Genomic DNA, 57,671 nt, shown 5'->3' with positions numbered 1-57,671 from the left:
CTCAAACACTTCCTCTTCCTGCTCGTTCAGCTCAAGCCATTTCAGGTAGTGAATTTAAAAATCAGATCGAAAATCTATCACTTGAAAACAGAGAAGCAGAAATTTATAATCAGATTATTGCTGGAAATGTACCCGACTTTCTACGCGAGTTAGTTCCTATTTCAATTTCTAAAACTATAAATGATTCGGTTTACAATGTAACTTATTTCGTTACTCCCGATTACATGGCTGTTGGTTCTGATAGCAATTATTTTTTAATGCCAATGACACCCATTTTAGCTCAAAAACTTGCTGATAGTTTATCTTTCACTCTTCCAACCAAACAAATGGTTGATCAAATTTGGAGTGAAGCCACAGCTAAATTATCGCCTTCTCCGATTGCAGCAAGCTCAGAAATGACCACTATTCCGGTTATGTGGGATCATAACATCACCGTGAAAGCTCAACGCGCAGAACAGCTTTCTGAAGAACCACTTGGCGCGCTCGTTGCCGGACACAAAAAAGATGTAATCATTTCAAATCGTATTTATGGTAATTCAAGTAACCGAGTAGTTATTTATGGATGGCATTATTTAAGTGGAACTCCTATTCAGCCAGTGTATGCGGGTCATGGAGAAACTTATGCGGACTACAGCCATGGAATTAGATTAGTCCGAGATAGTGTGGTCATAAATAATCAATCACTTCTCATAACTGAAGTTTTAACTGATGTCGAAATGGCATCGCTATTCAGTGACGAAGGCTCAATCAGAAAACCATATTATCCATTAGCCGGTGATTCTGAACTTCCCCCTCCGAAGAACATCAGTGTTATATCTAGCGATTCAACAACAGCTCAGGTGATTATAAAAGAAAATCCTGAAGTGAATTCATACAGAGTATTTTTAAGTTTGAATGGAGTTTTTTTTTCTGAATTCGAGACATTTACCACAAATTCATTTGAAATTTCAGGGTTAGAGCCTAATACTGTTACTTATCTGAAAATTCAGGCGATTTCAGAAACTGAAGAAAGCGATTATTCTGAAGTTTTAGCTGTTGTCCCAAATCAGTTGCAAAATAATATATTGGTAATTAATGGGTTCGATCGAAATACTTCTGGAAACACGTTTGATTTTATAAAAGAACATGGTCAAGCGCTTCACGATAATGAATATTCGTTCGACGCTGCTAGTAATGATGCAATAATTGATGACCAGCTTTCCTTAGAGGATTATGATATTGTTCTCTGGATTTTAGGTACAGAAAGTACCGCTGACGAAACGTTTAATGATACAGAACAAACTAAGGTGAAATCGTTCTTGCAGAATGGTGGCTCATTATTTGTTTCTGGAGCTGAAATTGCATGGGATTTGGATAACCGTGGTAGTACTAACGACAAAGCATTTTTCCATAATTATTTAAAGGCTAAGTATCAGTTAGACGCTCCAAATAATCAAACTGCAACCTTTTATACCACTGAACCCACTGCAGGCTCAATTTTTGACGGAATTTCCTCTATCACTTTCGATAATGGCACAAATGGAAGTTATAATGTGCAATATCCTGATGTTTTAACACCCACCAATGATAGTGATGCATCTCTAATTTATTCAAGTGTTAGTTCTCAACAAGTAGCTGCAATTCAGTTTAAAGGAATGTTTGATGATGGAAATATTCCAGGAAAAGTTGTTTATCTCGGTTTTCCATTCGAAACCATTTATCCAGATTCGGTAAGAAAAGAAGTAATGAATCGTATCATGAGTTTTATGGGATCTGAAGCAACATCAATTTCTGATGAAAGTATAGTTACTGTAGATGAATTTTCACTCAAACAAAACTATCCAAATCCTTTTAATCCAACTACCAATATTAATTACACTCTTGCTAACTCTAGTCATGTAACTCTTTCTATTTACAATTCTACAGGACAAAAAGTAACAACTTTGATTAATTCTCTTAAATCGAAAGGTTCTCATTCTGTAACTTGGAATGCAACCCAGTTTGCAAGTGGCATGTATTTCTATCGTTTAAACACCCCTGATGGTAGTACTACTCGAAAAATGATATTGATTAAATAATAGAGAAATTTTGAATGTGGCATTCTGAATGGTGAGTTCAGTCCTCTGTTTGGTTTTCTTGTTTTACAACCCGAGGCATTGATATCTTGACAGCTCTTAGCAAGCCATCGTTGAAGGTTAGGCAATTTATTCCGTTTGAACCTTTTCAGGATTACTTCCTATAAATTGAATCCAACAGGACGCACACTTTCCCTTTTCCCTTTTCCCTTTTCCCTTTTCCCTTTTCCCTTAAAAGAACCTACATCACATACTCATAAGCAGCTTGTAGTCCTAGTGGAATTCCAAGGTACCAGTATATCAGTAAGAATATGGTCCATGAGATCAGAAATACAATTGAATATGGTAACATTACAGAAACCAGTGTTCCAATTCCTGTTTTCTTAACATAGCGCTGGCAAAATACCACAACGAGTGGGAAATAAGGCATCAACGGAGTAATAATATTTGAAACAGAATCACCAACTCTGTAAGCCGCTTGTGTCAGATCAGGTGAAATCCCAAGTCCCATTAACATTGGAACAAAGATCGGACTGATCAACGCCCATTTGGCAGAGGCAGAACCTACCATCAGGTTTACAAAAGCTGTAAGAAATATAATTCCAACAATAGTTACTTGCCCCGGAAGATCTAAAGCCTGAAGATAACCTGCCCCTTTTAAAGCGATCAAGACTCCGATATTCGATTTGGCAAACGCATCGATAAACAATGCACAGAAAAATGCCATCACAATATAGTAAGCCATATCTCCCATCGACTTACTCATACCATCAATGATATCCTTAGTTTTTGAATATCCTCCGGAAAGGTATCCATATAGAATTCCGGGAACCCAAAACAGTAAGAAAATGAGCGGTACAATAGATTGCATTAGAGGAGCTTGAAAATCTGTTATTTCTCCATCTGGCGCTCTCATTGATGAGTTTTCTGGATAAACCCAGAAAAACAATCCTATTAAACCAATAACCATTACACTTGTAGCAATCCAAAAAGATCTCTTTTCAGTAGCTGAAATATTTCCCAGTTCATCAGCGCCTTCCAAGTCAATATCGTCATCGAGTTCTACATCTTTCAATCTCGGTTCAACTATTTTATCAGTGATATACCAACCGATAAGAACAATTAACACACTGGATGCACTCGTAAAAAACCAATTATTTAAAGGGTTAATCAGCATATCAGGATTAATGATCTGTGCGGCTGATTGCGTAAAACTCTGAAGTAATGGATCAATGCCTGACGGGATAAAATTAGCACTGAACCCTCCTGAAACACCTGCGAAAGCGGCTGCAATACCGGCTACAGGATGCCTGCCTGCGGCATAAAAAATCACACCTCCAAGTGGAATAACAAGCACATATCCCGCATCTGTGGCTGTATGACTTACAATAGCAACTAAGATCAAAACAGGAGTTAAAAGCGCCTTTGGGGTAAAACTAAGTACATATTTAATAGCTGTATTTATATATCCTGAATGTTCAGCAACCCCAACCCCTAACATTGCAACCAGTACAATTCCCAATGGAGCAAATGTTACAAAGGTGTTCACCATGCTAGCCAGAAAAGCAGCCAACTGAGAACCTGTTAATAAATTAATGATCTCAATGTTTTGCCCTGTTCTCGGATCAATTTCTGCAAAATCAAACGGAGAAAGAATCAGTGACAGCACCCAAACCATTGCCAGAAGTAATAGAAATAAAATAGCCGGATCCGGTAATTTATTTCCTGCGTACTCTATGCCGTCCAAAAAGCGATTAAAAAAGGATTTATTTTGCTTTGCTGTCTCTGTATTCACTTTATAATCATTGGATTAAAATTTATCACCGAAAGAAAGCTAAAATCAGACTAAAGTAAAACAGTTTTATTACAACTATTTTTTACTGAACCTGTAATCAAAATCAATTCAGTTAAAATTTAAATACTGAATGATATCAGAAAAAATATTCATATAAGGAATGCTATCTAGCAGATTGCCTATTCATGAGACAATCAGCTTTCCATAGTGCTCTTAAATAAAGTTATCAAGGATAACGGAAGCAGGTACGGATCTAGTTGTTTCGGCGAATGCCCTCTTCTAAACCTCTTAGTTCAGCTAATCCCCTAAGCCTGCCGATAGCTGAATATCCGTGAAATTTTATTTTTTTGTTAAGGTCGTCAAGCATTTGATGACCATGATCAGGGCGAAATGGTATTCGATAATCGCTCCTGCCATTTTCTTTTCTTTTATCGCATTCCTTAACAAGTGCTCTCATTACTTTATACATATCTACACTTCCATCCAAATGATCAGCTTCGTGAAAGCTTCCTGATTCTTCTCTCTGAATATTTCTTAAATGGACGAAATGAATATACTCACCCAGACGATTTACAATTCCTGGTAAATCATTCTCCGGATTTGGTCCCAGTGAGCCGGTACAAAACGTAATCCCGTTTGAAGGGCTTTTTACCGATTCAACTAAATAATTCAGATCTTCCTCGGTTGAAACAATTCTGGGAAGCCCAAAAATAGAATGCGGTGGATCATCAGGATGACAACACAACTTTATATTAAGTTCTTGAGCAACAGGAATTATTTGTTGAAGAAAGTACTTTAGGTTTTCTCTAAGCTTTTCTTTTGTGATTCCTTCATACAATTTCAAATAACTTCTAAACTCATCCAAAGTCAAAACTGACCCGCTGCCGGGTACCCCCTGAAGTATGTTTTTGGCAAGTGTATCACATTCTTTAGCAGAAAGCTTCTTAAAGTATAATTTAGCTTTTTCTTTTATGTCCGAATCGTAATCATCTACAGCACCCTGCCTTTTCAAAATGAATATGTCAAAAGCTGCCAGAGCAACAGAATCAAATCTAAGTGCCTTAGATCCATCTTTATAATTAAAATTCAAATCGGTTCTTGTCCAATCGAGTACCGGCATAAAGTTGTAACACACAACCTGTATACCACAAGCAGCTAAATTTCTAAGCGATTCCTTATAATTATCTATCAACTCGTCTCTGTCAGCTAAACCCTTTTTTATGCTCTCATGAACATTCAAGCTTTCAACAACAATCCATTTTAAGTTTCTGGGTACACCCTTTGAAGCATCCCATTCGATAAATTTTTGACGTTCTTCAATTTCTAAAACTGTCCACACTTGCCCCACAGGAATATGATGTAATGCATGCACTACTCCATAAGCTCCGGCCTGTTCAATATCTGAAAGTGTAACATCATCATTTGGACCGTACCATCTCCAAGACTGAATCATTGACATCTCAAACTCCGCTAAATGCACTAAAACCACCATCAATAGGTAGCACGGTGCCTGTAATAAACTTAGCTTCATCACTGCAAAGAAAAAGTGCCGGGCCGGCAACTTCGTTCTTTTCACCAAATCTTTTCATTGGGGTATTTGCAATAATAGTCTCTCCTCTTTCCGTATATGAGCCATCTTCATTTAACAGTAGAAAACGGTTCTGTTCTCCAATAAAAAACCCGGGAGCAATAGCATTAACACGGATTCCTTCTCCAAATTTTAAAGCCATTTCAATTGCCAGAGATTTAGTAAAATTTTCGGCTGCCGCTTTCGATGCAGAATATCCCATTACTCTGGTTATAACCCTATCTGCTGCCATCGATGAAAGATTTAGAATCACTCCCTCTTTCTTATCAGCGAAAACTTTTCCGAAGATGTAACAAGGCAACAAAGTCCCCATTAAATTCAATTGTGTTACTCCTTCAAAATCTTTTACTGACAGATCAAAAAAGGTTTGCTCAGGATTGATAGTGGCTCCTTTTCGATTTCCACCTGCAGCATTAACCAGGATATCGATATCCCCAAAGGAATCTAAAATCTTATTTTTGGCATCTATAAGCTCGTTCTCATCCAAAACATTTGTGCTAATGCACAAAACAGATTCTCCCACAGGATCTATTTTTTCAGCCTGTTCTTCAAGTGAGGATAATGTCCTTCCCAAAAGCACAACTTTTGCGCCCTCTTCAACAAATTTTTCAGCTATGCTTCCACCAAGCGAACCTCCGCCTCCTGTTACAATTACTACTTTATTCTTAAAGCGACTCATAATACTTTTTACATTTGTTTAATAGAAATTTCTGTAATTCAGCAAATTACTCTACTATTTAGCTTGCTCTATAAAAGCATATTAGGTATAATAAGTATATATAATTTTGTTTCAAAAACTATCGATGAAAACCCTTTATAAAGGTATCCTTTTTTTTGGTCTGTTACTCACGTCTGTGGCGTGCAATACCGCTAGTGATGTTAAAGTAATTAAGCTGGGTCACGGTCTTGATGTATCCCATCCGGTTCATAAGAGTATGGTTTACATGAGTGAACTTCTGGAAAAGAACTCTAAAGGACAGATGAAAATTAAGATCTACCCTAGTCAACAGTTAGGCACGGAACGCGAGTTAGTTGAATTGTTACAAATTGGTAGCGTTGGCATCACTAAAGTTTCCGCTAGTGTGTTAGAAAATTTTGCGCCATCCTACAGCGTTTTGAGTATCCCGTTTATCTTTAACAGTGAACAACACCGTTTTAATGTATTAGAAGGTGAAATAGGAAGTGAAATTTTAAATGATGGAACAAGATTTTGGTTTCAAGGGCTATGCTTCTATGATGCAGGTAGCCGAAGTTTCTATACAAAAGATAAACCTATTTATTCCCCATCAGATCTTGAAGGACAAAAGATCAGGGTCATGGAAAGTCAGACTGCCATGTCCATGGTTCGGTCTTTAGGCGGATCTCCAACCCCTATTTCTTTTGGTGAACTTTATACTGCATTGCAGCAAGGAGTTGTTGATGGAGCTGAGAATAATCCTCCCAGTTTCTATACTTCCAGACATTATGAGGTCAGTAAATACTATACCATTGACGAACATACAGCTGTACCTGATGTACTAATCATAAGTACTCATATATGGAATTCATTATCTAGTAAAGAAAAAGAATGGTTGCAAAATGCTGCATCAGAATCCGCTGAATACCAGAAAGAACTATGGAAAAAAGCTAGTACAGTTGCCCTAGAAAAAGTTAAAGAAGCCGGAGTTGAAATTATATATCCTGAGAAGTATCAATTCCAGGAAAAAGTTAAAGACTTATATGAAACTTATAAGCAAGATCCATTAAAAAAGGACTTAATAGACAGAATACAAAAGGTGGAAGGTTAATGAATAGGTTGATACATACACTAAATCGAATTCTGGAAATTATTCTCATAACTATAATGGGAGTACTTGTTGTTGATGTTCTTTGGCAAATTTTTAGCAGGTTTATTTTATCTAACCCAAGTTCATTTACTGATGAACTTGCGCGATTTCTTTTGATCTGGGTAAGTTTATTAGGTGGCGCTTACATGCTCGGTAAAAGACTTCATTTATCTATTGACCTTCTATCCCACAAACTTAGTCAAAAGCAATCATTGATTATTGATTCTTTAGCTCAGGTTGTAATACTAATTTTTGTGATTAGTGTGCTTATTATTGGCGGATCCAGATTAGTTTTCGTTACCCTCTTTTTAGAACAAACTTCTGCTGCACTGAATATCCCATTGGGTTATGTCTATTCGGTTCTTCCAATTAGTGGCTTTATAATGATTCTTTACTGTATCCACTTTTTGATTGATAATACAAGAAGAATACAGGTAATCAAGCATTCTTCATACTCATTAGATAAAAAGGAGAATCAATAATGGGATTTGAAAGTATATTGATTCTTATTTTGATTTTTGTGCTACTTCTTTCAATCAGGGTTCCAATTGCATTTAGTATTGGAGTGGCAACATTAGCTACAATTTTGCTTAGCGTTGATTCTCTTCCTGCAATTACAACATTGGCTCAGCGTATGGCGACCGGACTTGACAGCTTTACGCTTCTGGCTATTCCTTTCTTTATTCTTGCCGGGCAATTAATGAATCAGGGCGGTATCGCTAAGAAGCTCATTGATTTTGCAAAAGTTTTGGTCGGAATGTTACCAGGTGGTTTAGCTTATGTTAATGTCATATCAGCAATGCTTTTTGGAGCGATCTCAGGTTCAGCGGTAGCGGCCGCATCAGCCATTGGCGGGATTATGGATCCTCAAATGAAAGAAGAAGGTTATGACCCTGAATTTGGCGCTGCCGTAAATATAACTTCATCTACAACGGGCTTACTGATCCCACCCAGTAACGTACTTATCGTCTATTCTTTGGCAAGTGGCGGAGTATCGATTGCAGCACTTTTTTTAGCAGGCTATTTACCGGGAATAATAGTTGGTTTGGGACTCATGCTTACATCTGGATATATCGCATTCCGGAAAAAGTATAAAGTAGCAGTTAGAGTACCTCTTAAAACTGCCTTTTTCCGCTTTTTTGATGCTATACCAAGTCTTTTTTTAATTTTTGTAGTAATAGGAGGAATAATTGGCGGGATTTTTACAGCCACTGAAGCTGCAGCTGTAGCTGTTCTTTATGCCTTAGTTCTCTCATTTATCTACAGAGAAATTACGATAAAGAAGATCCCGGATATCTTACTAGACTCAGCTAAAACAACAGCGATTGTAATGCTGTTAATTGCTACATCTGTAGCTATGTCTTGGGTGCTTTCTTTTGAAAATATACCACAAGCTATATCAGAAGGATTGCTTTCTATGGTAGAAAGTGGCGTCGCTATTTTATTGATCATGAATTTAATTCTTCTTTTTATTGGAGCGTTTATCGATATCACTCCCGCCATCCTTATTTTTACTCCAATTTTTTTACCTGTTGCTTTAGAACTTGGTATTGATCCCGTTCATTTTGGAATCATCATAGTATTTAACCTAACTGTAGGTTTATGTACACCTCCCGTTGGAACGGTTTTATTTGTGGGTTGCTCCGTAGCTGATGTTCCCATAACAAAGGTGATCAAACCAATGCTACCTCTTTTTATAGTAATGCTTATAAGTTTACTACTAATCACATTTGTACCTGAGATAAGTCTGTTTTTACCCAGACTATTCGGTTTTTAATCAAACATATTAATTATGCTATTTTTCAATAAATCATTTTTCTTTTCAATGATGTTAATTACACCTTTTTTAGCGTGTACAAAAACTAATTATTCGGAATTTCTGATTGAAAACCTTAACGATTTCAGTACTGAATATAGTTCTGTTACAATTCCATATAGTATAGACGACTTTCCCACAAGCTTTGTTCTTGTAGATCAAAATGGAACTGAGATTCCATATCAATTAGATGATCTGGATCAGGATGGTGAGCCTGAAACCCTTTTTTTCCAATTAAGTTTGGATGCTAATTCTTCAGCTAATATTTCAGTTCATGACACACAGAATAAGCCTGAATTTGCATTCAATACTGACATCACTATTAAAGTCCGAGATAAAAAAGACCCTGAAAATATGCAGGTAAGTAGTGATTTTCAGTCTGTACAACAATACACTGAGACTTTTGATTTTAAGCAGGATAACGGATTAGTATTTCTGGAAGGCCCCGGATGGGAGTCTAATTTGATAGGTTATCGTTTGTATTTTGATGATCGTAATCGAATTGACATTTTTGGCAAAAGCACAACTAAACTGGCTCTTAATGATATTTCAGAAACTTATCATGAAAGAAGAGCTTGGGGAGCAGATGTTCTTAAAGTAAGTTCTTCTCTCGGAATTGGAACCCCTGCCCTTTTTGAAAGCAATAAATTTTATGCGATTGAAGAAACGGGCACGAAATCAATGAAGATCATATCTGATGGTCCGTTAAGATCTATTCTTGAGATTTCATATCCGGAATGGAAAATTGACAGTCAGGAAACAGATGTGAGTCTTGAATTGGAAATTCATGCAAATCACAGGTATACAGAACTAAGATTAGATACAGATTTAGAAGATGTTGAGTTTGCAACAGGTTTAGTTATGCATCCTGCTATTCAGGAAATTGTAACTCAGAATAAAGATACTTATTCATACGCTTACACTTGGGGCAAGCAAACCGATCTGGACGAAACATTAGGAATGGGTATAATTATTCCCCAAAAACTAAATCCTAGATATCAAGGTGAATTACAGGAAACCTATGTATTTAGCATGGAAAATGTCGAATCAAATATTTCTTATCGCTTTTTAGCAGCTTGGGAACTTGAGCCTGAAAGCGTTAGAATTGAAGCCGGAACTGATTTTGAAGCCTATATAAATCAGATTGCCAAACAATGGCAATCACCTCTTAAAGTCACAAAAAAATAATCATGAGTATTCTAGATCAATTTTCACTGAAAAATAAAACTGCTTTAGTAACCGGAGCTAGCCGTGGTTTAGGACAGGGTATGGCAGTTGCTTTGGCAGAAGCCGGTGCCCATGTTATCTGTTCTAGTTCATCGCCAAATGGTTGTGATGAAACTATTTCTATCATCAAGGCCAATGGAGGAATGGCCGATCAAATACCGGCAGATCTTAGTAACAGAAATGAGATAAATAATTTTATAGAAAAGGTTACCGAGATTTCTGGGAACGTAGACATCTTAGTCAATAATGCCGGAACTATCACGCGTCACCCTGCTACAAAATATCCACTTGATGAATGGGACATGGTTCTTCAGGTTAATCTTTCTGCTGTTTTTCAATTATGTCAGGCTTTTGGTACAAAAATGATAGAAAACGGTGGCGGTAAAATTATTAATACAGCCTCCCTGCTTTCTTATTCAGGAGGAATTACTGTTCCTGCCTATACTTCGAGTAAACACGGAATTGCAGGACTAACAAAAGCCCTAGCCAATGAATGGGCAAAAGATGGAGTAAATGTAAACGCAATTGCTCCGGGTTATTTCCGAACAGATAATACTCAAGCTCTGCAGGATAATTCTGATCGTAATAAACAGATAACTGAAAGAATACCCTCTGAGAAATGGGGAATGCCATCCGACCTTGGTGGAGCCGTAGTTTTTCTGGCTTCACAGGCGAGTAATTATATTAATGGTCATTTGCTTACGGTAGATGGTGGCTGGATGGCTCGATAACACACATTTAATTTGAATTCAAAATAAATAATACCAATGGTTGATCCACAAATTATAGGACCAAACAGAACAGGAGAATCGAAATCACCAAATGAAAGAAGAAGTGATTCTAAAGTTCAGATCCCGAAATCTGATGAAGTTAGAATAGTAGAAACTTTTGATGCCCTTCCTGTCTTAAATAAAAGAGAGTCAATTATAACTAGTGAAAACTCCACATTTAAATTCCTACGATTAGCTCGTATTGTTCTTGATCCCAACAAGGAAGGTTATGCCCCTCAGATAGTAAAAACTTCTAATGAAGAAGTTATACTTTATGTAAATCGGGGAGCTGCAACGGTTTCGATAGATGGGGAGTCTAAAAAGTTAGATACAGGAGATGTAGTCTATATTGGAATTAACAAAACGGCGGAAGTCACATCAGATGCTTACACAGATGTTAGTGAGTTTAAAGCTATTGATTGTAATACCTCCTACCCTATCCAATATATAAAGCACAAAGAATTAGAAAAAACTGAACTTGCCGCAACAGTAGGTTCAAAGCGACCAATGAGTGTAAGAACCGTTTTTAAACTAGTGGATGGAGCAAATGTTCAAGCGTGCAGGCTTCTTTTCGGAGATACTTTTATGAAACAACCCGGAGCTGTAGGCAGCTATCCTCCACACTTCCACGGACCTGATGGACCTTCAGGATTTGGAGCAGATGCTAAAGAAGAAATTTACCATTTCCGTGTTAGGTCAACGATTCCTGACGATACCGGATATGTACTTCAAAATTGTTCACGTCCAGGTGAAGATGTTGGTATTTATACTCATGTTTTTGATGAGGAAGCGCTTAATGTTACTCATGGTTATCATGATACAATTGCTCCTCCCGCAATTGAATTTATGTTTACTTGGTGTCTGGCCTCATTTACAGAAGGACGCAGAGATTGGTCTGAGGTTTTAAATCGTCCCGGATATGATAATGAATGGTAATTAGCTGATGATTAATCTATCACCAACTATACTTGAAATTGAAAAACGAGCTGCATTAGCTGTGGTTCGTCTTTCTGATCCTGAAGACGCTTTGCCTTTAACAGAAGCACTTTTAAAAGGTGGTGTCTCAGCAATTGAAATAACTTTATCTACCCCCAATACTTTTGAAGTGATCCACAAGGTCAGTACTTCATTCGGTAAAGATGTGCTTACAGGAGTAGGATCGGTCACAAATATCAATCAGGCAAAACAAGCAATTGATAGTGGTGCAGAGTATGTAGTATGCCCTGTTTTTAAACCGGAAATTATTTCGTTTACCAAGAAATCAGGAATTCCGACAATCCCAGGATGTTTTACTCCGACAGAAATTCAAACCGCATACGAAGCAGGTGCTGAAGTAATAAAAGTATTTCCTGCTGATAGTTTAGGAATGAAGTTTTTTAAAGGGGTTAAAGCACCTCTTCCCCATCTGAATTTGATACCCACCGGTGGAGTTTCTTTAACCAACGCAGGAGAATGGATCAAACATGGTGCCTTCGCTGTAGGTGTTGGAAGTTCATTGATGGATAAAAAAGCTATTGAAGAAAAAAACTTCTCAAAACTAACTGAAAATGCAAAAATACTGATGGATAGCATTCATCAGGCAAAAAATTAAGATCATGTCAAAACAAGTTGTCACATTTGGAGAAATCATGTTGAGATTATCCACTCCCGGATTTTCACGATTTGTTCAATCTCAAACTCTTGATATTAATTATGGTGGTGGGGAAGCTAACGTGGCTGTAGCATTAAGCAACTATGGTTTACAATGCCACTTTGTTTCTAAAATACCTAATCATGAAATAGGGCAATCTGCAGTTAATCAACTTAGAAAATTTGGTGTTAGTACGGAGTACATCGTTCGTGGTGGTGATCGACTTGGAATTTATTTTTTAGAAACGGGAGCTAGTCAACGACCTTCAAAAGTAATCTATGACCGAGCAAATTCAGCTGTAATGTTAATGGAGAATGAAGAAGTAAATTGGAATAAGGTTTTTGAAAACAAGGACTGGTTTCATTGGACAGGAATTACTCCTGCTCTGGGAAAGCTGGCACAGAGTAATGTTTTATCAGCTTGTAAAGCAGCAAAAAATGCGGGAGTTACTGTTAGCTGTGATCTTAATTTCAGAAGCAAACTTTGGACAACCAAAGAGGCCCAGTATGTTATGAACCCATTAATGGAATACGTTGATGTTTGTATAGCGAATGAAGAAGACGCTGATAAAAGCCTTGGATTAAAAGCTGATGGAACTGATGTAGAAACAGCAGAACTGGACGAAAAAGGATATTATGAACTAGCTAAAAAATTGAAATCGAAATACGATTTTGATACAGTGGCAATTACGTTAAGAGAAAGTCATTCCGCTTCAAAAAATGGTTGGAGTGCTATTCTACATGATAATAAAGACTGCATGGATCCTCACAGATCTTCACAGTACGATATTCAGCTTGTGGACAGAGTTGGAGGTGGTGACTCTTTTGCAAGTGGACTTATTTATGGTCTACTCAGTAAGAATAATACAAAAGAAGCATTAGAGTTTGCAGTTGCAGCCTCATGTTTGAAGCAAACTATACCCGGAGATTTTAATCTCGTTAGCGCAAATGAAGTTGAAAAACTAATGACCAGTGGCGGCAGTGGTCGAGTGGAAAGATAGACAACGAAAGTTATCAGCTAAGAAGCTTATTTTCTTTAATTTCAATAAGATTAAATAACCAATATTTCCAAGTCCATTAATTAGTAAAAATTAGGATTATTAGGTATATTGGGTATGTATTTAATTTTAAGAAATTGCTTTGCGATGCCGATAAATTTTCAAGATTCAACTCCTTTATACATTCAAATCATTCAGGATATTAAGGATAAGATAGCAAAAGGAAGTCTTGCTGTGGGTGAACAGCTTAGTTCCCACAAAGAATTGGCAACTGAATATGATGTAAGCTTAATTACGATCAAAAGTGCTTTATCCACTCTGATAGATGATGGGTACTTGTATAGCAGAGTTGGGAAAGGAACATTTGTAGCCAAAAGGGTCAGTAAATCCAATATTTCCCGTCATGATTCCATTGGGTTGGTGTTACAGGATCTAAAAAATCCATTTTTTTCTCTTATAGCTCATATGGTTGAAGAAACAGCATATTCCAAAGGATATAATATTCTACTTTCTAACAGCTCAAGCCAAATAAAAAAAGAAGAAGGTCAGATAAATCATTTCAAAAATATAGGCGTTAAGGGAATGATTATAGCAACTTTAAGAAAAGAACCTCACGCTCCTCAAATTATAAGGGACTTGCATGAAGAAGGATTCCCATATGTGATGGTGTCTTACGTAGCTGATGATGACATCTGGCATGTTGGAGCAGATCATAAAGGTGGTGCTGAAATGGGAACACAACACCTCATTGAATTGGGATACAAAAAAATTGGCTATATAAACAGCCCTACCAATAACTCTCTTGGTGAGCTTCGTTTTCAGGGATATAAAGAAGCTTTAAAAAATGCAGGGTTAGAGTTTAATGCTAATTTCACACTACAATTTGCTTCTGAAAAAGTAACCGATGGATACAAAATTGGTTATAAATTAGGTGACACATTTGATGCCTTAGAGGATAAACCTGAAGCTTTCTTTGTGTATAATGACTATTCGGCCCTCGGTTTCATCAAACGAATTCAGGAACTTGGTTATACTGTTCCAGATGATATTGCAATTGTTGGGTTTGATGATATCGATCAAGCTAAATATGCAAACGTTCCTCTAACAACTATTCATCAACCCATTGAAAAAATTGGCACTGTAGCAATAGATAAGCTATTAGAAATAATTGAAGGGAAAACGCCCGAAGTTAGAAGTATTTTACAGCCACATTTAATTGTAAGAGAATCTTGTGGGGCTAAATCCAATTCAGATTCAAATAATACTGATCATTTATCAACCACTGGCACTGGCTGATATTAGACGTGCTTGTGGTTTGCTTAGTTTTATTGAATTCGATTATTCAGACTACGGTGCTTAAGATCCATGCAAGAACCAGATACCCCGATACAATTGCCCAGGAAATTCCGAAGCCTTTCAAATCTACTTTGTAATTTTTAAAGCTAAATGTCTCTTTTAATCTAAATAGATCTACAAGCATCAGCCCCTCTCCTGTTTCCAATGCCGGTTTGTTATTTAGTAATGGTGGGATGTTAGTAGTTTCCCTTTCTTCTTCACGTTGTTTTGAATTTGGTATCTCGAAATCAGCTGCAGAAATACCCGCCTCTTCAAGTCTGTGTTCTTGGCCAACCGGAGTATTCAGCAAAGAATAGAACCGGTTTATAATGGCTTTATCTTCTTCTTTTGTGAAATAGCTAACTGTAACCATGGTTGCAAAACCTATTGGTAAGTATAATGCAACTTGCTCTGGAAAACTCCAACCCAAGGCATCTGTTGTGAACGACAAAATTGCTGTAATTATCATTGAGGACCAAGCACCATATCTGTTCGCCTTTTTCCAAAAAATAGCCATCCAGAAAGCAATCCCAAGAAAAGCCATTATTTTCCAAATCAAGAACAAACCTTCAACTACAGATGGTATATAAAGTGCTATTGCAACTCCGGCTGCAACCACAAAAAATGAACTAATTCTGGCTACTTTCAGATAATGATCTTCATCAGCATCAGAGTTTAAGAATCTACGATAAAAATTTCTTGTGAATAAAGCTGAGCCATTGACCATAAAATTATTACAAGCAGAAACAACAGCGGCGACCATTGCAGCTATCATCAAACCTATAAATCCATTTGGTAATAATTCTACAATTGCTAAACCAAATGCTAATTCTCGTTCAGATGAATCAGCTTCCATAATTTGAGGAAAAACTACAGCAATAAATATTCCTGTAAATGCCCATCCTAAAGTAGCAAAACGCTTTATAAACACTCCGTACGTCCATCCCGACCTGCAACTTATTTCGGTTTTACCGGAACCGTTTATAGCCATATGATGAGGTTGTACGACCACTCCAATCAATCCATTTAACACCGCCATAACAATAAAAAACAGTGTAACCTCTTCATTAGCTATCAGATTAAACCAGTCATCAGGCAATGCTTCGTGTACGGCTTGAAGTCCGCCAACGTAATCCAATGCAAAAGGAATCAAAAGAAAAGAAAGCAATAGAATAAAAAATCCCTGAATTAATTGTGTTGTTGCAGCAGCTACCAACCCTCCCAAAGCTCCGTAGACTACGAAAAACAACATCATTCCAATAACAGCTGCTTCCGTTGAAATTATTCCTCCTGTAATAGCTTCAATTGTGACTCCCGTTCCTTTTAGTACCACACCGATGTTAACAGCAAACCAAAGCAATCCTACGAATGCATAGGCAGCGCCCATTCCTGTTCCATAACGTTGCTCAAAAAAATCACCAATTGTTATATATCTTAATCTTCTGTAAATAGGTGCGATGAGCCAAAAGAATGGTGTTGAAAACAAATACAGCCATTGATACCAAATTCCCGCCAAACCAATCTGCGAAGAAGCTCCAATTACTGCTACAGCCTGATCTGTTCTTGTACCTGCACCAAAGGCTTGTGCAATCATGAGAAGTTTTCCAAACTTACGTCCTCCCATAAAATAATCACCGGTAGACTTTACACTCCGGTTTGCCCAAAGACCGATTGCCGTAATCAAAATGATGTAGGCAGCTATTACCAACCAGTCAAGAGTATTTAAACCTAAAAAGTAACCATCCATATTGTTAAATTAACTTGTAATCAGTCATAACGATAGTGATAACAAAAAGAGAAGTCTTCTTATTTCGTTAATAATCTATCCATTTCAATTGCTGCGTAAAGTAGTGCTCCTAATCCTCTGGGATCGTTTTTACGAGTTCCCCAATTTTGATATTCTTCGTCAGAAAACATGATCGGAGTTCCTCTGACTATTCCGATAATATCACCATTTTCATCCATTTGCTTAGTAAGTGAGTTCCAACCTTGAATTGTTGATTCTTCGAATTCATCCTTAGATAACCAACCTTCGTTTATTCCGGCGGCAAAAGCTCTTACAAACATTGCTGTTGCTGAAGTTTCCAAATAAGATTCCGGATCATCAAGTACTTGATGCCATCTTCCATCTTGTGATTGAACAGCTTTTAATCCTTCAGCATGACGTTTGAAAATATTAAGTATTTCCGCTCTTTTTGGATGCTCTTCAGGTAATACTTTTAATAGCTCAGTTTTAGTCATCATGGTCCAGCCATTAGCTCTGCCCCATTTCGTTGATGAATATTCATCTGTTTTTGAAAAGTATCCATGCCAGTAAAGATTGTCTTCTTCATTTAATAGATAATTATCGAACTGAATAACCTGTTTTATGACCTCGTTCAGATATTTTTCATCACCGGTGAGCTCTGTCATTTTTAAAAGAACGATAGATCCCATAAATAGATCATCTGCCCATACAGACATAGTATCCGGTGTAAATCGAGCAAAAGTTCCATCAGAAAGTCTGGACGCTTTGTTCATTATATGATCAACCACACGATTTGTAAGCTTATATTCGAAGCTATCAGGATCTCGATTATCCGGATTCGAGGCTATGAGTTTGTTCGCATAAGGAACTGTTTGCATACCCATATCATCTAACAGTGATGCTCTGAAATAATGCCCAAAAGGTCCTTCAATTAATCCATAATCATTTCTCATGGACTCAATTTCATCAATATTATCGGCAAGAAAATTACGATGTTGCTCGATATAATTACTGTAATCAAGATCTGAAAACTGATCCCCAACCTGCTCCATTGCATCCAGAAAAGTTCCTCCTGAATAATGCCAATTTTGATACGTAAGCCATCCCGGAAGACTTTTAACTAAATGAAGCTTTGGAATATCCCAACGAATCGTGGACCCATTTTTGCCTTTTATTTCCTGAGTTACCAATTCATCAGCTGTTTTATTGATGTCAGTAAGTTCAGTATAATTTCCATTGTTTGGTAAAGGTCCAATCCACCAATATCCGAAATGTTCTAAATCTTCATCCTCTGAAGGAGAACGTAATTTAAGTCCGGGATATGAGAGTGCGTTATCAGAACGGATAAAGCTAATTTGAACTCTGTTATTTCCTGCATTTTTCGGTTCGAATTTTATAATAAGTTGATGCACTCCATCTTCAACCGTTAAAGGCACCTTATTATGGAATTCAAACAATCCGTAATCCACATGATTAAGAAATTCATCTTCAGATCTTGAATTCTTATACACTGATTTGCCATCAACAATTATTTCGAGTTCTCCGGCTTGTTGGTTGGCAGCCAGAAATAAACTAAAATCATTGTCTTCAGATTTTTCAACTTCGATAACAGACCTTGCTATATATGTTCCTTTTTCTGAGGAAGGAAAATCAAATAAATAAACTCCATCCTGCTCAAATTCCTGAAGTGCAGGTTCAAATCGAAAATCTGTTCCATTTACAATAATTTCAGAAACGTGTTCTGCATACTTTTGAGGTGTCATTTTTTCTTGCTTCACATCCTGGCAAGAAATCCCCATAAATATCAATTGAAGTACAACTAGAAACTTTAAAGTGGAACTCATAAATCTATAATATTTTTTTTATCGTTTGAAAATCAAAGGGTTCAGATCAGTAGCGGCTGCATCTCCGGGGTTTAATCCGGGTAAAAAAGCATCTCTGTCCAAGGGATGAGCACTATTCGTAAACTCACTCACCTTAACTCCATCCTCCATATAAATTACGGTCATTACAGCCCGTACTTTATCTGAGGTATTTGCACTTGCTCTGTGAAATGTCCAACCGCCATGAAAACTTATTTCACCAATATCGAATCCTTCGTCCACTAACTCTAAATTAGCCTCAGAAAGTGATTTTTGAATTTTAGCTTCACTTTCGTCACTAATTTCCAGTGACCTTCCGAAATCATGCTTATGGCTTTCCATACTAAAAGCTAAAGGTCCCATATCCGGAGTTGTTTTTTGTAAAGGAATCCATGCAGTTATTGTGTTTTCGGTATCCAAAGGCCAATAAAATTGATCGGCATGCCATGGAGTTATGTTTTTGATCTTCTTACTCGGTTCTTTATATAAAGCCTGATCATGATAAAGTCTTACTCCATCAACCTGCATTAAGTCTGAGGCTATTTTTCCTAATCTTTTACTAAGTACCAACTCTTTAATTATCGCATTTGTCTTCCAAAGATTTCCGATTTGAATAAAAGCCTGTTCAAATGTATTTCTTTCTTCAATAGGCTTTTTTAATAAAGGATTTTGCTCAGTAACTACTTTCGTAATCTCATTATTAAAATAATCAAGAGTAGCTTTATCAAGTACATTTTTAAGCTTAATAAAACCGTTTTTTTTATAAAAATTTATATCCGAATCAGTAATCGAATACTCTTCGTTTAGTAAGTCTATGCTATCATTCATAATAATTTATTGATTACGTTTCTACTGGAATCTGCATCCAAAAACAGATGTGAGTTTATCTGTTTTCTTAAAATGGTTGACGGACAATTTGTCTCTATAGGATCAAAAAGAGTTTTTTCTACGGCTTTAGCTTTTGAAAAACCCGGAACTACCACAGAAAGATATTCTGCATTAAGTAATGTAGGAATAGTAAGAGTAACTGCTTTTTCAGGAACTGCTTGAATATTTTCAAATTCACCATCATTTACTTGCTGCTGACGGCAAATATTATCTAACTCAACCTCTTTCAAAATCTTGCTATCGTTAAAATCAGCTACCGGAGGATCGTTAAAAGCAAGATGCCCATTTTCCCCGATCCCCATACAAACAATATCAATTGGCGCTTCTTTAATTAATTCTTCGTATTCCAGTAAATCCGAACTCAGATAATGGACAGCTTTGAAATTTTTATGGTCATACAAGGATTCTTTTAAAAAATTACCAAACCTTTGTGGTGCAGATTGTGGCAAAGTGTGATATTCGTCCATTTGAAATGCAACCACTCTCTCCCATTGTATATCATCTATTTTTAATAATTCCTGATGGAATTCTCTTTGTGATGCAGCTGCGGCAAAAATCATTCGAACTTCATCTTTCTTTTTCAAAACAGTATTAATCTTACTTGCTACATAAAAAGCTGCTGCTATACCGAGTTCATTCCTGTTTTTATAAACAGATACTTTCAGATCCTCTGCTTTGTATTCTTTGTGTGTTAGCATCATTCTATGATCTTATATCTATTTTTATAGCTTCTCATCTCAGAATCAGGCAATTGAAAACTAAAAGCCCATTCTCCATCCTTATTTGTTACCCGAATCATCAAATGATTTCTTCCCTTTTTCAAAGGTAGTATCAATTCATCTTCATCTAGCTTAAAGTCTCTTTCCGTATAGTTTTGATGAACCTGTTTTCCGTTCAAGAAAACTTCTACTCCATCACTACTCCCCACCAAAGCTCTAACTTCACGATCTTCTTCAATATCTATGTGGGCAAAAGCATAACCAACTACATTCTTATTTTCTTCGTGGATTTCACCCAGATCAACTTTTGCAAAGTAAGGCGTGTTTACTCTTCTCCACCGATACTTATCTCCATTGAAATAAAACTCCTCAGTCACATTTGGGAAAGTTCTTTCAATGCCGTTCATATCAGCTAAATGATCAGTCTTGGGATCAGCAAAGCCATTCAGATTTGGAAATGCTTCACACATCAGCCAACCCTGAAAATACCATCCTTTAGACTCTTTGATGTCCATTCTCAATTCAGAAGCAGCAGGCAGAAATTGACCTTTATCAAAATCATAGATCGTTGATAACAACAAATCTTTAACACTCTGAAATGCTTTGAGTTGTTCATCGAACTTTGAAGTAATTCGGTCTAGTGCATATACTCTGTTTTCGATCACCCAAACGTTTTCATAGTCTAATTTCAGAGTGACCAGATCATCATAGGATTCCTTGATCAAGGAAAAAGCTTCAACAAGATTTTTTCTGGCTTCAATTTTATTGCTCTGCTCTTCAAAAGCCTTTGAATACAAACTTGAAGCTTCAACAACAGCGGGTCTGCTTTTTGCTAAAAACTTATACAAATCGATAGTATGCTGTATGTATTTAACATCACTTGAATAAATGTGAGCGTCATATGTTTGTAAAATACTCTGCGCTTCTTCAACTATACTCTGCACCTTTGCCCAATCCTCAATATTTATAAGTACCTGATTTCCTTTTTCAGGAATCACTGAATCCCAAAGAATGTCTTCGTTCATTTTCTCTGTAGATTTTAAACCGGCTAACTCATTTAGCTTCAGAATTGCTTCAGATAATGCATTATTTGTACTTCCATATACTGCGCGATTAAATCTTGTATCATATGATTCGTCATTTGGGGCACTGTTCCAACTTTGATCAGCAGCATATGCCACTCCGTACCAATCCTTTGAAAAGAGTGCGAAGCCTCCATCATCCCAAACCGTGTTTAACATGCCCCATACTTCCTGTTTTTTTGATTCAGCCATAAATCCGCCAATATTCCCTAAAGCAATATTAAAATCAGGTATTGTACTAAAAGAGTTTAAGATTCCGGTAGAAACAAGCTGAGTGAAACCTGCTTCTTTAAAAGGGGTTATCCGAGGAGCATAATCATCAAAAATATCATAACCCCAAGTAATGAGAATTATGTCTTTAGGCAACATGTCCAAAATTTCAGGATGATCTAAAGCGATATCGCCCCACATCATTACTTTCTTGCCTAATTTTGTTATAATTTTATGAATTCTCTTGATATGATTTGCGTAAACCACAGATTCTCCTAAACTATCAACCATGGCTTTTGATGCTCCTGATCCAAGATCAAAGGTTTCATCTGAGTTGATATGAAAATAATCAGAATGGAATGCAGGAATCATTTCAGTATAGATATCCTCCAGTAGCTCATAACTCTCTTCGAACGCCGGAGATAACAACATTCCACTTTCACCCAGATGTGCATATTCGGGATGCTTTAAAATTTGATCAAAGTGTCCAAATGACTGAAAATTTCCTACAAGATCTATGTGATATTTTTTTGCATATTCGGCTAATTCTGACCACTCCTTTATATCCAAAGCTCCTCCCGGAGGTGCAAAAGCAGGATGGCTTTCTGTCTTCACTACATCTTGTGTATAATAAGTAAGCATGTTCACTTTCATCTCAGCCATTCGTTCAATCTGTTGATACATATATTCCTTAGTTGGAACAGGTCCACGGCTTATATCGTCCATCATCCCTCTGATCTCGAGATCAGGCCAATCTATAATTTCCAGGGCAGGTATTTCATTTTTCAAACGCTCTGTTCTTATCAATTGCTTTAAAGTTTGAACGCCATAGAAGGTCCCTTTCTCCGAGTTTGCGGCAATTAATATCAAATCTGTGGTAACAACTAATCTGTACCCTTCCTTCCCGAGTTTATTATAGGATGAATAACTAAAACGATTGAGGATTTTATCGAATTCTTTGTCTGCTCCCTTTACTCCAACTATGATTTGTCTGTTAGTTTTGTGACCCTTCAAATTGAAACCCAGACTCTGTGAAAACTCTTTTTGAATTTGTTCAATGAGAAATAATTCTTCCTCTCTATCATTAACAAATACTTGAATGGATATCTCCTCGTTGAGCTCAAAAGAACCTGTTTTAAATGAAATTTCTCGAGGATTAGGAACTAGCGTTAATTTTTGCTGAGCAAAAGTATTCTGCATCAACATCGAAAGAAATAAAACTAAGGTGATATAAAGTCCTGTTTTTTTCATAGCTCTAGATTTTATTTTCTAAAAATTTTGCAGCGTTTTTATAAGCTGCATCCAGATCTTCAACTACAGATTCTGAACCTCCGATATCAATGCCAAAATGACCTTTAAAGTTTATCAGATCCAGAGTCTCAAAGAAATCCTCCCATCTGATAACTCCATCACCAATAGCTAAATGTTCTACTCTATTTCCACCGTTATCAGAAATATGGATGTAGTCGATATAATCTGCCAGTCTTCGAAGAGACAGTTGCAGATTATCTTTCAAGAAATACTGATTGGCTGTATCAAAATTAAATCGAAGATTATCCCTTCCAACCGCATCATGAAAATATAAAAAAGCGTCTGTAGTAGCAGATAGAACACCAAGTGCAGGATGCATTTGATACGTTAAATTGTATTCTGAAGCTATGTCACAAGCTTCACGGTATGTCTCAACCATTTGATCCCAATAATTTTTCCAGTTTAGATCCTTCGGAAATTTAGCTGATAGAATTACATCCTCGTGATAATGCCGTACAACAGGTATATCATCCGGAAACTGGTATGGAGGCAGCGGAGCATTATCGAGCACTCCTTTTGATCCGAGTAAGTGGGCTATTTCACATCCTTTTCTAAATAGCTCAAGATTTTCTTTACGCTCATTCGCATCTGCTGAAGATAATCCCGGCAAAACAATGCAGAAATATGGGACTTCCAGCTTAAGTTCCTTTATTCGAACTGCAATCTGATTACGAATCTTATATACTTTTTCCAGATGATCTTTTCTGATTCCCTCTAACTCCACCGATTGAAAACCCAAACTTTTATACTCATCCAGATATTTCAGAGTATCCTCAGCAGCAGGCGGGTAACCATATTTACTTATAGTATATAAATAGCAACAAGTTATTCTGGGATCAATCATGATTATTCAGCTCCGGATCATTCATAATTTCTTTGATATCTGATACTCCTTTTACTGCAACAACAGCTGCAATGCTGAAAAAAATAAATGCAAAAATTCCGAATAAGATCATCCATATTAATATTCCATCAGTCATATCTTGCCTCCTCTTGATTTATGATAACTGCCGGGTTAGACCTTTGAGTTAATAAAGAGCCTACGATCATTCCAAGTGCTGCCAGGATAAAACTCAGAAATCCTGCAACGTTTACATCCGTTACAAATGACATCCAACCCGGAAGAAGTTCAGAATAATTTTCCAGGATCAGAAAACCTGCCGGAACTACAGCTCCCAAAATCAAAGCACACATTGCACCAATATTATTGGCTTTTTTCCAGTACAGTCCGGCTGTAACTGTTCCAAGCGCCCCGGCTGTATACATGGTTCCGGTTATGAATATGTATTGAAATGCTGTTTCAGGAATTTGGTACCATAAACCAAAAATGAGTAGAAAAAAGCCTATCAAACCTGAAATGATCTGAGTTATTCTAATGGTAGTTTTTTCAGAATAGCCGCCTTTCTTAAAAACAGAAATAACATCTAATGTTAGAACAGAACTCCATGCTAAAACATAGGAACTATAAGTTGACATGGAAGCTGCGAGTAATCCTGCTACCAGCAATCCTAAAAGGCCAACCGGTAGTAGCTCGCCTAATAACATTGGCATAGCTGCCGTTGAATTTTCTCCGGCACCAAAATATGCGAAAGCGGCAACCCCCCAAAACATTGGTATCATTGCTCTTCCGGCAAAAGTAAGACCTGTAACCCAGAATACTTTTTTTGCTACTTCCGGGCTTTCTGATGACAATGCTTTAGAAGTACCTGGTTGCCAAAGTGCAGCGGCGGCTATATTTGTTATTAATATCCAGATGATGAAACTCCAACCAAATCGTGGATTCACAATCGGATTTATACCGGATTCTCCGAATCCTGAAGTAACTGCAGTAGATATCAAACCAATATCTACTTTTAATAATACAATGATTGTAGTTGCAAGCATTGCGAAGGAAAGCACTACATATTGCATAAAATCAGTAATTACAACTGAAAACATTCCTCCTAAAATGGTATAGCTCATCACGATGATCAGCATAAAGGTCATGATAAACCCAAGAGCCTGAGGTCCGAATCCCATCACTTCAGAAAGAAATATTCCATCAAACTTCAGGAATATTCCCATATTCAGCACACCGCCAATAAACAAAATGAGCCCGCCTACGACACGTACATTTTTATTGTATCTGAGTTCATAAAACTGAGGAATGGTCATCATTCCATATTCGCGCAGTTTTTCAATAATAAACCCGGTTCTTCCAACGGTTGTATATGCTATGAGTGCTAGTATCCCGATTATAAAACAAGAAAATCCTGTCACATAGCCTAACTCACCAAAATAAACGAATGTAACTGTTCCTAACTCAGTTGCTGTAAATGTAGCGATCCCTAAAGAAGCTTTTATCTTTCTGCCAGCTACGATATAACCACTTAGGTTTTGAACATATCTCTTAACCCAAATGCCAATATAAACCGTGATACTGAGATACACGATCATTATAATCCAATCAACAGGAGAAAAATTCATAGTTCCGGCTTAAATAGTTGATGCCAAAATTGTTGGTAAAAATCCCACTTCATAAAATTTATTCCCCAATGCGGACTAGCCCCTGTCATCCAACAAGTTACTCTTCCGTTGCCGAATTTATGCTCTGCTAAAAGTGGATACCATCTGCCCATATGTTCTATTTCAACAATGGCCTTGGCTGATTCTTTGATGCTTGTTTCATTAAACCCCAGGATAGGCGGCACACTTTCCCAGTTTATGCCCTTCATAGATTTATGCTCATGATCATTACAGCGTACTTTATAGCTCGATGTAGATTCTATCAGGTCATCATGTTGTAAACAATCTACAGGCAGAACATTTTTGAATCGGGATCTGCCCCAACCTCCTTTCCCTAATTCTCCCGAAAAACTCAACCACCCACCGTTCATATGAAAATGGCCTCCTTCTTCAACCCAATTTTTGAGTAGATCAAAGCGGTCTGGAAATGTGATATATTCGTTGTTCCATTTAGCCCGATTAAAAAAATCAGGATGGAGCATTAAGCACTTTGTTTCAACATCAGCGAATATAATGATATCAGCCCATTCCAATTTTTCCTCAAACTCGTTTGGCGACATGCGATACATTTCCCAAGAAGGTTGTGTGATCACTTCTGAAGTTGGAATTTTTCTTAGGGCATCAATTAGTGGCTTTGCATAGTTCAACACTTCTACGTCCTTGCTGGGAGCTTCAAACGGAGATTCCACATACGTTTGACCTATATGAATACACCAATTACCAACGTGCCAAATTTTTAATCTTTCTGTGCTCATTTATTTCTAACTATTAATGAATATCCTTAACTAAAAATCCCTCTTTAGGAGATTCCGGACGATGTGTTGGATGAATTTTTTCGAATTTATTCCAATGTTCTCTGAGTTTAAAGGCTACACTTTTTGGTAACCTGTCTCGGGTAAACACTCCCTTTTTGTTGAGGACAACTCGGCGGAAATGTTGAGGAGTTAAGAAATCCGCAAAATTCCATACATGTGCTCCAAATACAAAATCGTATTTTTCCATCACTTCGAGATATTTAAAGATAAATGCTGTTTGAAATTCTTCAGTAAACATTTGAGCAGTTGTAGCATGTAGCCCCTCTACAGTATCAGCGCCAAATTCTGTGATCATTATCGGCTTGCCATGTTTTTTAAATGTAGCTTCTAATTCTCTTCCCAAATCAGTAGCAGCTTGGTCTAGATCAACAGGTTTAGTGTACCAACCATAGTATCGATTCATACCAATTATATCGCACGAATCATTTACTACATCATCTTCTTTAAATGCAGCCATAGAGATGGACATAACCGGTCTGGTGCTATCTAGTGATTTCGTAAAATCATAGATTTCCCGGAAGTATTTTTCGCTTGCTTCATTTTGATAAAACTCTTCTGCCCATAGATTTGGCTCATTTGTGATCGACCAGGAAATGACACTTGGATGGTTTTTGTCTCTATCAATGAGCTCTTTAATAGCTTTTTTATGATTCACTAAAAGTGGATTGAGATCTTCAAAATCGTTAGACCAAAACCCTAAACTTACAGCAGGAACTTCATCAATTATTAAGAACCCTAAGCGATCGCCTAATCTCATCATTTCTTCATCGTAAGGATAGTGGCTGGTTCTATACGAATTTGCTCCGATCCAACGCATCAGCTCATGATCACGAATATATCCGGGACGGAACTGTCCCCTACCTATTATTGGGTATTCTTCGTGTTTACCGAAACCGCTTAAGAATAATTCTTCATTATTGAGATAAATTTTACCGCCTTTTATATGAATCTCACGAATTCCGAACTCTTCCTCATATTGATCTACAATTGTATCACCGTTTAATAATGACACCTGAGCAGTATATAAATATGGAGACGAAGGAGACCATGGATTTACTTTGTCAATTTTGAGTTCAAAATTTTCAGAGGATGAGCTTTCACTTTTTCCAACCTCTCTTCCTTCTTCATCTAAAATTCTTATTTGTTTTTTCAAAGAATCAGAGGTAGCAGAAACTTGTACTTCAATAGAACCATCTAAACTAGCATTAACATCAATGTCTGTTATATGATTTTCTTGTACTGCTATAATATTTACTGATCGTGTTAAGCCTCCGTAAGGGAAAAAGTCAAACCTTGTTGCAGGGAATAAATGCCTTCTGTCATAATTTTTTGTGTTATATAAATCTGACTCCGGATCTACTCCTTGAGGCAATGAATGCATACTTAGTGAGCTATCAACACAAACTACAAGATGATTAACTTCACCGGATTTATTTAAAGATTCAGTCAAATCTACCCCAAAAGGCATATATCCACCAAAATGACTGCCAACATTTTCACCATTTAGCCATACTTCAGCTTTATGATCAGCAGCACCAATTCTCAGCCAAATTTTGTGATCTTTTTGAATAGCCTGTGGAATTCTAAAAGTAGTTTCATGCCAAGCTTTTCCAACATAATTCTTAAGCCCCTGTTCCTCCAATTGCTCATTCCAGGATCCCGGAATTGCAATCGTATGCGTATCACCTTCAAGATTTGAAGAGTACCATTTTTCGTCATGCCCTAAGTTTTGTGGATCTGCTTTTATTTTCCAGAAACCTGATAAATCAAATACTGTTCTATAATTATTTTGTTGGGGGTATAACATTCGTATTTCTTAAAATTTTCTATTTAGATTCCAAATATTCCAATGATGCCAAACACAGCCATTACCAATGAAAAAATCAGTATTAAGGAAACAAGGATATTCTTCATTTTAGATAACTTGTGTTTGCCTACCAACTCTTCCCTATTCATAAGAATTAGCATCAATAGAATAACTACAGGTGTGATAACAGCAATAAATACCTGAGAAATAATCATAATGAATACAGGTCTTCCACCTAAGATGGGCACCAGAAAACTTAACAGTATAATTCCTAGTGATATTAATCGGTTTGTAGTGGATGTAAAATCCGGGTTTTCGCCTTTATAATCGGCTAACAACATGGGTGCCAGCATTATATGAGGGAATAGAGATGACAAACCTGCGGCTAATATTCCACCTACAAAAATCGAAATCGCAAATCGACCTGCAAAAGGTTCAAGAAGTTTTACCATGTCTATCGCGTTATCAACTTTAATACCTTCCTGATACATCGTACCTGCTGCTGCCGCCATTACTGAAATACTCAATACAAACATTATAATAGCAGAAACTTTCGCATCTCTTTTTTCATATTTCAAATGCTCCAGATTCCAGCCTTTACCTTTTATAAGGACAGATCTTACAACATAAATAACAGCGCCCATCGTCGTACCAACCATACTTGCCACGAGCAAAAAAGCCCCAGACTCATTTGGCATTCCCGAGACAATTCCGGTTAGTACCTGAGAAGGATCAGGTATTACCATAAACATTGTAACAATAAAACTTAGCCCCATTATTCCAACAAAGATTGCCAACACCTTTTCAAAAAACTTTTGTTTACCGTTCCAAAGTAATGTGTAAAGTAAAGCCCCAAATCCAATAGTAGAATAAATCGGATCAATGCCATTTCCGGAAGCTGTAAGTGGTCGTGTCCATTCTTGGGTAACCTGAGTAACGATCGCCATAACACCAACACTTCCCACTGCTTCTGTAAAAATCAATGCTATTAAAACAAAAAGTCCAACTGCTTTTCCGAAGTGTTTCTTATAACTATGGATAACAGTATCACCGGTTACTATGGTGTATTTACCAAAAACAACAATAAGTATATATGTACAGATGCACGATATTATCAAAGGGATTGTAAGTGCCATTCCATATTCAGCACCTGTTGAAGCCATTGAAGTAACGCTCCCGGTTCCAATATTATATCCAATGATAAATAATCCGGGACCTATCGAAATAATAAAAAGCTGAAATTTTTTAAATAGACCAATTGAATCGGAGTTTGCCATATTATTTGCTTAATGGAGTTAATTTAATTGTCATTAATTCATGAGATGGCACTTTAAGTTCAACTCTTTCCCCAGGTTGAAAAACTTCTATTATCTCTGATTCCTTTTTACCATCAATTAAAGTCTCGAGCGTGTACTTTCCCTGCTTGAGTTGCCAAATTCTCATAGTAGTTTCAACTTCTTGATCAGAAAATGAATATAAATCCACATCCAGTTTTGTTGAATCACTATCAGTCACCAGAAAGGTTAAATCTCGGCTAGATTTCTCCCAGCTAACAGCTATGTAAGGAGATGCACTTTCATTAGCTCCATACCCTGTTATCATACCTTGAAGAATGCCTGCCTCTCTAACTCTTGGCTCCTTAATAAACACCCGATCCGTATGGATTACCTCACTAGTCAACATTGGTTTATTATATCTTACCGTTTCAAGGTACGGTTGCATTGCATTAATCAAGTATTGCTCTTGTCCCGTTATTCTGTATTTAATAAAATCAGAACCATGTTCTGTTAACAGAGTATCGTAGGATGAATTTGAAGTAAGTAAGCGCCAGTTTTCAACTACATTCCAAAAAGAAGAAGAATTCCCAATGATATAAGCTGCCCAACCCTCAGAGCCTTTTTGAAAAGGATTTTTCTTTGAATTTAAATCCCCTTTGAATTTTTTAACTAACTCGAGATGGAGCAATATTGGCTCCAGATATTTATCATCTGCTGTAAAAGTCCATGTATACAAAAGTTGATCTAGAATTGCCGTGCTTCCACTCCAATTGAAATAATCCCAGTACATGTTAGCTATATACCAAGTTGGTTCATCCCCATTAATTTTTCCAGTTGGAAACTCAACTGAAGGAGGAATTATGCCAAATGGTTTAGACTTTTCAGTGCTTTTTGAAATATCAACCCATGCATCAGCCCATTCTATAAGAGCCTTTCTGGTATCTTCGTCTTTTTTCTTCCAATTATAATAGCGGACTGCTTTAGTTGCTCTGGCGTTGTAGGAAACATCTCTGTTCTTGGGGCTTTCAGTTTCAATTTCTGATGAACTAAACCATGCCGATTTAAAAAACCTGTCACCATTATCATTAAATCCAGTCCATAGATTTTGGAAGTAATCTGAAGAATACTTTAATCGATTTGTATACTCTTCATCATCAGTATAGAAAACCATTAAAGGTGCTGTATCTGAAATAAATTCTGAAGAATGTTCTACATCACTTGGATTCTTTGCATATCCATTTTTCACCTTTGAACTATTCCAGACACCATCTGCTAATCGTTTCCAACCTAAATAAGTAGTTTCATCTCCGGAAAGAATCAGAGGAGACCACCATCTCAAAATTTCTACATCATCACCAAATTTACCACCGAATTCCCCATTGTCATCCTGTTGTTCGTAAACCCACCAGTCTACAATATCTTTTAATCGATTAGTAAGTTCCCATTGAACTGAAGCCCATTCCGGAGTTGCTGATCTGTTTGGCACCGTATCAAACTCATCAGCTTGATCAAGCTTCACACGGTTATACATTTGCACGATTTCATTGTCAGGAAACAGATCAAACATTTCAGCAAGATCTCTTTTCCCTGCCAACTCTTCTTTTGGTCCTGCTCCCTCTAACCACAACCAGTATAAAAGTCTTGCTCTGTACCAAAGAGCTTTACTGTATAGTGGTTGTTTTTTTGCTTCATCAAAACTCAGTAATGCATCATAAAGCACTATCGATTGTGGAATATGATCAAATAAACCCATCCCTGTTTTATCTGTAGCCCAACTCCAACCGCGATAGTAAAAATATTTTTCCGCTTCTTTAAGAATACTAAGTTGCTGAATCCAATATGAAGAGAAATTTAGATTGTCAGGGTTAGATTTTAGATCTTCAAGTATTGAAAGTAAACCATCTACTTTTTTGGTATTCCTAAAATCTCCTATGTTTTGAATTTCATCAAAAGCATCTTCCTGAGCATTGTTGGAAGGTTCTTCTTTAGCAGGGATAAGTGAAAAACCAAGAAGTCGTACTTTATCTTCCACACCTTTAAGCGTAAAAGAAAAATCATTTTTGACTTCAATGTTACGCTGGATAACACGATACATCTTTTGGATGGTTTCTCTTGGTTCAGCGGAAGAAGAAAAAGGCTGTAGGTTTAATTCATTTTTAACATCATTGATGTAAAGCTGAGTTGTTATAGAATCTTCCATACCTGGTTCGAACCAGATCGTTAACCACCATTTCCCCTCAGGTATATCTGCTTTAAATGTAAGTTTATTTCCAACTACTCCATCAATTAAAAACTCGTCTCGTGACTTTTCAGTAGCTTTGTGATAGAATTTTGAAAGATCTGACTCTTTAAAACCATATCCCTTTTCAGAGCTGTACCCAAACTCCGGTGTAATAAGAATTGTGGAATGTTTTAAATTGGAATCACTTCCACCAACATCAAAAAAGTACGGTTGAGATCCAAACTCAATAGGACTTTGTACCGGTTTCGAGCAGCTTAATAAGAAGATTCCTAGTAATAGAAAATTGAATAGTTTCATTTAATCAGATTAAAAGAGGAAAGCTTTATCACAAGCTTTCCCATATCAAATAATAGATAGCCTATAGTTTATTTAATGAGTGTCATTCTGGATGTATTTACAAAGGTATTGTTGGCTGTAACTGCCTTCACTCTGTAAATATACATTCCGGAAGAAAGTCCTGATGCATCAAGCATTATACTTTGATTAGCACCAGCACTCATTCTTTGAGCAGGAATTGTCATCACTTTTTGCCCAATAATACTAAAGACCTCTATGGATACAGTGGATGGTGATTCCAGATCAAAAGATATATTGGTTGTTGGGTTAAACGGATTCGGATAATTCCCTTTAAGAACAAACGAATTCGGAGTGTCTTTAATAAGATCTTCTTCGTTACTGATCGTAATTCCACCATGCCATATTAATGATCCTATTTGCTGACCATCGTCACCACCGGTAAATGAGGCTGCAGTACTTACATATCCAAAGTCGAATGGTTCGCCACTTGTTGGAAATTCATCAGGTGTTTCAGCATTGCTCCAAAACTGCGTAACTACATTTGCAGGACTTGCAGTACCTGTCGTAAATGTAATTTCTTCGTTGAGATTTGTTGAAGCACTACCTTGTTCTGTTACGTAAGCAAGAGCTGTAGCATTGTATGTATCTGCGGCTTCTACAGAATCAGGATATGCGTCAACGACATCAGTTGAAGTATAAAAGTTATTATTATTTAGCAAGAACGATTGAGCACCAAATTCTGATGTTTCCTCTGTAGTTAATGAATCTAAACCAATGACTGTAATTTGCTCATCACCATTTGTGTTATTACCAAAGAAAGAAGCATTATAAACCATGTTGTTTGTAAAAACACCATTAACGGTTGGTCCAAATTCAAAAGCAGTATTCTTTCCAATATTTACTGCTGTATTTTGATTTATGTAAGCATAAGATATAGTACCTCCGCCATCTCGCAGTACCTGACTTGTAAGATTATAGAAAGTATTATTTTCGAACCATAATGTATCGATTGGATTACCTCTATCATCTACTCCACGTCCATTATCTGGACTACTTGTAGAACCAATATTGCTTAAGATCGAATTTGTTAGAAAAATATTAACATTATCACCATCAACTCTGAATCCGGCTTGTCCATCTTTATCCAAATGACAATCATCTATACTGATAGTCACTTCGTTTTCACTAATTCTAATAATCCTTGTATTAATTCCTCCAAGTTCGTCTTCATTAGTAATGTAAAGCCCTTTCAAAGTTAAATCCCCTCTAGGTCTGAACGGTCTGTCAGATGCTCCTCCATCATCAACGGCAGGTATTAATTTAGGACGCTCTGTAGCACCATCTTCAGCTACAATGGTTAAGTGGTATCCTCTGTGCTCAATACTTCCATCCAATAAATAAGTACCTCCACTGGATAGTACATAAACGGTGTTCGAATCAACCCTCGCTCCTGTAGCTGTAGTATCACTAGTTATCGCTTCATTAAGTGTTCCCACTCCCTGTTCAACAGTGACGGTACGTTGAGCAAATACATTAATATTAGTAACAAATACTAATAAAAACATAGTGCAAACGTACATAACCACCTTTCTCAATACTGTTGTAGTATCTATCATAGATTTCATGTTTACTCCTTTGTTATTGATATTTAATCACTAGTAAATGAACTAATGATTGTTGTTAAAATTTTACTTTTATACCTGTGCTTGCAGTGAGTCCGTAACTAAAATCCCTCGATTTCTTTGATATATCACCAGAACCAATAAAATCTTGTTCGTTTTCACTTAAGATGTTGTTTACGTTAAAGAAAAAGGTCAAATTTGGAGCACTCTTAAAAGATTGGTTTAACCTAAAATCCCAAAAACTAAAACCTTCAGAAAGTCCGTCCCCTAAAGATGTAGAGGCGATCTCATTCAAAATATCTTGTTGATACGCTAATGATGCTCTGGCTGAGAATAGACCTATTTCATATCCTAAAGTGAACGATGCTGTTACATCAGGCTGTCCCGGTAATTTCCCAGACCTTACTGTATCGATTATTGTAGGTCTGAATGGTGGGTCCGGGCTTCTTGGTCCAATTTTGAATACAGGAAAGAAAGTTTCAGATTTGATAAAAGCTATATTTGTAGATAAAATTAACCCGTTTAACGGCTTTGGTAGAAACCTGAAATCAGTTTGAAAATCTATCTCAATACCTTTTACCGTTGATGTACCTTCAGCGTTTACAGGAGAGGTTAATTCGTAACCTGAGAATTCTCCTTCTTGTAATCTAGTTGTCCTTATATAATCTATATTTTCAAGTTCTTTATAAAACAACCCCACAGATAAGTAGCCTATACTATTTTTATAAAAAGAAAGGAACACATCATAATTTACTGCGCTAGTGTGTTTCAGATCAGGGTTACCTCTGCTTAGAGTTTGTTCAGGATCATTCACATTCTGAAATGGAACTAAGTTATCGTAGTTTGGTCTGGAAATACTTTCCGTATAAGCTAACCTTAGATCAACACCTTCAAGAATATTTACTTTTAAATGCACTTGAGGAAGTAGCTCGCCATAACTTTGCCCCCCTGTTGTATCTGAGATCACACCGCCTTGCCCCAGATTTCCATTTAGATTCCCAAATTTTCCGTCATAATAATTTTCAGTGTATTCGTACCTGAGCCCCGGCAAAAGAGTAACTCTCTGTCCAAAATTGAACTCCATCATTCCATAAAAAGCAGTTATACTTTCACCTGCTTCATAATCCCGAAGGTCTGTAACTCTGTTTCTCTCATAATAATTTGAGAAACGATCATAAAAGTCCCCCAATGCATTTGCATCTAATCCCGGGCTAATCTGATATCTTCCACTTATTGACGGAGTGTTGTAATTCGAATTGATAAAATTACTAATAGCAATATGAGTGCTATTGTATAGCTCAAAGTCATCAGGGTTATCTTGACCAATTTGACTTACAACCTCAAAATCTGTTCTGTTTTCATTTTGATCTACAAACTTGTTTTTATCTCTATACTTGCCACCAAATTTTAAATAACCATCAATATTATTGGTGATATTAAAATTTATTTGAGTATTCAGTGCCGCAGTGAAATCTCCCTCAGTTCTTCTTGAAGTATTGAAAGTACCATATTGGAAATAGGTTTCATCTAGATCATTATTGGCAGCAGCTACTATACTATCAGCATTCGTATCGTCAAGTCCATTTCTGAAGGCACCTATTTCTATAAATCTTGAATAATTAGAATAAGGGGTTTTGCTTAAACTATTTGAGTAAGATGATTGCCAATCAACTTCAATAAAATCCCAATTATGCCGTCCACTTAGTGAGTTTGAATAAACGGATTCAAAACGGTTTCTATCCTGTAAGTCATACTCTGTCCTGGTATTACCAACTCTATATCTTTTTCTATATCTCTGTTCATCTCTATCAGTTCTGCCAAGCAAGGATGAAAAAAAGATTTCGTTATTTTCGTCCAATTTATAGTCTAAACTGGCACTGAATCCATACTTATCTCTCGTTTCACGTGTATCAGCTAAATTAAGGTTTTCGGTTCTTAGCGAGGAATCTGCTTGGTTTACCAGTAAGTTATTATCGAATAATTCAGAAGATCTATTCGTACGTTGGATATTTCCGGATACCAAAACTCCAAGTTTATCATCTAAAAAACGGTCACTAAGATTTAGACTAAATTTATATTGCCCGAATTCGTTTCTTAAATCGTTGTACCCTGTCTCAGCACTAACAGAACCTCTAAAATCATTCGGTGCTTTTCTTACTAATAAGTTAACTGTCCCACCAACTGCATCACCATCCTTATCCGGTGTTAATGCCTTAAAAACTTCGATCCCACCGAGAACCTCAGAAGGTACCAAACTTAAGTCTACAGATCTGTCATCACCTGAGCCCGGTAATTTTATCCCGTTCACAGTTATAGAATTAAACCTTGGCGACAGTCCTCTTACTACTACTTTAGAAGCTTCGCCGGCATCACGCTGAACAGAAACCCCTGGCAATCTTGCTACAGACTCTGCCGCATTTTGATCCGGCAGTTCACCAAGCCTTTCCTTAGAAACAACATTGACAATAGTATTAGATTCGATTTGTTGCTTTATTGCTGCAACTTGACCAGCAGCTTGAGCAAGAACGGTTATTTCTTCACCCTCATAAATTTCCGGTTGAAGTTTTATGTTTAATTCTTTTCTTGTATTCGGCTCTATCTCAACGGTAATAACTTTTTGAATATAACCGATGTAAGATAACCGAATTTGATATCTCCCGGTAGGAATATTATTTATTTCGTAGCTTCCATTCTCTCCAGTAGCCGTTCCTTTTAAAAGATCTAGAATAAAAATATTTGCCCCGAATATTACCTCACTGCTTGTTGAGTCTTTAATAGTCCCATACAAACCACCTGTATTCTGAGCTAAACTTATTTGAGAGGGAAAAAGAAAGCAGCATATAAAAACTAAAAGAGCTTTTATCCTACTATTACTATTAATCAAAAATTTTATCCCAGCCATTCAATCCTTAATTAGATCTTAAATTATCCAAAGTATGGAAAACAAAAGCGCTTCCATATGACATGCTTAATATGCTAGGTATACTTTATATATGCAATATTTGTTTTCATTTTTTTTAGCTTTTGACGTGTAAAAACATGTTTAACTGGAGAAAACCTGAATTTCAAGAGCTTGAAACAACATTAATACCTAAAGATTTCCTTTTTTTTCAAACCTAAATTCAAATGAAGCCCCATTATCAGAATAGATATTCGTTTCAGCATTTAATTGTCTTCCCAGAGTTTTGACTAATGTCATACCAAGCGATTGCTTGTCTTCTTCATTCTCTTCAGGCAAACCAACCCCATTATCTCTTACCTTGTAAACTATTTTATCTTCAAAATTCTTAAAAGAAATAAAAATTTCACCTTTCTTCCGCCCTGCAAAAGCATGCTTGTAACTATTTGTAAGTATTTCATTTAAAATTAATCCGCAAGGAATAGCTTGTGTAATTTCCAGCTCAATCTGATCCAGATCAAATTCGATATTTACAGGTATGGCTCTTCTTTCTAATGAATTTGAGATCACTCTTGTTAGATCTTTCAGATAATTGGGAATGTCTACCTGTGAAAAATCATCGCTTTGATATAACAGTTCGTGAACCAAAGCAATAGAGTTCACTCTCATTTGACTATCTTTAAGCACTTTATGTGCGTCTTCGTTTTCTGAATTTAAAGCCTGTAACTCTAACAACCCTGTAATTACGGCAAGATTATTCTTAACCCTGTGATGGATCTCAGCAAGTAATACTTCTTTTTCCCTTAAATTAGATTTCAGCTTTTCCTCTGCTCTTTTGCGTTCAGTTATATCAACGTAGATACCATACATTGAAATAATTCTTCCATCTACAATTACAGGGACAGCACAAACAATAACGTCAATTATATTGCCGGATTTTGTTCTTCTTTTCCCGCTATACACTTTGGCAATTTCACTTGTGGAAAGTTCAAGAGCATCCTGATATTCATCTTCAGGTACAATTAACTTATCAAGCTCCAAACCCTTTACTTCCTTTTGTGTGTACCCGAAAATTTCCTCAAAGCTTTGATTTACACTTTCAATTTCCTGATGTCGGTCTAATTGAGCAATTCCTATCGGACTTGAATGGAAAAGATTACTAAACATGCTTTCTCGATGTTTCAATTCCTGATGAGAAAGCAATCTTTCTGAAACGTCCCTTTCCACTACAATTATAACATCTTCATCCAAATAAGAACCGGAATTCATCAATACTTCAGTAGGAAAAACTTCGCCATTCTTCTTCTCACCCCATCCTTCATAGCTTATTGATTCCCCGTCTTTGGCTCTTTTTAAATAATCGGTTATCAAGTCATCATCGTATTTGCCTGATGCGGACAGAAATTTTATTTGTTGCCCGATTACCTCTTCTTTTTCATATCCAAAGGTTTTTGTTAAACCGGCATTAACATCTACGATCACTCCCAGTGGATTTAATAAATAGATCGCATCTGTAATTGAATTATACAGATCCATAAAACTGGTCATCAACTGTCTTGATTTTTCCCTTGCAAGCGTTTCTTCTGTAATATCTTTAATCACAGAATAGATAGAAGTGATGTGTCCTTTGTTATCAAATAAATAGGAATTATACCATTCACATTCTATGTATTCACCACTTTTAGTCTCGGTTCTAAGAGTTAGTATCTTTGTAGGGCTTAGTTCTTCAAGTGCGTCTCTATTGGCTTGTGTGATCTTATTGAAATCAGATTCTTTTATCAGATCTTCGATCAAAAAAGGATTTTTATTTACATCAGAATGAGAATACCCGAAAAGTAACTCCGCCCTTTTCGACCATCTCAATATTTTATGATTCAAATCCCACTCTATCTCTGCTAATGGAAAATCCTGAAACCCAATAGGCAGTGAAACTGCTTTTTTTGAGGATGCTTTCTTCTTAAAGACGTTTGTTACATCATGAGCAATTACAACTTTGGAAGGAATGCCCTTATAATTTATAAGATGTGATGAAAACTGAACGAAAAATTCATCTTTTGATTTCGAAAAGATCTTCCAGGTTTCGATAAAGGGTAATCCCAGATCAACAAATTCTTCCTGACTCAAATCAATATTCTTCCCTAAAGTAGACAGCGATTTGCCTATTAGTTCCTTTTTAGAGTATTGAAGTTTGGATATAACAGCCTCATTAGCATCCAATATCTTCAAATTAAGTTGATCGCACACAAACATTAGTTGCGAATCGAAAAATGTCATATTTGTCCCAGAATGTCCTTCTATTTTGCAGCGAGAATATGCAGTTTAAACTTTAATTTATCCAACAAAACTTTAATAATCTTAAATTAAGTATGTACCAAAAATTATTATTCATATCTTTGGGCATCATAAAAAAGCTTTTTTCAATTAACTAATTAATGTCAGAACAAAATATTACTATCACCTTACCCGACGGCTCCGAACGAGAATATAAAAAGGGAACTACAGGGCTTGAGGTTGCGGAATCAATTTCATCAGGATTAGCAAGAGTTGCACTAAGTATCACTGTTAACGGGGACATCATTGATCTGGATCGGCCAATAAATGAAGACGCCACAATAGCGATCAATACCTGGGATAGCGAAGATGGCAAATATACATTCTGGCACTCATCTGCTCATATTTTAGCAGAAGCTGTTCAGGAACTTTATCCGGAAGCAAAATTTGGTATAGGCCCTCCTATCGAAACTGGTTTTTACTATGATATCGATTTCGGTGAAAAAAATATTTCTCAGGAAGATCTCGGAAAAATCGAACAGAAATTTCTTGAAGTAGCCCGAAATAAAAACAACTTTGAGCGAAAAGATATTTCCAAAGCAGATGCCCTTTCTTTCTATAAAGATAATGGAAATGAGTATAAAGTTGATCTGATCGAAGGTTTAGAAGACGGGTCGATCACATTCTATACTCAAGGCAATTTTACAGATCTTTGCCGTGGACCTCATGTACCAAACACAGGAATTGTTAAGGCGATCAAGCTTACAAGTTTAGCAGGTGCATATTGGCGTGGAGATAATAACAGTAAACAACTCACACGTATTTACGGCATCTCTTTCCCTAAGCAGAAAATGCTTACAGAACACCTTGAGATGGTGGAAGAAGCCAAAAAAAGAGATCATAGAAAGCTTGGTAAAGAACTAGGTATTTACATGATCGACAAAATGGTGGGCAGTGGCCTTCCTATTTGGTTACCTAAAGGAACAAGACTCAGAAGAACATTAGAGTCTTTCCTGAGAGACGAACAATTCGAACGCGGCTATCAAGAAGTGATCACTCCTCATATTGGAAATATTGAGTTGTACAAAACTTCCGGACACTACCCCTACTATTCCGACTCACAATACGATCCGATTCAGGTTGATGATGAAGAATACATGCTGAAACCTATGAATTGCCCTCATCACCACAGGATCTATTCTAATGATATGAGAAGTTATCGTGATCTGCCATTACGTTTGGCAGAATTCGGAACTGTTTATCGTTATGAACAATCCGGTGAATTAAGCGGACTTTCAAGAGTACGTGGTTTTACACAGGATGATGCTCATATTTATTGTATGCAGGAACAGTTGAAACAGGAGATCAAGCACACAATTGACCTGACAAACTTTGTATTTGACACATTTGGAATGCCTGTTGATATTCGCCTCTCCTTCCGTGATGACAATGAGGAAAAATACGGTGGAGATATTGAATTATGGGAACGCGCTCAAAAAGAGATCAAGGAAGTAGCTGACGAAATGAATCTGGACTATACTATTGCTCCGGGCGAAGCTAGTTTTTATGGACCTAAGATTGATTTTATAATTCGGGATGCCATCGGTAGAAAATGGCAGTTGGGAACTGTTCAGGTCGATTATGTAATGCCGGAACGTTTTGATCTTACTTATGTAGGATCAGATAATGAAAAACACCGACCGGTTATTATTCACAGAGCACCTTTCGGTTCCATGGAAAGATTCACCAGTATATTGATCGAGCATTTTGCCGGAAACTTCCCGCTTTGGCTTTCTCCGGAACAAGTTCGTGTACTTCCGATATCAGATGATCAGAATGATTATGCTAAAAAATGCGTTGATGCATTTAAGAAGATTGGAGTTCGGGTAACACTTGACGAGCGAAGCGAACAAATTGGTGGCAAGATCAGAGATGCGGAAACTGACAAAGTGCCGTATATGCTGATCGTTGGAGCCAAAGAACAAGAAGCTGGCACGGTTTCTGTTCGTAGACATCGCAAAGGAGATATTGGAACTTTCAAATTTTCTGATTTTCTTTCAACTGTTGAAAATGAGATTGAAAAAAAATCATTACCTGAAGATTAACAAAACATAAGAGGATAAATATCGCAAGAAGATCATTTGGCAGACCAGAACCTGCTGACAAAACCAGAATCAATGAAGACGTAAGAGCCGCACAAGTCCGGGTAATTAAACCTGATGGCGGACATGAAATTACTACATCTGAACGAGCGTTACAGATTGCCGAACAATACAACCTGGATCTGGTTGAGATTGCACCTGATGCAAACCCACCCGTTTGTAAGATCATTGACTACGGCAAGTACATGTATGAAAAAAAGAAGAAAGAAAAAGAAGCTAAGAAAAAGCAGCATACTGTAAATGTTAAAGAGCTTCGCTTCAGACCAAACACAGACGATCATGACCTTGAGTTTAAAACTCGTCATGCCAGAGAATTTTTAGAGAGCGGCGACAAAGTAAAAGCTACCGTTCAGTTTCGTGGGCGTGATATGCTTTATACAGAAAAGGGTGAATTGCTTCTTTTACAGCTCGCTAAAAGCCTTGAAGACATCGCAAAGATTGAGACAAAACCGAATATGGAAGGTCGTCGAATGATAATGATGATCACTCCAAAATAAACTGTTATAATCGTTGATTACACGATGATTTCTACCTATCTTTGAAGTCTTTATAATTTTCACAAAGCAGGTATACACACAATGCCAAAAATGAAAAGTAACAGTGGAGCTAAAAAGCGATTTAAGGTTACCGGTTCCGGTAAAATTAAACGTAAGAAAGCTTTTAAGCGCCACATTCTTACTAAGAAAAGCAGTAAAACCAAGAGAAAGCTCGGCGAATCTACTATCGTTACAGATGCAGATGCTCCAAAAGTAAAAGAGCTTATCCCTTATAAATTTTAATCCTAAAATCTAGACAAAAATGCCACGTTCATCAAATTTAGTGGCTTCCCGTCGCCGTCGCAGAAAGATTATATCTCAAGCGAAAGGTTACTGGGGCAAACGAAAGAATGTATATACGATTGCGAAAAATGCGGTTGAAAAAGGTCTTCAGTACCAATACCGTGATCGCAAAAATCGTAAACGTACATTCCGTAGATTATGGATCGTTCGAATCAATGCTGCTGCAAGAATCAACGGAATCTCTTATTCTAAGCTCATCCACGCGATGAAAGAAAAGGATATGCAGATCAACCGTAAGGTACTTGCAGATTTAGCGGTTCACGACGCCGATACGTTTGCTGCCATTGTGAAGGAAGCTACAGCTTAATTGCTATCTTGCTATTTAAAGCCGGTAAATCTGTTCAATTAGGTTTACCGGTTTTTTTATTTTAACCACAGATTACTTAGTTAAATCAAAAAACATGCTCGATAAAGTAGAAGCATTAAAAAAAGAAATAGAATCTTTCCCGGTTTCAAACTCCGATGAGCTTGAAAATTTCCGCCTCGAGTTCCTTTCCAAGAATGGTAAGATACAATCTATGTTTAAAATGATTGGTCAGGTAGCTAAGGAAGATAAAGCTGCCTTTGGAAAGTCCATGAATGATCTCAAGAATTTGGCTCAGGATCGTTTCGATGAGCTACAATCCTCATTTGCTTCTTCAGCCACTGCAGAAAGATCAGCTATAGACGATATTACTTTAACAGCTCCTCTCTCTCCTGTTGGTTCTTTGCATCCTCTTACCCAAACACTGGAAGAGATGAAGAGTATCTTTTACCGATTAGGTTTTGCGATCTCTCATGGACCTGAGATCGAAGATGATTTCCATAACTTCACCGCTCTGAACTTCCCTCCTAATCATCCTGCAAGAGATGAACAGGATACTTTTTTTGTAAGAAAGAGCGATGATCCGAAAGTAGACGATCTTGTTTTGAGAACTCATACTTCTCCCGTACAGATCAGATTGATGGAAAAACAAAAGCCACCAATTCGTGCTATCATGCCCGGAAGAGTGTACCGAAACGAAGCTGTAAGCCCTAAGTCTTATTTCCTGTTCCATCAGGTTGAAGCTCTTTATGTTGATGAGAATGTAAGCGTAGCTGATCTGAAAGATACATTGATCACTTTTGCTAAATTGATGTACGGTAATGATGTGAAATACAGATTACGTCCGGGCTTCTTCCCTTTCACAGAACCAAGTTTAGAAATGGATATCTGGTGGGGATCAAAAGAAAAAGGAAAGTGGTTGGAAATTTTAGGCTCCGGAATGGTTGATCCCAATGTATTTAAAGCGGCAGGAGTCGATCCTGAAAAATATACCGGATTTGCATGGGGAATGGGTGTTGAACGAATCGCTATTTTAAAGCATGGAATTGACGACATTCGCTCATTCTACGAGAATGATATTCGCTTTTTAGAACAGTTTAATTAAAAGATCTCAATACGTTATAAATGAAAATTTCATATAACTGGCTACAAGAATTTATTGATCTGGATCTGAGTCCTGAAGAACTCGCTGATAAACTTACTTTGATCGGTTTAGAGGTCGAAGAAATTGAAGAGTTTGGTAGTACACTGGAAGGCGTGATCGTTGGTGAAGTTCTTGAAACAAAAGCACATCCTAATGCAGACAGATTAAAGGTTTGTACCGTTGACCTTGGAGACGAGAAAGTTCAGATCGTTTGCGGAGCAGACAATGTAGCTGAAGGGCAAAAAGTGCCTGTAGCAACTGTTGGCTCTACCCTACCTATCAAACTGGATGATGGAAGCTTTTTAACTCTTAGAAAAGCAAAACTCCGTGGCGAAGAATCTCACGGAATGATTTGCGCTGAAGACGAGCTTGGACTCGGTACGGATCACGATGGAATTATGGTTTTAGATCCATCACTGGAAACAGGAACTCCTATAAGTGACATCTTCGATCTGTATCAAGATACGATCATTGAAATTGCCATTACTCCTAACAGACCGGATGCAACTTGTCATCTTGGAGTAGCCCGTGATATTGCTGCAGCTTTAGATCTTGAGTTGGTTAAACCTGCTGTTAAAGTTCCTGAATCTTCAGCTCATGCAGATTATTCCATTGAAGTTGAAAGTGATAAATGCCACAGATACGTCGGCAAGCTTGTCAAAAATGTAACGATTGAGGATTCACCAAAATGGTTGCAGGATAAATTAACAGCGATAGGACTTCGCCCCGTTAATAATGTGGTAGATATCACTAATTACGTGATGTACGAACTTGGACAACCGCTCCACGCTTTTGATTTCGATAATCTGAATGACGGAAAGATCATCGTTAAAGAATTCGATAAAGAAATTGAGTTTGAAACTCTTGATCACATTAAAAGAAAATGTGAACCGGGAACACTGTTTATTTGTGATGGTAATGGTCCTGTGGCAATTGCCGGAGTTATGGGCGGGTTGCATTCCGAAGTAAGTGATTCTACCACAAACATTTTGATCGAAAGCGCTTATTTCGATCCGGGTAGTATCCGAAAGACATCTAAGCAACAAACTCTGCAAACCGATGCTTCTTATAGATTTGAGAGAGGAATTGATCCAAATTTACAAGCCATTGCTGCTCAAAGAACTGCAGATCTTATCATTGAAGTTTGTGGCGGTGAAGCAGAAGCCGGTATCACGGATATTCACCTTGTAAAAACGGAAACGCATCAACTTACTTTAAGAAAAAGCTATGTGAACAGATTGTTAGGTACTGATCTGTCTGTTGAAGAGATCATCCAAATCGTAAATGGTCTTGAACTTGATGTAGTTTCAAAAGATGAAGATACCATTACTTTTGAAATACCAACTTTCCGTCCCGACCTGGAACGTGAAGTTGATCTGATTGAAGAAGTTGGAAGATTATTTGATTACAACAAGATCGGGTCAAAGAATCAGGGGATCTTTGTATCCACTGAACCTTTAACTGACTGGGAGCTTTTACTTTCCAAAACCAGAGACGTTGGCGTTCAGTTAGGATTTAAAGAAATTTACAGCAACTCCCTCATCTCCCAAAAAGAAGCGCTCAATTTTGTTTCTGAAGAGCAAATGATCGAGACATTAAATCCATTGAATAAGGATATGAGTACGATGCGTCCTTCTTTGATGCATGGATTTCTGAAGTCTGCTTCTTATAACTTTAACAGGAAAGCAGAAACTATTCGGTTTTTTGAAGTTGGTAATGTGTTTGTACAAAGCGAAGATGCTACATATCATGATGGCATCAATGAGCAAACCCATTTATTGTTTGGTCTTTCAGGATTGAAAAACTCAGAACACTGGACAGGAAAAGCTACGCCATTTTCCATATTTGATCTTAAATCCGAAGTTAATGCGTTCTTCACAAAGTTAGGTTTGGCAGGAAGTATCAAGATCAAAGCAATCGATGAGAACTCGCTTACCTATAGCTTCAAAAAAATAGAACTTGGAAAGGTCTCCACTGTTGCTCAGACTTTACTGGATGTGTATGATATTGAGCACCAAACTTATGTTGCTGAATTCAGTCTGGATAAAATTTCCGAAGCTCTTGCCAAGCACAAAGCTAAATCGTTCACACCAATTCCCAAATTCCCTGCCTTCGAATTCGACTTTGCAGTGATCGTGGAACAGGAAGTTTCTACAGGAGATCTTATGAACTCCATAAAGTCTAATGCAGGTAACACATTAAAAAACATTGATATATTTGATGTTTTTGAAGGCGAATCAATTGGAGAAGGAAATAAAAGTATTGCCTTCAGACTAAATTTCATTGATCCCAACAAAACCTTGAATATCAAAGAAGTAGAACCTATTATTCAGCGCGTGGTTAAATCACTGGAGAAGCAATTCTCTGCTAAACTTAGATCTTAGGTTATAAGCAATGAATAAGGTTGCAAAACAGACTGAACGATTTCGTGAACTTCTGGGTGAAATCAATGAAGAGATTTCAGAATTAAAGAATGAAATTAAAGAACTGAAGCGAGACAATTCCAAGCTTCAAACAAAATTGACTGAAGCAAGAGACAAACAAACAGATATTTTCTCTGCTATAAATGAGTCTGAAAGATTGGCAATGCGTCAGCACATTCAGGGACTTGTCCAAAAAATTGATAATCATTTGGGTTCTGAATCATGAAATCAATAAAAGTCACTATTCTCGGAAAGCAATATCCGCTGAAAGTTGAGGACAGCGAAGAAGAAAACATGATCAGGATCTGCAATTATGTAGACGAACGATTCAAAACCTATCGCGAACAGCTTGTAAAACAACCGGAATCTACGGTGATGTCACTTGCAGCTCTTAGTATTGCAGAAGAACTTTTTGAAGCCAGAAACAACTCTTCCGAATTAGAAAAGAACGAACACCATACCATGGAGAGAGTTAATAAAAGCTTAGAAAAGCTTCTCCTTCAGATCAAAGAAGAATAAAAAAGGAAAAATACATTGGCTGAAACTGTCAGCATTTTGTTTGTCGGAGACATCGTTGGCTCTCCAGGATTACAATTAACAGAAACGGTACTTCCAAGTCTTATTAAGAAATATGAGGCTGATTTTGTGATCGCTAACGGTGAAAATTCACATGAAGGTCATGGAATCAACGAATCTATCATCAAGTCTCTTCATAATCTTGGAGTCCATGTAATTACCGGTGGCGATCATTCTTTCGACAAATGGAAAGTGTTTCCGTACATGCGGGAAAATAACACTATCCTGCGCCCTCTTAACTATCCCAAGGGAAATGCCGGCTCCGGTTTTGGAGTGTATGAAATCCCGGGTACTTCTTATAAGATCGGTGTATTGAATTTACAAGGACGTACGTTTATGAAAGCTATTGACGATCCTTTTTCTGCCGCTGATTGGGCTCTTTCCAAAATAAAAGAAGAAACGAATATCATTTTTGTGGATATGCATGCGGAAGCAACCGCAGAAAAGATCTCCATGGGCTGGCATATTGATGGCAGAGCTTCGGTAATGGTTGGAACGCATACTCATATCCCAACCGGTGATGCCAGAATATTTCCACAGGGATTAGGTTATCAAACCGATGCTGGAATGACAGGTTCTTTTAATTCATCCATCGGAATGGACAAAAAAGTCGCAATAAAACGATTTACTACCGGAGTTCACCAAAAATATCGCGCAGCAGAAGGTGATAATCATTTATGCGGAGTATTTGCTAAAGTGGATACTGAAACAGGCAAATGCGTTCATATCGAACAGGTTACTTATCCTGAATTTTATTCTAGCAAGGAAAGCTGATGTCAGAATTATTATTAAAAGCTGAAGGGATTTATAAAAGCTACGATGATGATAACGGCGGCCCGCCTTTAGAAGTACTCGAAAATGTTAATCTGGAAGTTCAAAAAGGAACCATCACTTCTATTGTTGGCTCAAGTGGTAGTGGTAAAAGTACCTTACTTCATATTCTGGGCGGACTTGATAAACCCAACAAAGGTTCGGTGCTTTGGGGTGATAAAGATATCAGCCTTATGAATTCTGATAAATTAGCAGAGTTCAGAAATAAAAATATTGGCTTTGTATTTCAGTTCCATCATTTGTTGCCTGAATTTACAGCCATTGAAAATATAGCTATGCCCGCTCTGATATCCGGAGTACCGATGAAAGAAGCTTCTGACAGAGCACTGGAACTTATGAAGCGGTTCAGTATTGCAGACCGAAGGTTCCATCGCCCTACTCAACTTTCGGGTGGTGAACAGCAACGTGTTTCCATGGCAAGAGCTTTGATGAACAATCCGGAACTTATTCTTGCTGATGAACCCACCGGAAATTTAGACGATGCCAACACACAGATCATTCTGGATCTTTTGTTTGAATTAAGAGACAGAGACGGTGTTTCTGTGCTGTTAATTACCCACGAAAAAAATATTGCGGAACGTTCTGACACTATCCTGGAAATAAAAAATGGAACAATTGATTAAATCAATTTCGGTTGACCGCTAAAAGCCTTATTTTTGCCCCCTATCAAAATCATACTTAATTAAAAAAACATGACGAAGAAATTTACTAAAGAAGAGTTAGAACACGATCCGTTGTTAGACAAATATGTACAAACGGTATCCTTCTTTAATGCAAACAGAACTATGATTCTGTCATTAACGGTAACTGTTATAGTTGTTATCGGAGTATTGATTGGATATAGATTTTATGCTGAAGGTCAAGAACAGGAAGCACAAAACTATTTAGCAGCAGCAGAGCAAAGTTATTCTGCAAGTGATTACCAAACTGCTCTCAACGGAGATGAGTACACGCTTTCTTATGGTTTCATTGCAATTGCTAACGATTATTCAGGAACAAATGCCGGAAACCTTGCAGCTTATTACGCTTCAGTTTCTTATTTCAAAATGGATAATTACGAAGAAGCTTTAGGCTACATTCAGGAATACAAGCATCCAAAAGGAATTATGGGTGTTGGGTCTGTATCTTTCCATGCAACGCTTCTGAAGCTAAACGGAAGCCTTGAAAAAGCAGCTAAGAAGTATGAAGAAGCTGCAAACTGGGATAAAAACGATTCCACTACCCCGTTCAATCTTTTGAAAGCTGCTAATGTTTACAAGGAACTTGGCAATATGGAAAAAGTAAGCAGTATTACTTCTACCATCATTGAAGAATATCCGGACAGCCCTGAAGCTACCAACAGCAGAAAACTTCAAGGAACACTGGCTGCTAACTAATTCAGTTTCAGATCTTATTTATTTTTATCAAAGGCTTCCGTTTGGAGGCCTTTTTTGTTTGTTTATCATTCGGTGAGAACATTGACTATTTCTCAAACTTATGCTCAAATTATTAACCTTCTAGGAACGAAAAATCAACTACCTTTTCTCCACAAAATTGATTTACTACTGATGAGTAACACCAATGCTCTTGTTTACTAACAAATCTTATTTTTAACAAAAAATGGGGAGAGAATACTCTAAATACTTTGGCTAGTTTATATATTTGCCATTTTCAGCAACTACATGATAGGATTTAAGAATACCTAGGCGTACACCTATGTTATCTTCGATTGTAAATCTAATACAATCATTCTCCATATAATTTATCATAGTTGGTATATTTCTTGAATCAAGATCGTGATTAATTTTTAAAAAATATAAATTTGAATTTAGTCTATTATCAACAATCTCTAACGCCTCATTTACGACTTTCCATTTATAACCATCCTTATCCCAACAAACACCAAATTCATCCGCAAATCTTCTGGAAGAAATTTTATACTTTATATAATTAGTATCAGGGATAGACTTATGCTCTCCGTTAATTACATATCGTATAGTATCTTGAGTTAGAATTGTAATTGTTTGATCTTCATTGAATGAATTAATAAAAACTCTATCATTGTTACAGTTTATTACGAGAAATACTAAAAAAACAGATATTCTATACAGTTGTTTATTCATTTGTTGCTATGGTAGATTTCGAATTCATTAACTTCTGTCTAATTTAGTTAATTATGACAAAAACCAATAAATACTGCCCTAGATGTAAGAAAGGCTTTGAATGTAAAGCGAATTCAATTTCAGAATGTCAGTGCTCAACGGTAACACTCACTGAAAAAGACAGAAAACTTATCAATAGTAAATTTGAAGATTGTCTGTGTGTTGAGTGTCTGAAGGAAATAAAAGCCGGCAAAGGTAATTTCAAACTCTCTAGGTAAGCGGACTTTTTCTACCTACAAAGCTAACAATCCTTTTGTCATTTCGACCGGAGGGAGAAATCAACAGATTTGATTCAAGGAGATTTTGGAGCAGGAGCTCCTCCGTTTAATCCTAAGCAGGAGCTTGGGATGGAGAAACAAGCAAATCAGGATTCTCAAAATTGTAGATTAACAGGATTTTTTTCGATAGAAATCCTGTTAATCATGAAGATCATTTCTAATCCTGGTCAGCCTTTGAATTATTTCTGACCAATTTCTTATTAAAGAACTTCACCAGTCCAAAGGCAATTGCCCACTGAACAAGTACTGTAGCTACAGAAAATGCGCTTAGCGGATTGTACCAGCTGTCAGGTGCGTACTCGGTTGCACTTAAGAACATCCACCATCCAAGTAGTGTAATGACTTCAACCGGGACAATATATTTCAGAATTATCTCCCACCATCTTCCGAGTTGCACTCCTTCTGGGTCAGTATTAACCAATTCGCTTCTGAATTTATGTACACCATATTTGATAACGGCATAACTAATAAAAGCACCGGAAACCATCAGTCCTACTCCCCATACAAAATCCTGATTGGCAAAGAAGCTCAGATTCATCGCGGAAGGGATACCGAATGCAAAACCAGCCACACAAATTACCATGGTAGCTTTCTTTCTTTTTATTCCTGTGTTCACAAATACCTTAGTTGCCAACTCGATCATAGATATCAAAGAACTGAAAGCGGCGAAAGTCAATCCTAAGAAAAATAGAATAGAGAAAATTCCTCCTCCACTCATGGTCGCAAACAATCTTGGCATCCAGATGAAAGTTAAACCGGTTGAAGCCGGACCTGAAGTTTTCATTACATCAAGAATTTCTGCATTAGACATCGTTGCACCAAGCGTACCAAACACGGTAGAGAAAATGATTATAGCAGAAACAATGGAAACCATATTGTTTCCAATTCCGGTCTGAAAAGCACTGACCGTTACATTATCCTGCTTTCTCATGTAAGTAGCATATGTCAGTATCAATCCCCATGCTGCTCCGGTATCCCAGGCATTTTGGGTTAAAGCTTCCAACCATAAATTGGGATTTTTCAAATCACTCCAATCAGGAGTAAATAAATATGAAATACCAGCTCCGCTTCCCTCAATAGTTAGAGCTTTTACCAACGAGATCACCAATACCACCAAAAGTGAGGGAATTAGGAATTTATTGACCTTCTCTATGGATTTTATCCCTTTCAGAACAATATAGCCACCTAATAGCATCACCGTTGCATGAGTCAGGATCGGCCAGTTAGAAGCCTGAAAGTTATTCCAGATTCCCAATGCCTGATCTGCAGTTTCAGGAAGAGGTGCAAACAAAGCTTGTGATAAGTAATACAAACACCATCCTGCTACCACGCTGTAATAGAACATAATTGCCGTGGCAACGAAACCTATGAAGCCACCCATCCATCCTTTTTTCTCACCGATTAGATCAGCAAAAGACTGAACTACACTTTTCCGACTGTGTCTACCTATTCCATATTCTGCAATAATTAAAGGAATGGACCACATGAATAAGAAAATAGCCCAGGCTATCAAGAAAGCACCTGCACCATCTTCCCCTCCGTTTTGTGCTGCTATTCTAGGGAATCGCCAGATATTACCTGTACCGACAGCAATTCCAAGAACACTCAGAATCATGCCTAATTTGGAGGAAAAAACTTGTTTCGGTTCGCTCATTTTAAAAAATAATGTTAATTGAAAAAATACATGTTTAAAGTAGCCGTTTCTTCACCTGAAGATTATTATCTTCGTGGTTTCTATATTTTGAATAGAACAAGGCTATGCCTATAATTGCAAGCCAAGCATAACGGTAATAAACGACTATCCAAAAAACAATTTCTTAAGAAAATTTTCGATGTTTTCAGATCATAAAACAACCAATAAGTACCTCGCTTTATTCACTTTCTTTACTTCGTTAATCATTTACTGCCTTACACTTGCACCCACTGCCAGTTTTTGGGATGCAGGCGAATTCATTGCTGTTGCGCACGGATTGCAGGTAAACCATCCTCCGGGAGCTCCCTTTTACTCTATTCTTGGTAGAATTTTCTCCATGTTTATGCCTACAGAATATGTTGCTGTGAGCATAAACTTCATCAGTGCTCTTGCATCTGCACTAACTATCATGCTCCTATATCTGATCATTGTTCGATTGGTAAGAGAATGGAAAGGTGATGTCTCAGAATTCAGTCTGATGGACAAAATTGGAATGTACGGTGGAGCTTTAGTTGGCGCGCTAACATTTGCAGTATCAGATACATTCTGGTTTAACGCTGTGGAAGCAGAAGTGTACGCACTTTCGATGTTCTTTACGGCAATTGTAGTCTGGCTCGCATTAAAATGGTCGGAACGTCATGAGGACCCTTATAACGAAAAGTGGCTTGTTTTGATCGCATATATGTTTGGATTAGCCATTGGAGTTCACCTGTTGAATTTGCTTGCACTCTTCTTTGTAGCTCTCATTATTTATTTCAAGAAGAAAGATTTCACTTATATGTCGTTTGGCATAATGGGAATCTTGGCAGTTACCTCCTTTTTTGTGATTTATCCCGCTACTATAAAATGGATACCGGACTGGTCGTCCAAAGTTGGAGGCGCCACTTATGGTCTGATCAATCCTCTCGTATTCATCTTTTTAATAATGCTTGCGGTAGCCTGGGGAGTTTGGTATACCCATAAAAAGAAATATCGCCTGGCAAATATTGCGATCATCAGTTACGCTATGATCTTGATGGGTTTCTCTTCCTACTCCGTAATTATGATCCGATCTATTGCTGATCCTCCCATTGATGAGAATGATCCTGAAACTGTGGAAGCTTTTGTAAAGTACCTGAACAGAGATCAATATGGTGATACACCTATCCTGAAAGGAAATAATTATGACGACGCCACCGGACAAATAACGCGTGGAACTGAAAATGAAGAGCTTTTTCCACGACGTCACTCCCAAGATCCTCGTCATATTGAATATTATGGGAGATATGACAGCGACTGGGATTTCTTCTGGAATTACCAGGTCGTGCACATGTATGTAAGATATTTTAACTGGAATTTTATAGGCCGGGCTTCAGATATACAGGACACCGGTTGGCAATCCGGTTTTTCAGCTCCGAAATATCCGAGTAATAAAGCAAGTAACTCCTACTTCTACATTCCTTTTCTGCTTGGACTATTTGGACTCATATATCACTTTTCCACGGATAAGAAACGGGCTTTTGCCGTACTCTCCTTGTTTGTGGTAACGGGGCTGGCAGTAATTTTCTATCTAAATCAGCCACCCTATCAACCCAGGGAGCGAGATTATGCCTATGTCGGTTCCTTTTTTGCATTTTCAATTTGGATTGGAATTGGTGTAACCGGATTGGTTGATCTGATCAAGTCCTTTATCAAAGAAAATTCAATGGCGGCATATGCTGTAATCGGATTGTGCTTGCTGGCATCCCCTGTTTGGATGGGATATCAGAACTGGGATGACCATGACAGAAGTGACCGCTACGTTGCTCCTGATTACGCTAAAAACCTTTTGAACTCCTTAGCGCCCAATGCATTGGTATTCACCAACGGTGATAACGATACCTTCCCTCTTTGGTATGCTCAGGAAGTGGAAGGCGTTAGAACAGACGTTCGTATTGTTTGTTTGAGTCTTTTAAATACAGATTGGTACATCAAGCAGTTAAGAGACCAGTGGTCACATGAGTCCGCTCCTCTCCCAATCGATTTAACAGATGATGAAGTTGAACAAATTACTTCAGGCATTTCCCGATGGCTACCACAGGATATAACCATCCCTGTGGATAAAGAACTGCTGAGAAGGGCATTTTCGGAAGACACTGATTACAAAGAAGCTATAGGTGTTGCAGGTAGTGAAGTTCCTATCTTACAATCAGGTACTGATTACGAAATCCCAGTTGACTCATTGGATGATGTAGTTAGCTGGAGACTTGCGGGAAGATATTATGGCAAAGATCAGGAAGGAAATGACATCAGATATCTTCAAATTCAGGATAGATTAATTCTTGAAATACTTGAAAGCAATAACTGGTTACGTCCTGTGTATTTTGCTAACACAGTGTCCGGCGAGAGCCAACTTAATCTTCAGGATTATTTCCGTACTGAAGGGAAAGCATATCGTGTGATCCCTAAGAAAATGGAAGCAGAAGTTGGAAATGCATATATAGATGCTGAGATTCATGCCAGAAGGTTTCGTGACTTTAGTCACCGCGAATGGGGAAATCCGGATGTGTATTTAGATGAAAATATCCGCCGTATGATGGGTAATTACCGTTATAATTATCTGCAACTGGCAGAAAAGTTCATACTTCAAAATCAACCTGACAGTGCTCTGTATTGGTTGGAGCATGGAGAAAGAGTAGTACCTCTTCGTGAAGACGAAGAAGTGAGTACGATCATTGCTCTTTACGCAAACAGATATGCTCAATTAGGTAAAACTGAAGATGCTTTACGTTTGTTAGATTTTTCTCTGGATGGATATGTTAAAAAGCTGGATACAGAATTTGACAGGTTCCAAAACATTCAAAATGAGCTTACTGAGATATCTGCTCAATATGAGCAAGCAAGAAGAAATGCTGATATCAAAGCGCAAAGAACTTTAACTCAACGTAATAACACATTAGTTCAACAAGCCAGAAGTATTTCTCAAAATATAATGAGAGAACGTCAGGCATTGATAATTGTACAGTATGTATATTTCAGAGCCGGTAATGACGAACAAGGTCTGCAGATTGCTGAAGAGACAAATGCTAAGTTTGAAGGCTCTCAAATACCTTTAATTCCTAAAAACCGGGAAGAAAGTATTCGAACAGGAACTCAATTCGGTTTAAATTAACCATCTATTTATAGTTAGCTCTCAGTATTGTATATTCTGAGAGCTAAAATTTTATATCATGATCCATCAATTTACAGCAGAAAATATTTCAACTATCGGAAAGGTACTTGGAGCTACACCAAAACCCTTAGGAAAAGATGTATTCAGAATTGAAGTAAAGAACGAAGAAGAGAACCGAAAGCTCGCTCTCGAAATTCATCTGGGATTAGATGTTAATGGCGAAGAAATGAACATGGTCTCTGTTTATGCATATAACACATTTCTTCAGCTTCATAACTGCACCGCTTTTGTTGCAAGCGATATGCTCCAACAAGTTACCTTTTTTGGAAAATCAGGTGAAAAAACATCCGGTTTGATAGTAGAAAAGGCTGCCGGTTGTAGCCTCTATGCTAATGTAGATGAAAGTTTACTTACGGGAGACTTCACTCAACTTCCGGAAGATATGATGATGTGTGGCATTGCATTATCGCTCACAGAATCAATGGATGATGACTTCAGCTTTTAACTGCTGATTGTGGCTGAGACCTACCCTCTTCAAATATTCAATACTACAGATATCGATTTGCCTTGCAAAGAAATCGATTGCAGAAAAGTATTCGAGTTTGTTGCTCAACATGAAAAAGTGATCTTTGAAATGGTTGAGCTTGCTTATGTTGATGAACAAGAGATCGTAAGAATTAACAAAGAGTTTCTGAAGCGGGATTATGTAACTGACATTATTTCGTTCCGCTACGATGAGGACGATTCTAATACCGAGATCGAAGGCACATTATATTGTTGCCTGTCAAGAATAATAGATCAGGCTAAGGAGTTTAACCAAACTTCAGAAAAGGAATGCCTCAGAATATTAATTCATGGTTTACTTCACCTTATTGGATATGAAGATCAGTCTGAAGCAGAAAAAGAGGAAATGACCAATTTAGAAAATCTGTATTTATCTATGTTTTACGAGTAACCTAAGCCTCTTTCACTCGTAGCAGTGCCAAAACTAATAGTATGGCTGAACAACAAGAAAAAAATATCATTACTGAGCGCACTAAAGAATACGGAAAGCAATTTTGGGGCATTCTTCAAAAGCAGATCGAAAAACAAACTGATAGTGAGCAAGATCCGGTTTCCAGAATAAGCCCTCCTAAAAAGGAAGGGAAATACAAGATCCTGCTTAAACTTCTATTCCTCTTCCCACTGCTGCTGATCGGTACATTTATTACTTCCTTTTATTGGGATTTTAATGGAGTTCAAACAACTCTATTTGGTTTTAATGTAGAGTTTGAAGGTTTGATGAGAATACTTTCCATAAGTGGGTTGATTGGATTCCTTACCAACTGGCTTGCCATTACAATGCTTTTTCGTCCGGCTAAACGAAGACCCATTTTTGGTCAGGGCTTGGTTCCTGCTCAAAAAGACAGAATTGCCTTTCGCTTAGCTGCTGCTGTATCTGAAGATCTTATTAATCCTGATATCATTAAGCAAAAAATTCAGGAATCGAATGCTATATCAAAATACAGAGCTCAGGCAACAGAATATATCAGAGAAGTAATTGACGATCCTGAATTCAGAACTGATCTGAAAGCTCTAGCTGTAAACTATGTAGATGAAATGGTAGCTCAGCCCGAAGTGAGAGCCAATATTGCAGAATCGATTATTCATCAAATTGAGAATAATATAGAAGAGAATTCCTTCGAAAAAGTAGCACTAAAGGCTTATAGTTTCATCAAAGGACAGGAAATGCAATCTTTAGTAGAAGACGCTCTAACTAAGCTTCCGGGCGGCGTGGAAAAAGGTTTAGATAAATTAGACAGTTTTCTGGATACACTTCCTGATAAAATAGAAGCAAACAGCTCAACCATTGAAAACATTGTTACCTCTCTCCTATACAAGCTTATCAATCAATTGGATGTTCACGCTTTGGTTGAGGACAACCTAAGGGAATACGATGAACAGCGATTGGAAAAGCTGATTAAAAATGCCAGTAACGATCAACTTCAGTATATCCAGTATTTAGGAGCCGTGCTTGGAACACTTGGAGGATTCATAATCTGGAAACCAATTGGTAGCCTTGTCTTGTTGGTGCTTATAATTTCAATTACCTTAGGATTAGATATTTTACTCCATTGGATCAAAAACAGAGATTCAATAGTTAACTAACTAACAATCTTTAGGGAATATGAAAAAAGCTCATTTAGTGCTCTTTGCGGTATCTTTCTTGGTTGCTGCATGCTCTTCAACCGGTAATACAATTGACAACTCACCACCTGAAGCTGATGAACCTGTTTCAGAGGTAATCGAAACCCCTAGAACCGCACCAACTGATTGGCATCATCTATCTTCAGATTCAGAATATACAGGAGCAGGAACGGAAAAAACTTACTCCGAGATCCTGGGCAATAAAACTCCTTCAAAAAAAGTAATTGTAGCCATCATTGATTCAGGTACTGATATTGAACATGAAGATTTGGCGGGAAATATATGGGTCAATGAAGATGAAATTCCCGGAAATGGCATTGATGATGATGAAAACGGTTATGTTGACGATGTTCATGGCTGGAATTTTATAGGTGGAAAAGATGGGAATAATGTAGACAAAGACACTTATGAGCTCACCAGAGTCTATTTAAAGTTAAGAGACAAGTTTAAAGGCAAAAGTTCTTCAGACTTTTCTCCTCAGGAAAAAGAAGAGTATCAGTATTATCAAACTATAAAAGCAGAATTTGATGAAAAAAGAGCTGAGGCAAAAACCAGCTTTGAAAATCTTCAAAATGTAAAGAATGCTATTGATGGTGCTAAAAATATTTTCAAAGTAAGCTCCATCGACTCTGTCTCAAATAAAGAACTGGAACCGAATTACAATGACGGAGCTTATCGTAAACAGGCAAAACAGATCATTAAATATTTTCGCGATCTGGATGTAACTGAAGAAGACATCAATGACGCCTACAAACAATTCGATAAGATGTATAACTACGCCTACAATCCGGATTTTGATCCCAGAGATATTGTAGGTGATGATTTTGAAGATCTTGAAAACAGATTTTACGGAAATAATGATGTGGAAGGTCCCCGAAGTGACCATGGTTCTCATGTAGCCGGAATTGTAGGCGCTATCAGAAATAATGACCTCGGAATGAATGGAATAGCGGACTATGTTTCATTAATGATCGTCAGAACAGTTCCTGATGGAGATGAAAGAGATAAAGACGTTGCGAATGCAATTCGATATGCAGTTGAAAACGGAGCTGATATTATCAATATGAGCTTTGGTAAAGCCTACTCCCCTCGAAAGTTTTATGTGGATGAAGCCTTTAAATTTGCTGATGAAAATGATGTTCTATTAGTTACAGGATCCGGAAACTCAGCAGAGAACATTGACAGCACAATCAGCTATCCAAATAAATTTTATGAAGATGGTGGGATGATGAAAAACTTTCTTTCTGTTGGAGCTTCATCCTGGATGGGAGATTCTTTATTAGCTGCTGACTTCAGTAATTACGGAATGCGTGTTGATCTATTTGCTCCCGGGGTTGATATCTACTCAGCAACACCCAATGATACTTATGA

Annotated in this window: 47 protein-coding genes (2 of these 47 cut by a window edge); 27 read left to right on the top strand and 20 right to left on the bottom strand. The window is 37.3% G+C overall.

Features of this window, described 5'->3' with window-relative positions; translation table 11 throughout:
* Positions 1–2,057: the 3' portion of a T9SS type A sorting domain-containing protein gene (locus A8B79_RS12315; protein WP_066223199.1), read on the top strand. 106 nt of this gene lie to the left of the window's left edge; the window shows 2,057 of its 2,163 coding nt (coding positions 107–2,163); its start codon lies beyond the left edge, outside the window; it ends in the stop codon at positions 2,055–2,057.
* Positions 2,058–2,295: 238 nt separating this feature from the next.
* Here the strand turns inward: A8B79_RS12315 and A8B79_RS12310 are convergent, their stop codons facing one another.
* The 3 genes from A8B79_RS12310 to A8B79_RS12300 all read right to left on the bottom strand — a co-directional run bounded on the left by A8B79_RS12310 (position 2,296) and on the right by A8B79_RS12300 (position 6,116).
* On the bottom strand, positions 2,296–3,849 hold the full coding sequence (locus A8B79_RS12310) for an AbgT family transporter (RefSeq protein WP_066223197.1): 1,554 nt from the start codon (positions 3,847–3,849) through the stop codon (positions 2,296–2,298).
* A 253-nt stretch (positions 3,850–4,102) separates the two neighbouring features.
* Positions 4,103–5,308 carry a mannonate dehydratase gene (gene uxuA / locus A8B79_RS12305; RefSeq protein WP_066223196.1) on the bottom strand — a complete coding sequence of 402 codons (1,206 nt, stop codon included), beginning with the start codon at positions 5,306–5,308 and terminating at the stop codon, positions 4,103–4,105.
* Position 5,309: 1 nt separating this feature from the next.
* The gene (locus A8B79_RS12300; RefSeq protein WP_066223194.1) at positions 5,310–6,116 is read right to left on the bottom strand and encodes an SDR family oxidoreductase; all 807 of its coding nucleotides are present in this window, start codon (positions 6,114–6,116) and stop codon (positions 5,310–5,312) included.
* 124 nt (positions 6,117–6,240) lie between these two features.
* Here A8B79_RS12300 and A8B79_RS12295 point away from each other — a divergent pair, with 124 nt between their 5' ends.
* The 9 genes from A8B79_RS12295 (at position 6,241) to A8B79_RS12255 (ending at position 14,999) form a co-directional block, all read left to right on the top strand.
* Entirely contained in the window at positions 6,241–7,224 is a 984-nt protein-coding gene (locus tag A8B79_RS12295) for a TRAP transporter substrate-binding protein (RefSeq protein WP_066223192.1), read from the top strand.
* Positions 7,224–7,745: a TRAP transporter small permease gene (locus tag A8B79_RS12290; RefSeq protein WP_066223191.1), complete on the top strand. Its 522-nt coding sequence runs from the start codon at positions 7,224–7,226 to the stop codon at positions 7,743–7,745. Before A8B79_RS12295 ends, A8B79_RS12290 begins: the two co-directional genes overlap by 1 nt.
* Positions 7,745–9,040, top strand: a complete 1,296-nt coding sequence (locus A8B79_RS12285) for a TRAP transporter large permease (RefSeq protein ID WP_066223190.1) — start codon at positions 7,745–7,747, stop codon at positions 9,038–9,040. Before A8B79_RS12290 ends, A8B79_RS12285 begins: the two co-directional genes overlap by 1 nt.
* Positions 9,041–9,055: 15 nt before the next feature.
* Positions 9,056–10,267: a DUF4861 family protein gene (locus A8B79_RS12280; protein ID WP_066223187.1), complete on the top strand. Its 1,212-nt coding sequence runs from the start codon at positions 9,056–9,058 to the stop codon at positions 10,265–10,267.
* Between the two features lie 2 nt (positions 10,268–10,269).
* Positions 10,270–11,037: a 2-dehydro-3-deoxy-D-gluconate 5-dehydrogenase KduD gene (gene kduD, locus A8B79_RS12275; protein ID WP_066223185.1), complete on the top strand. Its 768-nt coding sequence runs from the start codon at positions 10,270–10,272 to the stop codon at positions 11,035–11,037.
* Positions 11,038–11,073: 36 nt separating this feature from the next.
* Positions 11,074–12,012, top strand: coding sequence for a 5-deoxy-glucuronate isomerase (locus A8B79_RS12270; protein ID WP_066223183.1), 939 nt, complete (start codon positions 11,074–11,076; stop codon positions 12,010–12,012).
* 7 nt (positions 12,013–12,019) lie between these two features.
* Positions 12,020–12,667, top strand: a complete 648-nt coding sequence (locus A8B79_RS12265) for a bifunctional 4-hydroxy-2-oxoglutarate aldolase/2-dehydro-3-deoxy-phosphogluconate aldolase (protein ID WP_066223181.1) — start codon at positions 12,020–12,022, stop codon at positions 12,665–12,667.
* Between the two features lie 4 nt (positions 12,668–12,671).
* Positions 12,672–13,706, top strand: coding sequence for a sugar kinase (locus A8B79_RS12260; RefSeq protein WP_066223179.1), 1,035 nt, complete (start codon positions 12,672–12,674; stop codon positions 13,704–13,706).
* A gap of 144 nt (positions 13,707–13,850) precedes the next feature.
* Positions 13,851–14,999 (top strand): GntR family transcriptional regulator, encoded by a 1,149-nt coding sequence (locus A8B79_RS12255; protein ID WP_066223177.1) that lies wholly within the window; start codon positions 13,851–13,853, stop codon positions 14,997–14,999.
* Positions 15,000–15,045: 46 nt separating this feature from the next.
* On the opposite strand, the gene A8B79_RS12250 is transcribed toward A8B79_RS12255, so the two are convergent.
* The 15 genes from A8B79_RS12250 to A8B79_RS12185 all read right to left on the bottom strand — a co-directional run bounded on the left by A8B79_RS12250 (position 15,046) and on the right by A8B79_RS12185 (position 38,595).
* Positions 15,046–16,785, bottom strand: a complete 1,740-nt coding sequence (locus A8B79_RS12250; RefSeq protein WP_066223175.1) for a sodium:solute symporter family protein — start codon at positions 16,783–16,785, stop codon at positions 15,046–15,048.
* Positions 16,786–16,844: 59 nt separating this feature from the next.
* On the bottom strand, positions 16,845–18,629 hold the full coding sequence (locus A8B79_RS12245; RefSeq protein ID WP_066223173.1) for a glycoside hydrolase family 88/105 protein: 1,785 nt from the start codon (positions 18,627–18,629) through the stop codon (positions 16,845–16,847).
* Between the two features lie 18 nt (positions 18,630–18,647).
* Complete coding sequence (locus tag A8B79_RS12240) at positions 18,648–19,475, bottom strand: phytanoyl-CoA dioxygenase family protein (RefSeq protein WP_066223171.1); 828 nt, start codon at positions 19,473–19,475, stop codon at positions 18,648–18,650.
* The gene (locus A8B79_RS12235; protein WP_153038434.1) at positions 19,472–20,236 is read right to left on the bottom strand and encodes a 6-phosphogluconolactonase; all 765 of its coding nucleotides are present in this window, start codon (positions 20,234–20,236) and stop codon (positions 19,472–19,474) included. The genes A8B79_RS12240 and A8B79_RS12235 overlap by 4 nt, the downstream gene beginning before the upstream one ends.
* A complete protein-coding gene (locus tag A8B79_RS12230) occupies positions 20,233–22,797 on the bottom strand; it encodes a beta-N-acetylhexosaminidase (RefSeq protein WP_066223167.1) in 2,565 nt (854 codons plus the stop codon). The genes A8B79_RS12235 and A8B79_RS12230 overlap by 4 nt, the downstream gene beginning before the upstream one ends.
* A gap of 4 nt (positions 22,798–22,801) precedes the next feature.
* Positions 22,802–23,701 carry a sugar phosphate isomerase/epimerase family protein gene (locus A8B79_RS12225; protein WP_082894172.1) on the bottom strand — a complete coding sequence of 300 codons (900 nt, stop codon included), beginning with the start codon at positions 23,699–23,701 and terminating at the stop codon, positions 22,802–22,804.
* Entirely contained in the window at positions 23,694–23,837 is a 144-nt protein-coding gene (locus tag A8B79_RS16180; protein ID WP_161485170.1) for a hypothetical protein, read from the bottom strand. Before A8B79_RS16180 ends, A8B79_RS12225 begins: the two co-directional genes overlap by 8 nt.
* On the bottom strand, positions 23,830–25,323 hold the full coding sequence (locus A8B79_RS12220; protein WP_066223164.1) for a sodium:solute symporter family protein: 1,494 nt from the start codon (positions 25,321–25,323) through the stop codon (positions 23,830–23,832). Before A8B79_RS12220 ends, A8B79_RS16180 begins: the two co-directional genes overlap by 8 nt.
* Positions 25,320–26,117 carry a glutamine amidotransferase gene (locus A8B79_RS12215; protein ID WP_066223162.1) on the bottom strand — a complete coding sequence of 266 codons (798 nt, stop codon included), beginning with the start codon at positions 26,115–26,117 and terminating at the stop codon, positions 25,320–25,322. The genes A8B79_RS12220 and A8B79_RS12215 overlap by 4 nt, the downstream gene beginning before the upstream one ends.
* Before the next feature lie 13 nt (positions 26,118–26,130).
* A complete protein-coding gene (gene uidA / locus A8B79_RS12210; protein WP_066223160.1) occupies positions 26,131–27,984 on the bottom strand; it encodes a beta-glucuronidase in 1,854 nt (617 codons plus the stop codon).
* A 23-nt stretch (positions 27,985–28,007) separates the two neighbouring features.
* A complete protein-coding gene (locus A8B79_RS12205; RefSeq protein ID WP_066223158.1) occupies positions 28,008–29,261 on the bottom strand; it encodes an NRAMP family divalent metal transporter in 1,254 nt (417 codons plus the stop codon).
* A gap of 1 nt (position 29,262) precedes the next feature.
* Entirely contained in the window at positions 29,263–31,800 is a 2,538-nt protein-coding gene (locus A8B79_RS12200) for a hypothetical protein (RefSeq protein ID WP_066223156.1), read from the bottom strand.
* Between the two features lie 68 nt (positions 31,801–31,868).
* The gene (locus tag A8B79_RS12195) at positions 31,869–33,425 is read right to left on the bottom strand and encodes a T9SS type A sorting domain-containing protein (RefSeq protein WP_082894171.1); all 1,557 of its coding nucleotides are present in this window, start codon (positions 33,423–33,425) and stop codon (positions 31,869–31,871) included.
* Positions 33,426–33,480: 55 nt separating this feature from the next.
* On the bottom strand, positions 33,481–36,306 hold the full coding sequence (locus A8B79_RS12190) for a TonB-dependent receptor (protein WP_161485169.1): 2,826 nt from the start codon (positions 36,304–36,306) through the stop codon (positions 33,481–33,483).
* A 207-nt stretch (positions 36,307–36,513) separates the two neighbouring features.
* A complete protein-coding gene (locus tag A8B79_RS12185) occupies positions 36,514–38,595 on the bottom strand; it encodes a PAS domain-containing sensor histidine kinase (RefSeq protein ID WP_066223151.1) in 2,082 nt (693 codons plus the stop codon).
* A 158-nt stretch (positions 38,596–38,753) separates the two neighbouring features.
* Here A8B79_RS12185 and thrS point away from each other — a divergent pair, with 158 nt between their 5' ends.
* The 11 genes from thrS to A8B79_RS12130 all read left to right on the top strand — a co-directional run bounded on the left by thrS (position 38,754) and on the right by A8B79_RS12130 (position 48,247).
* Entirely contained in the window at positions 38,754–40,697 is a 1,944-nt protein-coding gene (thrS, locus tag A8B79_RS12180) for a threonine--tRNA ligase (RefSeq protein ID WP_066223147.1), read from the top strand.
* A gap of 14 nt (positions 40,698–40,711) precedes the next feature.
* Positions 40,712–41,251, top strand: coding sequence for a translation initiation factor IF-3 (gene infC, locus A8B79_RS12175; protein WP_082894170.1), 540 nt, complete (start codon positions 40,712–40,714; stop codon positions 41,249–41,251).
* A gap of 81 nt (positions 41,252–41,332) precedes the next feature.
* Positions 41,333–41,533 carry a 50S ribosomal protein L35 gene (gene rpmI / locus A8B79_RS12170; protein WP_066223142.1) on the top strand — a complete coding sequence of 67 codons (201 nt, stop codon included), beginning with the start codon at positions 41,333–41,335 and terminating at the stop codon, positions 41,531–41,533.
* 19 nt (positions 41,534–41,552) lie between these two features.
* Entirely contained in the window at positions 41,553–41,900 is a 348-nt protein-coding gene (gene rplT, locus A8B79_RS12165) for a 50S ribosomal protein L20 (protein ID WP_066223140.1), read from the top strand.
* Positions 41,901–41,994: 94 nt separating this feature from the next.
* A complete protein-coding gene (gene pheS, locus A8B79_RS12160) occupies positions 41,995–43,002 on the top strand; it encodes a phenylalanine--tRNA ligase subunit alpha (RefSeq protein WP_066223139.1) in 1,008 nt (335 codons plus the stop codon).
* Positions 43,003–43,022: 20 nt separating this feature from the next.
* Positions 43,023–45,425 (top strand): phenylalanine--tRNA ligase subunit beta, encoded by a 2,403-nt coding sequence (gene pheT, locus A8B79_RS12155; protein WP_066223137.1) that lies wholly within the window; start codon positions 43,023–43,025, stop codon positions 45,423–45,425.
* 10 nt (positions 45,426–45,435) lie between these two features.
* Positions 45,436–45,690 (top strand): hypothetical protein, encoded by a 255-nt coding sequence (locus tag A8B79_RS12150; RefSeq protein WP_066223135.1) that lies wholly within the window; start codon positions 45,436–45,438, stop codon positions 45,688–45,690.
* Positions 45,687–45,983 carry a cell division protein ZapA gene (locus tag A8B79_RS12145; RefSeq protein ID WP_066223133.1) on the top strand — a complete coding sequence of 99 codons (297 nt, stop codon included), beginning with the start codon at positions 45,687–45,689 and terminating at the stop codon, positions 45,981–45,983. The genes A8B79_RS12150 and A8B79_RS12145 overlap by 4 nt, the downstream gene beginning before the upstream one ends.
* A gap of 15 nt (positions 45,984–45,998) precedes the next feature.
* Positions 45,999–46,814: a TIGR00282 family metallophosphoesterase gene (locus tag A8B79_RS12140; protein ID WP_066223131.1), complete on the top strand. Its 816-nt coding sequence runs from the start codon at positions 45,999–46,001 to the stop codon at positions 46,812–46,814.
* Positions 46,814–47,494, top strand: a complete 681-nt coding sequence (locus A8B79_RS12135) for an ABC transporter ATP-binding protein (protein ID WP_066223129.1) — start codon at positions 46,814–46,816, stop codon at positions 47,492–47,494. Before A8B79_RS12140 ends, A8B79_RS12135 begins: the two co-directional genes overlap by 1 nt.
* Positions 47,495–47,563: 69 nt before the next feature.
* On the top strand, positions 47,564–48,247 hold the full coding sequence (locus A8B79_RS12130) for a tetratricopeptide repeat protein (protein ID WP_066223127.1): 684 nt from the start codon (positions 47,564–47,566) through the stop codon (positions 48,245–48,247).
* A 252-nt stretch (positions 48,248–48,499) separates the two neighbouring features.
* Here A8B79_RS12130 and A8B79_RS12125 read toward each other — a convergent pair whose 3' ends face one another.
* The gene (locus A8B79_RS12125; protein WP_066223125.1) at positions 48,500–48,973 is read right to left on the bottom strand and encodes a hypothetical protein; all 474 of its coding nucleotides are present in this window, start codon (positions 48,971–48,973) and stop codon (positions 48,500–48,502) included.
* 53 nt (positions 48,974–49,026) lie between these two features.
* Here A8B79_RS12125 and A8B79_RS16400 point away from each other — a divergent pair, with 53 nt between their 5' ends.
* Positions 49,027–49,230, top strand: coding sequence for a cysteine-rich CWC family protein (locus A8B79_RS16400; protein WP_076782600.1), 204 nt, complete (start codon positions 49,027–49,029; stop codon positions 49,228–49,230).
* Between the two features lie 217 nt (positions 49,231–49,447).
* On the opposite strand, the gene A8B79_RS12115 is transcribed toward A8B79_RS16400, so the two are convergent.
* The gene (locus tag A8B79_RS12115; protein WP_066223121.1) at positions 49,448–50,944 is read right to left on the bottom strand and encodes a sodium-dependent transporter; all 1,497 of its coding nucleotides are present in this window, start codon (positions 50,942–50,944) and stop codon (positions 49,448–49,450) included.
* 178 nt (positions 50,945–51,122) lie between these two features.
* Between A8B79_RS12115 and A8B79_RS12110 the strand changes: the two genes are divergently transcribed.
* The 5 genes in view from A8B79_RS12110 to A8B79_RS12090 are tightly spaced (at most 58 nt apart) and all read left to right on the top strand, a layout consistent with a single transcriptional unit that may run on beyond the window.
* Entirely contained in the window at positions 51,123–54,113 is a 2,991-nt protein-coding gene (locus tag A8B79_RS12110; RefSeq protein ID WP_066223119.1) for a DUF2723 domain-containing protein, read from the top strand.
* Between the two features lie 58 nt (positions 54,114–54,171).
* Positions 54,172–54,618 carry a hypothetical protein gene (locus A8B79_RS12105; RefSeq protein WP_066223117.1) on the top strand — a complete coding sequence of 149 codons (447 nt, stop codon included), beginning with the start codon at positions 54,172–54,174 and terminating at the stop codon, positions 54,616–54,618.
* 9 nt (positions 54,619–54,627) lie between these two features.
* On the top strand, positions 54,628–55,068 hold the full coding sequence (ybeY, locus tag A8B79_RS12100; protein ID WP_066223115.1) for an rRNA maturation RNase YbeY: 441 nt from the start codon (positions 54,628–54,630) through the stop codon (positions 55,066–55,068).
* A 41-nt stretch (positions 55,069–55,109) separates the two neighbouring features.
* The gene (locus A8B79_RS12095; protein ID WP_066223113.1) at positions 55,110–56,261 is read left to right on the top strand and encodes a DUF445 domain-containing protein; all 1,152 of its coding nucleotides are present in this window, start codon (positions 55,110–55,112) and stop codon (positions 56,259–56,261) included.
* A gap of 19 nt (positions 56,262–56,280) precedes the next feature.
* Positions 56,281–57,671, top strand: the 5' portion of a protein-coding gene (locus A8B79_RS12090) for a S8 family serine peptidase (RefSeq protein WP_066223112.1). 256 nt of this gene lie beyond the right edge of the window; 1,391 of the gene's 1,647 nt are visible here — the first part of the coding sequence; it begins with the start codon at positions 56,281–56,283; its stop codon lies off the right edge, out of view.

Source organism: Balneola sp. EhC07, from assembly GCF_001650905.1.
Taxonomy (GTDB): Bacteria; Bacteroidota; Rhodothermia; order Balneolales; family Balneolaceae; genus Balneola.
This window is presented reverse-complemented; position numbering and strand designations above follow the sequence as displayed.

What these genes read in the sequence shown, in the direction of transcription:
- A8B79_RS12185 (WP_066223151.1), bottom strand. Translation starts at nt 38,595, where the DNA reads ATGACATTTTTCGATTCGCAACTAATGTTTGTGTGCGATCAACTTAAT.
- A8B79_RS12280 (WP_066223187.1), top strand. Translation starts at nt 9,056, where the DNA reads ATGCTATTTTTCAATAAATCATTTTTCTTTTCAATGATGTTAATTACA.
- A8B79_RS12205 (WP_066223158.1), bottom strand. Translation starts at nt 29,261, where the DNA reads ATGGCAAACTCCGATTCAATTGGTCTATTTAAAAAATTTCAGCTTTTT.
- pheS (WP_066223139.1), top strand. Translation starts at nt 41,995, where the DNA reads ATGCTCGATAAAGTAGAAGCATTAAAAAAAGAAATAGAATCTTTCCCG.
- A8B79_RS12125 (WP_066223125.1), bottom strand. Translation starts at nt 48,973, where the DNA reads ATGAATAAACAACTGTATAGAATATCTGTTTTTTTAGTATTTCTCGTA.
- A8B79_RS12250 (WP_066223175.1), bottom strand. Translation starts at nt 16,785, where the DNA reads ATGGATGGTTACTTTTTAGGTTTAAATACTCTTGACTGGTTGGTAATA.
- A8B79_RS12215 (WP_066223162.1), bottom strand. Translation starts at nt 26,117, where the DNA reads ATGAGCACAGAAAGATTAAAAATTTGGCACGTTGGTAATTGGTGTATT.
- A8B79_RS12265 (WP_066223181.1), top strand. Translation starts at nt 12,020, where the DNA reads ATGATTAATCTATCACCAACTATACTTGAAATTGAAAAACGAGCTGCA.
- kduD (WP_066223185.1), top strand. Translation starts at nt 10,270, where the DNA reads ATGAGTATTCTAGATCAATTTTCACTGAAAAATAAAACTGCTTTAGTA.
- A8B79_RS12230 (WP_066223167.1), bottom strand. Translation starts at nt 22,797, where the DNA reads ATGAAAAAAACAGGACTTTATATCACCTTAGTTTTATTTCTTTCGATG.
- A8B79_RS12135 (WP_066223129.1), top strand. Translation starts at nt 46,814, where the DNA reads ATGTCAGAATTATTATTAAAAGCTGAAGGGATTTATAAAAGCTACGAT.
- A8B79_RS12200 (WP_066223156.1), bottom strand. Translation starts at nt 31,800, where the DNA reads ATGAAACTATTCAATTTTCTATTACTAGGAATCTTCTTATTAAGCTGC.
- A8B79_RS12235 (WP_153038434.1), bottom strand. Translation starts at nt 20,236, where the DNA reads ATGATGCTAACACACAAAGAATACAAAGCAGAGGATCTGAAAGTATCT.
- A8B79_RS12285 (WP_066223190.1), top strand. Translation starts at nt 7,745, where the DNA reads ATGGGATTTGAAAGTATATTGATTCTTATTTTGATTTTTGTGCTACTT.
- A8B79_RS12115 (WP_066223121.1), bottom strand. Translation starts at nt 50,944, where the DNA reads ATGAGCGAACCGAAACAAGTTTTTTCCTCCAAATTAGGCATGATTCTG.
- A8B79_RS12145 (WP_066223133.1), top strand. Translation starts at nt 45,687, where the DNA reads ATGAAATCAATAAAAGTCACTATTCTCGGAAAGCAATATCCGCTGAAA.
- A8B79_RS12220 (WP_066223164.1), bottom strand. Translation starts at nt 25,323, where the DNA reads ATGAATTTTTCTCCTGTTGATTGGATTATAATGATCGTGTATCTCAGT.
- A8B79_RS12110 (WP_066223119.1), top strand. Translation starts at nt 51,123, where the DNA reads ATGTTTTCAGATCATAAAACAACCAATAAGTACCTCGCTTTATTCACT.
- A8B79_RS12130 (WP_066223127.1), top strand. Translation starts at nt 47,564, where the DNA reads ATGACGAAGAAATTTACTAAAGAAGAGTTAGAACACGATCCGTTGTTA.
- A8B79_RS12245 (WP_066223173.1), bottom strand. Translation starts at nt 18,629, where the DNA reads ATGAGTTCCACTTTAAAGTTTCTAGTTGTACTTCAATTGATATTTATG.
- A8B79_RS12260 (WP_066223179.1), top strand. Translation starts at nt 12,672, where the DNA reads ATGTCAAAACAAGTTGTCACATTTGGAGAAATCATGTTGAGATTATCC.
- A8B79_RS16180 (WP_161485170.1), bottom strand. Translation starts at nt 23,837, where the DNA reads ATGACTGATGGAATATTAATATGGATGATCTTATTCGGAATTTTTGCA.
- A8B79_RS12290 (WP_066223191.1), top strand. Translation starts at nt 7,224, where the DNA reads ATGAATAGGTTGATACATACACTAAATCGAATTCTGGAAATTATTCTC.
- uxuA (WP_066223196.1), bottom strand. Translation starts at nt 5,308, where the DNA reads ATGTCAATGATTCAGTCTTGGAGATGGTACGGTCCAAATGATGATGTT.
- A8B79_RS12225 (WP_082894172.1), bottom strand. Translation starts at nt 23,701, where the DNA reads ATGATTGATCCCAGAATAACTTGTTGCTATTTATATACTATAAGTAAA.
- A8B79_RS12105 (WP_066223117.1), top strand. Translation starts at nt 54,172, where the DNA reads ATGATCCATCAATTTACAGCAGAAAATATTTCAACTATCGGAAAGGTA.
- A8B79_RS12300 (WP_066223194.1), bottom strand. Translation starts at nt 6,116, where the DNA reads ATGAGTCGCTTTAAGAATAAAGTAGTAATTGTAACAGGAGGCGGAGGT.
- A8B79_RS12150 (WP_066223135.1), top strand. Translation starts at nt 45,436, where the DNA reads ATGAATAAGGTTGCAAAACAGACTGAACGATTTCGTGAACTTCTGGGT.
- rpmI (WP_066223142.1), top strand. Translation starts at nt 41,333, where the DNA reads ATGCCAAAAATGAAAAGTAACAGTGGAGCTAAAAAGCGATTTAAGGTT.
- rplT (WP_066223140.1), top strand. Translation starts at nt 41,553, where the DNA reads ATGCCACGTTCATCAAATTTAGTGGCTTCCCGTCGCCGTCGCAGAAAG.
- thrS (WP_066223147.1), top strand. Translation starts at nt 38,754, where the DNA reads ATGTCAGAACAAAATATTACTATCACCTTACCCGACGGCTCCGAACGA.
- A8B79_RS12270 (WP_066223183.1), top strand. Translation starts at nt 11,074, where the DNA reads ATGGTTGATCCACAAATTATAGGACCAAACAGAACAGGAGAATCGAAA.
- A8B79_RS12095 (WP_066223113.1), top strand. Translation starts at nt 55,110, where the DNA reads ATGGCTGAACAACAAGAAAAAAATATCATTACTGAGCGCACTAAAGAA.
- uidA (WP_066223160.1), bottom strand. Translation starts at nt 27,984, where the DNA reads ATGTTATACCCCCAACAAAATAATTATAGAACAGTATTTGATTTATCA.
- A8B79_RS12255 (WP_066223177.1), top strand. Translation starts at nt 13,851, where the DNA reads ATGCCGATAAATTTTCAAGATTCAACTCCTTTATACATTCAAATCATT.
- A8B79_RS12295 (WP_066223192.1), top strand. Translation starts at nt 6,241, where the DNA reads ATGAAAACCCTTTATAAAGGTATCCTTTTTTTTGGTCTGTTACTCACG.
- A8B79_RS16400 (WP_076782600.1), top strand. Translation starts at nt 49,027, where the DNA reads ATGACAAAAACCAATAAATACTGCCCTAGATGTAAGAAAGGCTTTGAA.
- A8B79_RS12240 (WP_066223171.1), bottom strand. Translation starts at nt 19,475, where the DNA reads ATGAATGATAGCATAGACTTACTAAACGAAGAGTATTCGATTACTGAT.
- A8B79_RS12195 (WP_082894171.1), bottom strand. Translation starts at nt 33,425, where the DNA reads ATGAAATCTATGATAGATACTACAACAGTATTGAGAAAGGTGGTTATG.
- pheT (WP_066223137.1), top strand. Translation starts at nt 43,023, where the DNA reads ATGAAAATTTCATATAACTGGCTACAAGAATTTATTGATCTGGATCTG.